This window comes from Streptomyces coffeae (genome assembly GCF_016741875.1).
Lineage (GTDB): Bacteria > Actinomycetota > Actinomycetes > Streptomycetales > Streptomycetaceae > Streptomyces > Streptomyces coffeae.
The window spans coordinates 171,267-228,937 of the sequence record NZ_JAERRF010000008.1 but is presented as its reverse complement, the minus strand read 5'-3'; the positions used below and the strand labels follow the sequence as shown (position 1 = coordinate 228,937).

The window sequence follows — 57,671 nt, the reverse complement described above, 5'->3', positions numbered from 1 at the left end:
TGACCTGCGCGCCGATCCGGCCGAGGGCCGCCGCGACGGCCGCCCGGTCCGCGCCCGCGTCGTCCCGTACCAGCACCGTGCTGTCGAAGGACGCCGTCACATGGGCTGTCAGCGCCGCCCGGGGGAAGGTGACCCGGGCGAGGCCCAGACCCCGCCCATAGGTGGCGATCACCTTGGGCCGCACGGCGGTGCCGTCCGGGAGCCGCAGCCGCAGCCGGTCGCCGACCTCGACGCCCGCCGCCTCCGCCACGTTCGCGTCGACCGCCACCCGGCCCGCGCCGAGCTCGTCCAGCCGGCCGGTACGGAGGTCCAGATCCTGCACCGCCGCCAGGGCGCGGCCGCCGCCCGAGACGCCCTGGGCGGAGACGCCTTCCAGTGGACTGGCTCCGCCCGAGCCGGTCGGGACCAGGACGCCGGTGCGCAGGACGCCCACCGCCGCCGTGACGCCCCGGACGGACGCGGCCCGTTCGGCGGTGCCGGACGGGAGGCCGTCGGGTGCGGTGAGCACCTGGTCGGCGACGATGCCCGCCCGGGACTGCTCCGCCGTCACGTGGTCCTCGCTGGTGTGCAGGAAGACCAGGGTGGAGGAGAAGGCCATGGCCAGCACGATCGGGGTGATCGCGGAGGCGAGGCGGCCGGCGTTGGCCCGGGTGGTGGTGGACGCCAGATGGGCCGCGGCGGATCCCGCGCGCAGCGGCATCCCGATCAGCCAGGCGCACAGCCGGGCGATCTGCGGGCCGAGCAGCCCCACGGCGAGCATGAAGAGCATCACGACGCCGAGGGCGGCGTTGGCCGCGTCCTCACCGGTGGACGAGGCGGCGACCCCGGCGAGGACGAAGCCGCCGACGAGGGCGGCCAGGCCCAGTGGCGTACGGATCAGTCCGGGCCGCAGCCGTTCGACGGCCGCCTCGCCGAGGGCCTGGCCCGGTGTGATCCGCGCGGGGCGGCGGGCGGCCACCAGGCCCGCCAGGAGAGCGGTCAGCAGGCCCGCGCCGACGGCGATCGTCGGCGGCAGCCAGGAGAGCGCGAACTCCACCTCTTCGGGGACCGCCCCTTTGTCCTTGAGCTGTCCGAACCACCAGCGCGCCAGGGCGATTCCGGGCAGACAGCCGAGCGCGCCCGCGAGCGGTGCGACCAGCAGGGCCTCGGTGGCGATCGACCGGCGGATCTGGCGCGGGGTGGCGCCGATCGCGCGCAGCAGCGCGAATTCGCGGCGGCGCTGGCCGACGGAGAGGGCGACGGTGCCCGCGGCGGTGAAGACGGCGACGGCGGTGGCCACTCCGCCGAAGGAGCCGCCGAGGGCGATGAGCGTCTCCTTCGCCTCGGCGAGCGCGGGCTCCTCGACGTCGCCACGGCCGTCGCCGGTGTGGACGCCCGGTGCGTGGGCGGCGCCCCGGAAGGCCCGCTCCAGACGGTCGGCGAGCGTGTCGGCGGTGGTGCCCGGTCCGGGGCGGACGAGGATCGCGTCGACGTCACGGGGGTGGCCGCTGAGCGCCCCCGCCCGGCGGTCGGTGAACCAGGCGGCCGGACCCTCGTCCTCGGCGGAGTGCGCAGCGCCGGTGGTACGGGCGAGTCCGGACACCCGGAAGGTGTGGTCGCCGTCCGGTGCGGTCACGGTGATCCGCCCGCCCACGCCGGTGCCCGCGGCGCGGGCGGCGGCCTCGGTGAGCACCACCTCGCCGCCGCGCGGTGCGCTGCCGTTGGCCAGGGCGATACCGGTGAAGGGGGCCGCGCCCCAGCCATGGCCGGTCAGCCCGCCGTGGGCGGTGCGCAGCGGGAAGGTCAGATCGGGCGCCGCCGCGGCGGCGCCCGGGGTGCGGGCGGCGGTGGTGACGAGGGAGGCGTCGAGCCGGGCCCGGTCGGGAACCTGCTTGCTGTCGGCCACGTCCCCGCTGCCGTAGTCGACGTCTTGATCGGCGGTGGCCACGACGGGGGCGGCGGCGTAGCGCTCCGGCGGTACGGAGGCCCTCAGGCCGGTCTCCAGCAGGATCCCGCAGGCGGACACGATCACCGCGGCGAGCATCAGGGCGATGAAGGTGCCCGCGAAGGCGGACGGTTTGAACCGGACGGCGGCGCGGGCCAGTCCGTTGCTGAACGACCTCATCGGACCGGTCCCCCGGCCATGGCAGCGGCAGCGGCGGCGGGGACCCGGCCGGTGAGCCGGGTCATCCGCTCGGCGATGTCGGCTGCCGGGGAGCGGGGCAGCCGGTCGGCGATGGAGCCGTCGGCGAGGAAGAGCGTGTGGTCGGCGTAGCCGGCGGCCACCGGGTCGTGGGTGACCATGACGACGGTCGCGCCGAGCGCGTCCACGGCGTGCCGCAGCAGGACGAGCACCTCGGCGGCGGTGACGGTGTCCAGGGCGCCGGTCGGCTCGTCGGCGAAGACGACGTCAGGGCGGGTGACGAGGGCTCGGGCGATGGCCACGCGCTGTTGCTGGCCGCCGGAGAGCTGCCCGGGGCGGTGCTGGGAGTGCTCGTGCAGTCCGACTTGGGCGAGCACTTCGCGGGCCAGGCGGCGGTCGGGGCGGACGCCCGCGAGCCGCAGGGGGAGCAGCACGTTCTGCTCGACGGTGAGCGAAGGCAGCAGATTGAAGGCCTGGAAGACGAAGCCGAGGCGGCTGCGGCGCAGCGCGGTGAGCTTGTTCTCGCTCATGCCGGTGATCTCGGTGCCGCCCAGCCGTACGGATCCCGCGGTGGGCCGGTCGAGTCCCGCGGCGCACTGGAGGAACGTGGACTTGCCGGATCCGGACGGGCCCATCACGGCGGTGAAGCTGCCGCGCGGCAGCACAAGGTCGATCCCGCGCAAGGCGTGCACGGCGCCGCCACCGCGGCCGACGGCGTGGTCGCCGGTTCCGGCCGCGTCGTACTCGCCGGTGTGCTGCCCGCTGGTGTGATGCCCGCGTCGCCGCTCGCGCAGCCGCATGGTTTCCGCCTTCCGAGGAGTTCGCCCGATTCCCTCGAACGTACGGAGCGCGGAGCGGCCGCGGCCATGGCGGTTTCCGGTGTGTACGGGGTGGGGCTAACCCCCGGTGACCTGGGGGCCGTCCTACTCGCGGCAGATCAGCAGCAGCGCGCGGTCGTCGTTGACGTCCTTGGCCACCGTCTCGATCAGATGCCAGGCGGCACCCTGGAAGCCGGCGGAGACATAGCGGTCGGCCTCGCCGGTGAGGCGGTCGATGCCTTCGCTGATGTCCCGGTCGGCGGTCTCCACGAGGCCGTCGGTGAAGAGCATCAGGACGTCGCCGGGGCGGAGGGTGCCCTTGATGGGGTCGAACTGGGCACCGTCGTAGACGCCCAGGAGCGGGCCGTCGGCGGCCTTCTCCTCCCATTTGCCGGTGCCCGCGCTGAGTTGGAGGGCGGGGAGGTGTCCGGCGGAGAACAGCTCGAAGTCGCCGCTGTCGAGGTCGAGGACGAGGTGGACGGAGGTCGCGAAGCCCTCGTCCCAGTCCTGCCGGAGGAGATAGCCGTTGGCGGCGGGAAGGAAGCCGTGCGGCGGCAGGGAGCCGAGGAGGCCGCCGAAGGCGCCGGAGAGCAGCAGGGCGCGGGAGGCCGCGTCCATGCCCTTGCCGGAGACGTCGGTGAGGACGACCTCGAGGGTGCGCCCGCCGCCGGTGCGGGCGGCCACCACGAAGTCGCCGGAGAAGGACTGTCCGCCGGCCGGGCGCAGTGCCATCTCGCGGTGCCAGCCGCGCGGCAGTCCGGGCAGTTTGCTCTGTACGCGGATGCGCTCGCGCAGGTCGAACAGCATGGTGCCGCCGCGCCGCCAGGGCACCCCGACCCGGCTGCGGAACTGGGCGATCAGCAGGCCGAAGAAGCCGACGGCGGCGACGACCAGGATGGTGCCCGGGGTGACCCGGGAGGAGGCGTCCTCCTCGGTGTAGGGGCCGAGGACGGCGGACTCCACGATCAGGGCGGTGGCGGCGGCCGCGTAGAGGGCGAGCAGACTGGCGGGGCGCAGCAGCAGACCGCCCGCGACGATGGGCAGGACGAGCGCGGAGGGGGCGCACCAGTCGGGCTGGGCGATGGTGCCGCAGGCGATGGCGGGGACGCCGAGGAGCAGCACGGCCAGGGCCAGCCGGTCGGAGCCCTCACCGCGGAAATAGTCCACTCCGGCTTTGCGCACGGCTGTGCGAGCCCGGTGCAGTGCTCTGCGCACCCGGGCCATCGGGGTGTCCACGCCGCCTGTCATTGCACCGGGACCCTACCCACCCGTTTGGACGCGCGTCGATTCGTGGCGCGTCGAACCACCCGCGCAGGGGGGCAATCGTAAGCGAAATTCGTTCGCGTGTACGGGAAACTGCTGCTAGGGATAGGAATATGACGACTGCGCTACGCGTGCTCGATCCTGCGATTTGGGATGATTGGTACGGAAAGCTGCTCCTCGCATTCGGCGGAGTTCCCGAAGCGCCCGAGGAAATCGCGCTCTGGCGGGAGTTGACCGAATGCGAGCGGTCGATCGGGATGTGGGACGGCGAGGACCTCGTCGGTACCGCGGGTCTGTTCAGCTTCCGGATGACGGTTCCCGGCGGGGCGTCGGTGGCCGCGGCCGGTGTGACCATGGTCAGCGTGCAGCCGACCCACCGGCGGCGCGGAGTGCTGCGCTCCATGATGAGACGCCAGTTGGACGACATCCGCGCGGCGGGCGAGCCGCTGGCGGTGCTGACCGCATCGGAACCGGATATCTACGGCCGGTTCGGCTACGGCATCGCCACCCAGAACGCGTACGCGGAGATCGACACCGACCGGGTGCGGCTGTCCGTCCCCGACGGCACCGACGCGGTGACCCTGCGGGAGGTGGCCCCGGCCGACGGGGCCGCGGCCTGCGAGGCCGTCTACGCCCGGCTGGTGCCCACCCGGCCGGGCATGCTGGAGCGCCTCCCGGGCTGGGAGCGGCTGCCGGTGCTCGACCCGCCGGGTGAGCGCGAGGGGGCGTCCCCGCTGCGCTGTGTGCTGGCCGAGTCGGACGGCGAGGTCACCGGGTACGCGCGGTTCGCCGTCAAGGCGGACTGGGACCTGGCCGGGCCCAAGGGCATGGTCCTGCTGCGCGATCTGGACGCCCTGGACCCGGCCTCCTGTGCGGCGCTGTGGCGCTTCCTGTTCGAGATCGACCTGACCTCGGTCATCCGCACCGAAGGCCGTCCGGTCGACGACCCCTGGCAGCACCTGGTCTCGGACATCCGGCGGTGCCAGGTGCGGCTGAAGGACCGGCTGCACGTACGGCTGGTGGAGGTGGGCGCGGCGCTGGAGGCACGGGCGTACACCGCGCCGCTGGATGTCGTGCTGGAGGTGACCGACCCCTTCTGCCCCTGGAACGAGGGGCGCTGGCGGCTGACCGGCGACGCCAAGGGCGCCTCGTGCGCCCGCACCTCCGACGCCCCCGATCTCCGTCTCGGCGTACGGGAGTTGGGCGCGGCCTACCTCGGCGGGGTGTCGCTGGACGCCCTGGCGGGCGCGGGCCGGGTGCGGGAGGCGCGCGAAGGGGCCCTGGAGGCGGCGTCGGCCGCTTTCCTGAGCACCCGGGCCCCCTGGCTCCCGCACGGCTTCTGAGGCGGCCGACGGGGCGTTCAAGCCCGCTGACAGCCGGGGCACCAGAAGAGATTGCGGGCGGCGAGGTCGGCGGTGCGGACCTCGCCGCCGCAGATGTGGCAGGGCTGCCCGGCGCGGCGGTAGACGTACACCTCGCCGCCGTGGTCGTCCACGCGCGGCGGGCGGCCCATCGCCTCGGGGGTGTGCTCGGGCCGGACGGTGTCGATCCGGTTGTTCCGTACGCCCTCGCGCATCAGCTCCGCCAGATCCGCCCACATCGCGTCCCACTCGGCGCGGGTGAGCCCGCGGCCGGGGCGGTACGGGTCGATGCCGTGCCGGAACAGCACCTCGGCGCGGTACACATTGCCCACCCCGGAGACGATCTTCTGGTCCATCAGCAGGGCGGCGACGCTGACCCGGCTGCGGGAGATCCGGTCCCAGGCGCGCTCGCCGTCGTCCTCCGGGCGCAGCGGGTCGGGGCCGAGCCGGTCGTGCACCGCCCGCTTCTCGTCCTCGGTGATCAGCGCACAGGCGGTCGGGCCGCGCAGATCCGCGTAAGCCCCGGAGTTGGCCAGCCGCAGCCGGACGGTGTCGGTGGGCGGCGGGGCGGGGGCCGGGCCGAAGCCGTACTTCCCGAAGAGGCCGAGATGGACATGGACCCAGCCGGTGCCGGCGAAGTCCAGGAAGAGGTGTTTGCCGTGGGCCTCGGCGTGGTGCAGCGGCTGTCCGTCGATCAGGGCGGCGCCATCGGCGAACTTGCCCTGGGGGCTGCTGGCCCGGACGGCCCGGCCGCCGAACCGCTCGAGGTGGTCGGCGGCCAGCCGGTGGATGGTGTGCCCTTCGGGCATCAGGCGTGGTCGGGGTGGTGGGCCGGGATCGGGGGCAGTTCGCCGGTGGTCTCGTACGCGGAGAGCATCTCGATCCGCCGGGTGTGACGCTCCTCACCCGAGTACGGGGTGTTGAGGAAGATCTCGACGAACTTGGTCGCCTCTTCCTCCGTGTGCATCCGGGCGCCCACGCTGATCACATTGGCGTTGTTGTGCTCGCGACCGAGCGCGGCGGTCTGCTCACTCCACGCGAGAGCGGCCCTGACCCCCTTGACCTTGTTGGCAGCGATCTGTTCACCATTGCCGGATCCGCCGATCACGACGCCGAGGCTGTCGGGGTCGGCGGCGGTCCGCTCAGCGGCACGCAGACAGAACGGCGGGTAGTCGTCCTGGGCGTCGTAGATGTGCGGGCCGCAGTCGACGGGCTCGTGCCCGCCCGCCTTGAGCCACTCCACGAGGTGGTTCTTGAGGTCGTAACCGGCATGGTCGGAACCGAGGTACACGCGCATGTCCTGAGTGTGACACGCCCGTGCAGCCCCTGCCGCGCCGGGTGGACGACCACAAAAACCTCGCCTAAACCAAGGAACCTCATGGAAAGCTCAGGTAACAATCTGGAATCAAAGGTTCTTCAATCCGTCTTCCTGAGATTCACTGGCGTCGCTCGTAACCCGAGAGCAAAGGAATCGAGTCCATGAGCGCACAACCCGCGACCAGCGCGGAGCAGCAGAGGCCCGGCGACACCGGCCCCGGCTCCCCCGACGGCCTGAAGGCCGGACTCAAGAACCGACATCTGTCGATGATCGCCATTGGCGGTGTGATCGGCGCCGGCCTGTTCGTGGGCTCCAGCGCGGGTATCGCCAAGGCGGGACCCGGCATTCTGATCTCGTACGCCCTGGTCGGCCTGATGGTCGTCATGGTGATGCGGATGCTCGGCGAGATGGCCGCCGCCAACCCCACCTCCGGTTCCTTCTCCGCCTATGCGGACCGGGCGCTCGGCCGCTGGGCGGGCTTCTCCATCGGCTGGCTGTACTGGTTCTTCTGGGTCGTGGTGCTGGCCGTCGAGGCGACCGCGGGCGCGGTGATCCTCGAGGGCTGGGTACCGGCCGTTCCGCAGTGGGCCTGGGCACTGATCGTGATGATCGTGCTCACCGCCACCAACCTGGTCTCGGTCGCCTCCTACGGTGAGTTCGAGTTCTGGTTCGCGGGCATCAAGGTCGTCGCCATCGCGGCGTTCATCGTGATCGGCGGACTGGCCGTGTTCGGCATCCTGCCGGGCTCGGACAACCCGGGGAACGGCCTGGCCCATCTGACCGACCACAGTGGCTTCCTGCCGAACGGGCCGGGGGCGATCCTCAGCGGTGTGCTGCTGGTCGTCTTCTCCTTCATGGGCAGCGAGATCGTCACCCTGGCCGCCGGTGAGTCCGAGGACCCGCAGCGGGCCGTCACCAAGGCCACCAACAGCGTGATCTGGCGTATCGCGGTCTTCTACCTGGGCTCGATCTTCGTGGTCGTCACGCTGCTGCCCTGGGACTCCAAGGCGATCGCCGACAAGGGCTCCTACGTGGCCGCGCTGGAATCCATCGGCATCCCGCACGCCGGCCAGGTCATGAACGTCATCGTGCTGACCGCCGTGCTCTCCTGCCTCAACTCCGGCCTCTACACCGCCTCCCGGATGGCCTTCTCGCTCGGCCAGCGCTCCGACGCCCCGGCCGCGTTCGCCCGGACCAACTCCCGCGGTGTGCCGCAGACCGCGATTCTCGGCTCGGTCGTCTTCGGCTTCATCGCCGTCTGGTTCAACTACCAGTGGCCGGACACGGTCTTCGACTTCCTGCTGAACTCCTCGGGTGCCGTCGCGCTCTTCGTCTGGCTGGTCATCTGCTTCACCCAGCTGCGGATGCGCGGGATCATCCTGCGCGAGAACCCGGAGAAGCTGGTCGTCCGGATGTGGCTGTTCCCGTACCTGACCTGGGCGACCATCGCGATGATCTCGTTCGTGCTGGTCTACATGCTCACCGACAAGGACGGGCGCGAGCAGGTCATCCTCTCCGCGCTGGTGGCCGCACTGGTGGTCGCCTTCGCCCTGGTCCGCGACAAGCTGTCGCCCCAGCGGCAGCAGGTGGACGGCGCCGAGAGCCGCGCCAAGGAGTCCGTGGCCCCGTAAGCCGCCTCCCGGTCCACCGGGACTTCGGGTGCCTACGAGCCGTGCCACACGGACCGGGGCCCGCACCAGCGGATGGTACGGGCCCCGGCTCCGTTATGCGGCTCCTGTGCCCCGTGGGGTGCCGCACGACCCCGCGAACGCCGCGGGGCGTACCGGCTCAGCCCCGGCGGCCCACCAGCTTCCAGGCGGCGGGCAGCGCCCCCATCGCCAGCGCCGCCTTCAGGGCGTCCCCGATGAGGAACGGGGTCAGCCCGACGGCGACCGCCTGGGCGAGCGAGATGTCGGCGGCCAGCGCCAGGTAGGGGACGCCCACCGCGTAGATGATCGCGGAGCCGACCGCCATGGTGCCCGCGGTGCGCAGCACCCCGCGGTCGCCGCCGCGCCGGGCCAGGGCGCCCACGACGGTCGCGGCGAGCAGCATGCCCAGCACATAGCCGAAGGACGGGGCGGCGGCGCCGGAGCTGCCCTCGGCGAACCACGGCATGCCCGCCATACCGGCCACGGCGTACAGCAGCAGGGACGCGAAACCGCGCCCCGCGCCCAGCGAGGTGCCCACCAGCAGGGCGGCGAAGGTCTGGCCGGTCACCGGCACCGGCGAGCCGGGGACCGGCACCGACAGCTGTGCGGCCAGCCCGGTGAGCGCGGCGCCGCCGAGCACCAGCGCGGCGTCACGGGCCAGGGCGCGCCGGTCGGGGAGACCGGCCGCACGGGCGGGGCGGGCGGGGAAGACCACGTCCGCGAGGACCGTACCGGTCGAGGCGGCGGGCGAAGCGGTGCTCATCAGCGAAGCTCCCAGGTGAGAGGTGGTGCAGAGGTGATGGACAACAAGCCGACGCTAACCCGGCGCGACCGCCCCGATCACCGTCGGTTGACCACAAAGGGCGGACCCCGCGCTTGGCGGCTTCCGGCAGAGCGCCGCGATACGGAGCGTCACCGAGGCGTCCGGTATCCAGACAATCTCGCTCGCGGTGTTGTCCTCACCGGACACTCCCCTCACACTGAGTTCGTTTTGCATCCGTCCGCCCCCACCTGAGGGACAGACGTTCGCCCCCCACCCAAGGGACAGAGAAGACCACATGAACCGGACACCTGCGTCCTCCGCGCCACAGCGCGACATGGAGGCCACCGGCGCGGGCACACCTGCCTCGCCCGCGCTCTCCCACGGGCTCAAGCAGCGCCATCTGTCGATGATCGCCCTCGGCGGGGTGATCGGAGCGGGCCTGTTCGTCGGCTCCGGCGCCGGTATCGCCGCCGCCGGCCCCTCCATCGTGCTCGCCTACGCCCTGTCCGGGCTGCTGGTGATGCTGGTGATGCGGATGCTGGGCGAGATGTCGGCCGCCAACCCGGCGTCGGGCTCCTTCTCGGTGCATGCGGAGCGGGCGATCGGGCCGTGGGCGGGGTTCACCGCGGGCTGGATGTTCTGGGTGCTGCTGTGCGTGGGCATCGCGGCCGAGGCGATCGGCGCCGCCGGGATCATGGTCCAGTGGTTCCCGAGCACCGACTCCTGGATGTGGGTCGCCCTGTTCATGGCGGTCTTCTGCGGCACCAACCTGGCCGCGGTCAGCAACTTCGGTGAGTTCGAGTTCTGGTTCGCCGCGCTGAAGATCGCCGCGATCACGCTCTTCCTGGTCCTGGGCGCCCTGGCGATAGCCGGTGTGCTGCCGGGCACCGACGCCCCGGGCGGCTCCAACCTCTCCGGCGACGGCGGCTTCCTGCCCAACGGTATGGACGGCCTGGTGGTGGGTCTGCTCGCCTCGGTGTTCGCCTACGGCGGTCTGGAGACGGTGACCATCGCCGCGGCCGAGTCCGAGAACCCGGTCAAGAGCGTCGCCTCGGCCGTGCGCACCGCGATGTGGCGGATCGCCCTGTTCTACGTCGGCTCGATGCTGGTGGTCGTCACGCTGATCCCCTGGGACGACAAGGCGATCCTGGCCGACGGCCCGTACGTGGCGGTCCTGAACCACCTCGACATCCCCGCGGCCGGCAACATCATGAACGTCATCGTGCTGATCGCCCTGCTCTCCGCGATGAACGCCAACATCTACGGCGCCTCCCGGATGTCGTACTCGCTGGTGGCCCGCGGTGAGGGCCCGGCCTTCCTGGGCAAGGTCAGCGGTGGTGTCCCCCGGCTCACCGTGCTCGCCTCGTCCTTCTTCGGCTTTGTGGCGGTGCTGCTGAGCTACTGGTGGCCGGACACCATCTTCAAGTGGCTGCTCAACATGGTCGGCGCCGCGGTGCTGGTGGTGTGGGCCTTCATCGCCGCCGCCCAGCTGCGGATGCGCAGCAAGCTCCAGCGCGAGGCGCCGGAGAAGCTGGTGGTGAAGATGTGGCTGTTCCCCTACCTCACCTGGATCGCGCTGGCCGCGACGATCGGCGTGCTGGTGCTGATGCTGCGCGAGGCCGACACCCGCAGCCAGCTGTACGCGACGGCCGGGCTGACGGTGGCGCTGGCGATCATCGGCTATGTCCGCCAGCGGGCGGTGTCCCGCAACGCCTGATCCCGTGATTCCCGCTGGGAGGCGGGGTGGGTCCTCGGTCCGGGGACCCACCCCGCCTCCTTCTTTTGGCCCGGAGATCCCGTCCCGCCCGGCGGAAAACGTTCTTGCTGATACCGTGCAGTTGCAAGTTAATTGCATTAAGCCGGTCCCGGAGGGCTCGCATGGCCATCTACACACTTCCTGAACTTCCGTACGACTACGCGGCGCTGGCCCCGGTCATCAGCCCCGAGATCATCGAGCTGCACCACGACAAGCACCACGCCGCGTACGTCAAGGGCGCGAACGACACGATGGAGCAGCTCGCGGAGGCGCGGGACAAGGACCAGTGGGGCGCGATCAACGGCCTCGAGAAGAACCTGGCCTTCCATCTGTCGGGCCACATCCTGCACAGCATCTACTGGCACAACATGACCGGTGACGGCGGCGGCGAGCCGCTGGCGACGGACGGGGTGGGCGAGCTGGCCGACGCCATCACCGAGCACTTCGGGTCCTTCGCGGCGTTCAAGGCCCAGCTCTCCAAGGCGTCCGCGACCACCCAGGGCTCCGGCTGGGGGGTGCTGGCGTACGAGCCGGTGAGCGGGCGGCTGATCGTCGAGCAGGTCTACGACCACCAGGGGAACGTCGGCCAGGGCTCGGTGCCGATCCTGGTCTTCGACGCCTGGGAGCACGCCTTCTACCTCCAGTACAAGAACCAGAAGGTGGACTTCATCGAAGCCATGTGGAAGGTGGTCAACTGGCAGGACGTGGCGCGCCGTTACACGGCCGCGAGGGAACGCGCGAACAACCTGCTGCTCGCGCCGTAACAGACCTCCTGCTTGCGTGATCGTCTTCTCACCGAACACCTGGCAGGCGGAGAAAGGGGCCCCGCGCGGTCGACTCGCGCGGGGCCCCGCCGTTCGCGGACGGCAACTCGGTCATGACTCAGTCGAAGATCGGGCCGACCGTCCGCGTCCGCTTGATCTCGTAGAAGCCGGGGATGGAGGCGACCATCAGGGTGCCGTCCCACAGCTTCGCGGCCTCCTCGCCCTTGGGCGCGGGGGTCACCACCGGGCCGAAGAAGGCGACGCGCTCGCCGTCCGGACCCGGTACGGCGATCACAGGGGTGCCCACGTCCTGGCCCACCAGGTCGATGCCCTCCTTGTGGGAGGCGCGCAGCTCGGTGTCATAGGCGTCGGAGTCGGCGGCGTCCGCGAGGTCGGCGGGCAGTCCCGCCTCCTCCAGGGCGGCCACGATCGTCTCGCGGCTCTTCTCCAAGCTCTGGTTGTGGAAGCGGGTGCCCAGGGCGGTGTAGAGCGGGCCGAGCACCTGGCTGCCGTGCTTCTGCTCGGCGGCGATGCAGACCCGCACCGGGCCCCAGGCGGTCTTCAACAGCTCGCGGTACTCCTCGGGCAGCTCGTCCAGCTTGGGCTCGTTCAGCACGGCCAGGCTCATCACATGCCACCGCACCTCGACCGGGCGGACCTTCTCCACCTCGAGCATCCAGCGCGAGGTCATCCAGGCCCAGGGGCAGAGCGGATCGAACCAGAAGTCGGCGGGAGTCTTGGTGGTCTCGGTCACGGTGTCTCCTTGTGCAAACGCATACGGAACGCATACGGATATCGGGCCTCTCCTTACCCCAACGCGGCCACGCTCGGGCGCCATTCCCCGATTCCCCCGGGGAGTACGGCGTGACATGATGCGCGCTGTCCGATATTCGAGATGAGGTCGAGGGAGTCCGCGTCGTGCCTGGTGAGAACCTGACCCGTGACGAGGCCCGGGAGCGGGCGAGGCTGCTGACCGTGGACGCCTACGACGTGGCGCTCGATGTGCGGTCCGCGGTCGAGCCGCACACCGGACCCGGGCCGCGCACGTTCCGTTCCACCACCACCGTACGGTTCCGCTGCGCCGAGCCGGGCGCCTCGACGTTCGCCGATCTGGTGGCCCCCTCGGTGACGTCGGTGACCCTCAACGGGCGGGAGCTGGACCCGGCGGCCGTCTTCGACGGCGCCCGGATCGCGCTGGACGGGCTCGCCGCCGAGAACGAGCTGACCGTGGACGCGCGGTGCGCGTACAGCAGGACCGGTGAGGGGCTGCACCACTTCGCCGACCCCGAGGACGGCGAGGTCTACCTCTACACCCAGTACGAGCCGGCCGACGCCCGCCGGGTCTTCACCACCTTCGAACAGCCGGATCTGAAGGCCCCGTTCACCTTCGCGGTGACCGCGCCCGACCACTGGACCGTGCTCAGCAACGGCACCGAGGCCCGTCGCGAGGCGGCCACCGGTGGCTCCGGCACCACCACCCACTTCACCCCGACCCTGCCGATCTCCACCTACATCACGGCGGTCGTCGCGGGCCCGTACCACTACGAGACCGACACCTACCGGCGCACTCTGCCCGACGGCTCGGTCCTGGAGATCCCGCTGGGCGCGCTGTGCCGGGCGGGGCTGGCCAAGCACTTCGACGCGGACGACATCTTCACCGTCACCAAGCAGGGCCTGGACTTCTTCCACGACCGCTTCGACTACCCGTATCCGTTCGGCAAGTACGACCAGGCGTTTGTGCCCGAGTACAACATCGGCGCCATGGAGAACCCCGGGTGTGTGACCTTCCGCGAGGAGTTCGTCTTCCGCGGCAAGGTCACCCGGGCCTCGTACGAGCAGCGGGCCAACGTCATCCTCCATGAGATGGCGCATATGTGGTTCGGCGACCTGGTGACCATGGAGTGGTGGGACGACCTGTGGCTCAAGGAGTCGTTCGCGGACTTCATGGGCGCCTTCTCGCTGGTCGGCGCCACCCGCTTCACCGACGGCTGGATCACCTTCGCCAACCGCCGCAAGTCCTGGGCGTACCGCGCCGATCAGCTGCCCTCCACCCACCCGGTCACCGCCGACATCCGTGATCTGGAGGACGCCAAGCTCAACTTCGACGGGATCACCTACGCCAAGGGCGCCTCGGCGCTCAAGCAGCTGGTGGCCTACGCCGGACAGGACGCCTTCCTGGAGGGCGCGCGGCGCTACTTCAAGCGCCACGCCTTCGGCAACACCCGGCTGTCCGATCTGCTGGCGGTGCTCACCGAGACCTCGGGCCGGGACATGGCCGCCTGGTCGAGGGCCTGGCTGGAGACCGCGGGCGTCAATACGCTCACCCCGCGGCTCACCTGTGACGCGGCCGGGCACATCACCGAGCTGGCGGTGGTCCAGGAGGCCCCCGAGAGCCACCCTGCCCTGCGCCCGCACCGGATCGCCGTCGGGCTGTACCGCAGGGACGAGGCGGGGGCGCTGGTGCGCTACGCCCGCGCCGAGACCGATATCGACGGGCCCCGTACCGTCGTCGGTGAGCTCACCGGCGCCGAGCGGCCCGAGCTGGTCCTGGTCAACGACGACGACCTCACCTACTGCAAGCTCCGCTTCGACGAGAGCTCCCTGGCCACCCTGCGCGAGCACCTGGGCGAGCTGAGCGATCCGCTGGCCCGTGCGCTGTGCTGGTCCGCGCTGTGGAACCTGACCCGGGACGGGCTGCTGCCCGCTCGCGACTACCTGGGGCTGGTGCTGCGCTTCGCCGGGGCCGAGACCGACATCGGCGTGCTCCAGATGGTCCAGGCATGGGCGCTGTCCGCCCTGCACCACTACGCCGCGCCCGACGTGCGCGAGGCGGCCGGGGCCCGGCTGGCCGAGCGTGCGCTCACCGAACTGCGGCGCGCCGAACCGGGCAGCGGACACCAGCTGGCCTGGGCCCGGTTCTTCGCCCAGCTCGCCACGGCCGACTCCGAACTGCGGCTGCTGCACGGACTGCTGGACGGTTCGGCCCGGATCGACGGGCTCGATGTCGACCAGGAGCTGCGCTGGACCTTCCTGGCGTCGCTCGCCGCGACCGGGGCGGCCGACGAGTCGGTGATCGCGGCCGAACTGGCCCGCGATGACACCGCCTCCGGCAAGCGCCACCAGGTGCGCTGTCTGGCCGCGCGGCCCTCGGCGGAGGTCAAGGCGGACGCGTGGGCGGCCGTGGTGGATTCGGACCGGCTCTCCAACGCCCTGGTGGAGGCCACCATCGCGGGCTTCGACCAGGCGGGCCAGCGGGAGCTGCTGACACCGTACGCACCGCGCTACTTCGAGATGATCGAACGCATCTGGCAGGAGCGGTCGATCGAGATCGGGATGGCGATCGTGCGCGGTCTGTTCCCGGCCACCCAGGGCGACGCCGCCACGCTGAAGGCCACCGACGCCTGGCTGGCGGACCGGCCGGACGCGGCGCCCGCGCTGCGGCGGCTGGTGCTGGAGGCGCGGGACGATCTGGCGCGCGCCCTGCGCGGACAGGAGTGCGATACGCGGGCAGCCGTCTGACGGACCGTTTTCGGCATTCGAACTCCCGTACTTTAGGACGGTGTTGTCCGGGTTTGTCGACGAGTTGGTAACAGCGGTGAGTGGGGTGGAACGAGCGGGAATGGCGGGGGCATGAGCCACAACACGCCGCTGTCCCCCCGCCCGCTCCACCACCTCACCGATGTCCAGCGCCGGGTTCTGACCACGCGTCAGCTACGCGAACACGGCGTCACCGCGGCCGTCGCCGCCGAGCGCTCCCAGGAGGGCGGGCCCTGGCAGCAGATCCTGCCGGGCGTCCATCTGCTCCACCCCGGTCCGGCCACCGGCGAGGAGCGGCTGCACGCGGCGCTGCTGTACACCGCCGGCCGCCGCCAGACGGCGGCGGCCGACGGGACCGGGACCGGGGACGAGGGTCCGTACGGCGAGGCGATGGTCACCGGACTCGCGGCGCTGGCCCTGCACCACTTCTCCGCCGCTCCCCCGCTGTCCGCCCTGGACCATGTCGATGTGCTGGTGCCGCGCACCCGGCGGCTGCGCGCCACCGGCTTTGTGCGGTTCGTCCGCGCGCAGACCCTGCCCGGCCCCCGGTATCTCGCGGGGGTGCCCACCGTTCCCGTTGCCCGCGCGCTCGCCGACGCCGTCGCCCGGATCGGCGACGCGGTACTGGTGCGCAGACTGCTCACCGAGTCCGTACGCCACGGCCACTGCGATGCGACGGCCGTGGTCAAGGAGCTGAGCCAGGCCCGGCTGCTGTCCCGGCCGCATGTGATCGACGCGGTGGACGCGCTGCTGGCCGAGGGCCGGGCCATCGCCGAGGGGCGGCTGTACGACATGGTGCGCGGCCACGGGCTGCCCGAGCCGCTGTGGAACGTCGAGCTGCGGCTGCCCGGCGGCCACCGCCTCGGCGAGGTGGACGCCTACTGGCGCGACCAGGCGGTGGCGCTGGAGATCGACGCACGGGCGCCGCGCCATGACGAGTACGCCCTGCGCGGTGCCTATGCCCGCAAGCGCGAACATCTGGAGGAGCTGGGCATCACCGTGGTGCGGGTCACCCCGCGGAAGCTGCGGGAGGGTCTTGAAGATCAGGCGGCGGTGGTGCGCACCGCCCTGATCGCGGCGGCCGACCGCGACCCGGCCCCGTATGTGGTCGTCCTGCCGCGGTGAGCGACACCGCGGTGGTGGCCGTGCGGTGATCAGCCCTTGGGCAGCAGCAGTTCGGTGTTGCGGTCGCCCGGGTCCCCGGCGAGCTTCTGGCTGGCGCCGGGCGCGTTGAAGGACAGTTCGCGGTAGAGCGCGGCGAGACCGGTCTGGGAGAGGTCGGTGAAGTCCGTGCGGCGCGGGGCCGCCGCCTCGATGAGCGTGGTGAACAGCGACAGGGTGCCGTCGTGGTTGTCCACGATCTCGATGACCCGGGCCAGCTGGGGGAAGTCCACGTGCGAGGCGGTGGTGATCTCCCAGAAGGTGCCGTGCGGGGTGATCTCGTTCTGGTGGCTGTGGCCGTTGAGCCAGGCCCGTACCTGGGGGTGGCGCTTGAAGAGGGCGATGATCTCGTCACCGCCGTGCCGGGCCTCACCGGGGTGGGCCGGGTCGTGGTTCATATTGGTCATGCTGCGGCTGTAGTGGTGGCTGAACACCAGGATGTGGTCGTCCTTGTGGACCTTCAGGGTCCGCTCCAGCCAACGGAGTTGGGCGGTGCCGACCGAGCCGGTGTAGTGGCCGCCGGGGTCGGTGGTGTCCAGGCTGAGGCCGATGACGTCGTCCGAGATCCGGAACGAGTAGTAGAGGGTGCCCTGCTCCAGATTGGCCTTGGTGTAGCCGTGGCCGACCGGGCCGGGGCCGGTGTGGGCCGGGTCGAGGTGCGCGGCGAGGTACTCGGCTTGTGAGAAGGGCGCGCGGCGCTCGTCCGGGGTGACCCTGCGCATGTCCTTGGCGTGGGCGCGCAGCAGTTCCTTCATGTCCTTGCCGTGGGGGTCGGCGCCTTCGCGCTCGCCCTGGTAGATCTTGGCGGCCTCGGCGGCCGGGATGATCTGGAGCTTGCGGCCGCCGGTGGCCAGCTCCTCGAGATAGCCGCCGCCGAAGGAGTAGACCCCGCCGCCCAGGTCGTCGTGGTTGCCGATGGTCGAGTACCAGGGCAGCCGCAGTCCGGGGCTGTGCACGGTGCGCAGCGCCGCCTCCAGGAAGCCGTCGATCCGCGGGAAGCCGCGCTGCTTGTCGGCGTCGCGCAGGGCCTGGTCGGGGTGCCAGAACTCCTTGATCCCGCTGTTCTGCACACCCTCGTAGTGACGGGGGTCACCGGTGTTGGGGGTGATCCGGCCGCCGTTCATGACGGCCAGGAACCAGTCCAGCTCGATCGTGGAGTTGTTGTCGGTGTTGTCCCCGGTGGTGATCACGAAGGACAGCGGCGCCCCGGTGACCGGTCCGCCGCGCAGTCCGTTGACCCGCTCGATGAGCGAGGCGGCCCCGACCACGGTCAGCGCCTCGTGCGGCCGCCAGGCCCCGGTGCGCCCCGAGCGCAGGAACTCGTAGCGCATGGGGTGCTGGACATCGGTGATGTGCAGATCGGTGAGCTGGACGAAGGAGGCGAGCGCGGTGCGCCGGTCCTCCCGGCCGCCCTTGCCCGCGACGATGTCGGTCCGCACCCCGCGCGCCCAGGCCGGGCCGTCGGCGAGTCTGCGGTAGCCGATGCCGCCGCGCGCCGCGGAGAACGTCTCGAGCGTCGTACCGGCCCGGGAGGGGGCGGCGGGCGCCTCCACCACACGGCCGGCCGCGGCGTGCGCCGTGGGAGGCTGCGAGGCGTCCGCGGAGCCGGTGCCGGGCCCGAAGGCGACCCCCAGACCGGCGGTGACGCCGGTGGCGGTGGCGGCGGCCAGGAAGGTACGGCGGTCGAGGGCGGCGACGGCAGAGGTGGCTGACCGGATGCGGGACATACGCGATCTCCCCGAGTGGATACGCGGAAGCGGGCGGGCAGGGAACTGCCCCTCACTCCGGATCGTTGGCAGCGGGGATGGCCTGCGCGTGAACGCGACGGCAACGCCGGCCGCCGATCTCCACACGTGGATCTCCGGGCCGGAAAACGGTTACCGCACCCTTGTGAGCAGGCATTCTTCCGCTCACCCGGTGTTCATCCGGGAGGGAACCCGGTGCGGAACACAGCGGCGGCACGGCGGGCCCCGGCCCGGACCGCGGCGGCGCGCGACCGGGGACAAGTCACGAGCGGGCTACATCACAGCCTGAGACACTGGCCGGTGGGTAGGCGCCCGGAACAGGCACGACCGAGGAAAAGGGTAGATATGAGGATCGGAATCGTCGGAGCGACCGGCCAGGTCGGCGGAGTGGTGCGCAAGATACTCGCCGAGCGCGACTTCCCGGCCCAGGAGCTGCGGCTGTTCGCCTCGGCCCGTTCCGCCGGGCGTACGCTTCCGTGGCGCGACGGCGAGGTCACCGTCGAGGACGCGGCCACCGCCGACTACTCCGGTCTGGACATCGTGATCTTCTCCGCGGGCGGCGCCACCTCCCGGGCGCTGGCCGAGAAGGTCGCCGGCCAGGGCGCCGTCGTGATCGACAACTCCTCCGCCTGGCGGATGGACCCCGAGGTCCCGCTGGTGGTCTCCGAGGTCAACCCGCACGCCGCGGTGGACCGCCCCAAGGGCATCATCGCCAACCCGAACTGCACCACCATGGCCGCCATGCCGGTGCTGCGCCCGCTGCACCGCGAGGCCGGTCTGACCGCCCTGGTGGCCACCACCTACCAGGCCGTCTCCGGCTCCGGTCTGTCCGGTGTCGCCGAGCTCGACGGCCAGATCCGCAAGACCGCCGACCGCGCGGCCGAGCTCACCCACGACGGCGCGGCCGTCGAGTTCCCCGAGCCCGATGTCTACGCCCGGCCGATCGCGTTCAACGTCCTGCCGCTGGCCGGGAAGATCGTCGACGACGGCCGCCACGAGACCGACGAGGAGCAGAAGCTCCGCAACGAGAGCCGCAAGATCCTGGAGATCCCGGAGCTGAAGGTCTCCGGCACCTGTGTCCGCGTCCCCGTCTTCAGCGGCCACTCGCTCCAGGTCAACGCCCGCTTCGAGCGTCCGATCAGCGTGGAGCGCGCCTATGAGCTGCTGGCCGCCGCTCCGGGCGTGGTCCTCTCCGAGATCCCGACCCCGCTCCAGGCCGCGGGTCAGGACCCGAGCTACGTCGGCCGGATCCGGGTGGACGAGACCGTCGAGCACGGCCTCGCACTGTTCCTCTCCAACGACAACCTCCGCAAGGGCGCCGCGCTGAACGCGGTGCAGATCGCGGAGCTGGTGGCGGCCGAGCTCGGCTGAGGCACCGGGGCCGGAGCCTGAAGGACACCGGGCCGGAGCGGGACGGGCCGACCGTCCCGCTCCGGCCCTCTTTCGTACCACCGCGAGGGCGGTCGTCCGTGGAAGGATGGCCGGAAACGCGACACAAGGAGAATGCCAGGTGCCTGGAACGAACCTCACCCGCGACGAGGCACAGCAGCGGGCCCGCCTGCTCACTGTCGACTCGTACGAGATCGAACTCGACCTCTCGGGCGCGCAGGAGGGCGGCACCTATCGCTCGGTGACATCGGTGCGCTTCGACGTGGCCGAGGCGGGCGCGGAGACCTTCATCGACCTGGTGGCGCCCACCGTGCACGACGTGGTGCTCAACGGGGAGCCGCTGGATCCGGCCGAGGTGTTCGAGGACTCGCGGATCGCGCTGCCGGCTCTGCTGACCGGGCGCAACGAACTGCGGGTGGTGGCCGACTGCGCGTACACCAACACCGGTGAGGGGCTGCACCGGTTCGTCGACCCCGTCGACCAACAGGCTTATCTCTACACGCAGTTCGAGGTGCCGGATGCGCGCCGGGTCTTCGCGAGCTTCGAGCAGCCGGACCTGAAGGCCACCTTCCAGTTCACCGTGACCGCGCCCGAGGGCTGGACGGTGATCTCCAACTCGCCGACGCCCGAGCCCAAGGACAACGTCTGGCACTTCGAGCCGACGCCGCGGATCTCCACGTACATCACCGCCCTCATCGTCGGCCCGTACCACAGCGTGCACAGCTCCTACGAGAAGGACGGCCGCTCGGTGCCGCTGGGCATCTACTGCCGTCCCTCGCTGGCCGAGTTCCTGGACTCCGACGCGATCTTCGCGGTGACGCGGCAGGGCTTCGACTGGTTCGAGGAGAAGTTCGACTACCCGTACCCGTTCGCCAAGTACGACCAGCTCTTCGTGCCGGAGTTCAACGCGGGCGCGATGGAGAACGCGGGCGCGGTCACCATTCGCGACCAGTACGTCTTCCGCTCCAAGGTGACGGACGCGGCCTACGAGACGCGCGCCGAGACCATCCTCCACGAGCTGGCCCACATGTGGTTCGGCGACCTGGTCACCATGGAGTGGTGGAACGACCTGTGGCTCAACGAGTCGTTCGCCACCTACACCTCCATCGCCTGCCAGGCGCACGCCCCGGGCAGCAGGTGGCCGCACGCCTGGACCACCTTCGCCAACTCCATGAAGACCTGGGCCTACCGGCAGGACCAGCTGCCGTCCACCCACCCGATCATGGCCGAGATCCGTGACCTGGACGACGTCCTGGTCAACTTCGACGGCATCACCTACGCCAAGGGCGCGAGCGTGCTGAAGCAGCTCGTCGCCTACGTCGGCATGGACGCGTTCTTCACCGGCGTCCAGGCGTACTTCAAGCGCCACGCCTATGGGAACACCCGGCTGTCCGACCTGCTCGGCGCGCTGGAGGAGACCAGCGGCCGCGATCTGAAGACCTGGTCGAAGAAGTGGCTGAAGACCGCGGGCATCAATGTGCTGCGCCCGGAGATCACCACGGACGCCGCCGGCACCATCACCTCCTTCGCGGTCCGGCAGGAGGCTCCGGCGCTGCCGGCCGGCGCCACCGGCGAGCCGGTCCTGCGGCCGCACCGCATCGCCATCGGCCTGTACGACCTGGACGCCACCGGCAAGCTGGTCCGCTCCGACCGGATCGAGCTGGACGTGGACGGTGAACTGACCGAGGTGGAGCGGCTGACCGGCAGCAAGCGCCCCGCGGTGATCCTGCTCAACGACGACGACCTGTCGTACGCGAAGGTCCGGCTCGACCCGGACTCCCTCGCCGTGGTCACCGAGCACCTGGGCGACTTCGAAGCCTCCCTGCCGCGCGCCCTGTCCTGGGCCTCGGCCTGGGACATGACCCGGGACGGCGAACTGGCCACCCGCGACTATCTGTCGCTGGTGCGGTCGGGCATCCCCAAGGAGTCCGACATCGGTGTTGTCCAGTCGCTCCACCGCCAGGTCAAGCTGGCCCTGGAGCTGTACGCGGCGCCGGACTGGCGGCCGACCGGCCTGGCCACGTGGACCGAGACCACGCTCGACCACCTGCGGGCCGCGGCCCCCGGCAGCGACCACCAGCTCGCCTGGGCACGGGCGTTCGCCGCCACCGCGCGCACCGACGCCCAGCTGGACCTGCTCGCCGGGCTGCTGGACGGCACCGAGACGATCGAGGGCCTGGCCGTCGACACCGAGCTGCGCTGGGCGCTGCTGGAGCGGCTCGCGGCCACCGGCCGGGCCGACGAGGCGGCCATCGCCGCGGAGCTGGACCGCGACAAGACCTCGGCGGGCGAGCGCCACGCCGCGACCGCTCGGGCCGCGCGGCCCACTCCCGAGGCCAAGACGGAGGCGTGGGCCTCGGTCGTGGAGAGCGACAAGCTGCCCAACGCGGTACAGGAGGCGGTGATCGGCGGCTTTGTCCAGACCGACCAGCGGGAGCTGCTCGCGCCGTACACGGAGAAGTACTTCGCCGCGGTGAAGGACATCTGGAACAACCGCAGCCATGAGATGGCCCAGCAGATCGTGGTCGGCCTCTACCCGACCCTCCAGGTCTCCCAAGCCACGCTGGACACCACCGACGCCTGGCTCGCCTCGGCCGACCCCACCCCGGCCCTGCGCCGCCTGGTCACCGAGTCCCGCGCGGGCGTGGAACGCGCCCTGAAGGCCCAGGCCGCGGACGCCGCAGCGGCGGGCTGACGCACCGACGACCACCGCGGGCCGGATCCTGTTGGGCCCGGCCCGCGTTGTCGTGGGTACCCAAGCGGCGTGGCACCACAGCGACAGTGCCGAGCGGCCCGGGACGCGCAGTGGCAGAGGCGGGCGTTCGGGAGCCGAGCTGCGCGCCGGGGCGCACCCCAACGCACCTCCCGTCCAATCGTCACCAGGGACGCATGGACGGGGCCGGTTGGGTCCCGCTTAGTGCTTGCGCGGCTGGATGGGAGCACGCGTAGCCGGATGCCGTGACCACCACAAGCCTCGACAGGCAGGCAGCGAGAGTCCGAAGAAGGCCCCGCACCGCGCGCACCATGGCAACCCGTTCTCCGGGTCCGTAGGGCACTCAGCGGCGCAGCGAGGGCATTTCTTCACGGGGACCTACTCTCAGGCGCTCAGGTCGAACTCTCCGGCCTTCACGGCGTCCGTAAGCGTTGCCCACGCATCCACCGTCATGGTGACGACGGCCTCGGGCCGCTCGCTGTCCCGCAACGCCACCACACCCGGCACGTTCACGGCCGCCTGGGGGCAGTTGCCCACCCGCTTGTCACGGCAAGCCGCCGCGCTGACGAACTCGAACTCCGGACGTTCAGCCACGGTGTCCATCCCTTCTCTTTACGTGCGGGGAATCGGTCCCCGCGCCGTCGTGCGACCCACTCCGGTGGGCACACGACCCATCCAAGGGGTCAGTGATCACCACCGGGGCGGGGTCAGTGGGCTACTCGCTGGACAGGCAGGCGGTACACGTGACCCGTCGCTGCCATTCGTCCACCTCACCGGAGGCGCCGCAGAGGGGCTTGCCGTCCCGCACTTTGTGCACGGTCATCACGTCGTCTCCGACCGTTCCCGGCGTCCAGTCGCGCGTCTTCTGATCCATCGGCGTTGCCATTACTGCCACGCTCCCGGTTCAGCCCAGTACGGGCGCGTGATGTGCTCCCGGTGCTCCAGGTGGCCAGGGTTCGCCTTGAGGTGCCGAACAGCCCACTCCGTGCCTTCTTCGAACTCTTCCGCTGTCGGTCCGCTCGCGTCGCACGTCGTGCACTTCATGGTTGACGTGATCGGCTCAGCTTCCGGACGAAGGTCAGGACCGATCTTGTACTCACGGAATCGGTACATGGCGCGCGTCGTGCCGACACCCCCGCCGCACGTCGTACCGGACGCTGAGCGTGGTTCGGATGCCGACGCAGCAAGACCACGCAGTCAGTGACCTTGCTCTTGTCGCCTGCCTCCTCGGCCGCCCGCTTCTCCTCGTCCAACCGGGCGCACTCCGTGCACCGCGCGCTCATGAGGACACCACCCGCCGCGCCTCTTCCAACCGTCGCGCCATCTCGCACGGCTCGTCACGCACGCACCGCTGACACTCCTGACGATGCATCAGCGCTGTAGACTGAAGCTGACTGATGTCGGCCGACCGGGGGTGTTCGGAGATCTCAGGCACGGCCCACCTCCACCCGGTGAATCAGCCGGGGCCCGATGCCCACCCCATGTGAGGCAAGCAACAGAGCACGGCGAGGGACACGCTGACGCTGCGCTTCCTGGCGTCGCTCGTGGGCTACGAGGTACGGGTGGACGAGCCCGACGGCTTCACCGCTCAGCGCGGGCACGCGGGGCGCAGGAACGGTCTGGACGGGCGAGGCAGACGGGCGGGACTCCGGCGCCCGGTGGCGCCCCACAGCGGGGAGAGGCAGCCGCAGTAACAGCGTGCGGAGTCTGGTTGTATTGGGCATGTCGTCAACCTCCCGAGGGTTGGTGGCCACGCCCCCGGGCCGGTCGGACGGTCGCGGGGGTACTTGCCGTCAGGCGCGGACGGGTGCTGTCCGAAGGGCTCCGCCTCCACTTGCCGGCCTGGTGATGCCTAGTCAACGGCGGCTAGGGCACGGTGGACAGGTGAATGACCCCCATCTCTCATCGCGTGACCCAGGTGATTTTTACCTTCGCCCGTGTCTGGACGACCGCACACCGTTACCGTGAGGGGATGGCACAGGAGAACCGCAAGCTCGCAGCACGGATCGCCGACCTCGGCTTCTCTCAGGCTGAGTTAGCGCGTCAGATCAATGCTGAGATCGAACTCCTGACAGATAAGCCCGGCAACGTCACCGATGCCGATATCCGACGATGGCTACGCGGCGCGACCAAGTGGCCGCAGGACCGCATCAGGCTGTGCCTGGAGAAGGTTCTTGATGCCAGCGCCGAAGACCTGGGGTTCGTGCCCCGCAAGAAGCGCATCGCACCACCGGAGGAGGATCCCGTGCACCGACGTACTCTCCTCACCGCCACAAGCGGTGCAGCTCTGGCCATTGCCGCTCCGTACACACCCGCCCATGGGCGCCTCGGCGTCAACGACGTCCGACGATTCCATCAGGATTACGTGGCCATCCTCCGACAGGACCAGGCCGTAGGAGGATCGCGGAAGGTAGAGAACCTCGCGGTAGAACTGGCCTCCCGGATTCAGTCCACCCTTGCCGTCTCCTCGTCCTCAACCCGCGTGCGAGACATGCTTCATCGACTCGCCGCCAACGTCATCAGCTCTGCGGCTTTCGCGGCCATCGACGCAAGCTCTCCACAGCGGGCACGCGCTCATCTCGACAAGGCTCTGACCTTCGCCGGCCTGTCCCGCGACAGCAAGGCGATGTACCAGGTCTGGAACCTTCTGACCTTCACTTCCAGGCAGTTCGAGAACCACGCCGAAGCCGTCGCCGGATCAGAGGTGATGAAGCGCTCCTCCATCGCCCGGAGAGATCCGCTGTACGCCTCTCTCGGGCACATCCGGAACGCCAGCGGACTTGCGCGCCTCCGGCGTCGCTCAGAAGCTCTGCGAGCCCTCAGGGACGCGGAGCGTGCCTTCGCCCGTAGCGTCGATGAGCAACGGCCCGAGTGGATCAAATTCTTCGACGCCAGTGAGGTGCACGGTCTGTCCGCGTCCGTATGGTCGACACTGGATGATCACGGACGGGCGGAGTACTGCCTGCATCGCACGCTCGCTGCCATCCCTGACGGCATGGCCCGCAACAAGGCTCTATATACGGCCCACCTGTCACTGGCCCAGGCCAGACAAGGAGACCTGGAGCTGGCCTGTACGACAGGTAGCCAGGCTCATGCAATGCTGCTGCCCTCCTCCGGATCGAGACGAACCGCTCACACTCTGTCCGCGACACGAAAGGCGATCGTAGCCACCGGCTCAAAGAGCCCCGAAATCGTCGAGTGGATCGAGGAGTCCAGTCAATGGATCTGAAGCGCTACACGCATGCCGATGCTCGGGACATCAGGTCCCTACTGCTCGACATCCACGACGAGGCGTACGCGAACGATCCGAACCCTTTTCACTCGCGTGAACGATTCTCGTACTTCGTCGATCTATGGTCCTCGCGCGAGAACTGGCAGTGTGTATCGGGTTGGGAAGAGGGTAGCCCTGTCGGGTACGCATACGGCTCCACACTCAAGCCCGGTGGATGGTGGAAGGGGCACCAGCGGCCGACAAGTACCAGGGGATCAGTCTTCGCGCTGTCAGAATTGATGGTGGTTCCCCAATGGCGCGGGACCGGCCGGGCAAAGCAGATGCATGACGCACTGCTTGAATCGGTCGAAGCCGATGCCGTAACACTCCTCGTTGACTCCACACACTACAAAGTCCAGGCTTTGTATGAGAGTTGGGAGTACGACAAGGTGGGAGAAGCGAAGCCGTCAGACGACTCGCCACTGTACGCCGTCATGGCCAAGGAGCTGAAGCGCGGCTGAGTACCTGGGCCCGGGCAATCGGGGAGGCAACCGAGAGCGTCCGTAAGTCGCGCGGCTGCCTTCCGGGCAATACGGCCACGTCACGAACGCCCCAATGAGACGTGCGAGATTCCCTCCTTGCCGTTCAATCTCGGGCAGGAGACGGGTCACCCCCTGTCGCCGGTCACGAACGGCGAGGCTTCACCCGCTCAGCAGCCCAACCGCCCGACTGGCGCTTCTCCCGTCTCATGGTTGTGGCACGACGTACACAGCGGACGTAGCCGAGACCACGCGTCCGGATCCGAGACACCCCGAGTCGTCAGCGCACGCCGAGACTCCGGGAAGTGGTCAGCCACCGTTGCCGCGGAGCCACACAGCACGCACCACAGGCGGGCGTACAGATACCGCTTACGGATGCGCTGCCACCGGGTCCCGTAGCCCTTGGCTGTGGTCGTTCCGCGCCGTTGCTCGGCCTGGCGTCTGCGCTTTTCACCGCGCCCGCCCGTGGTCAGCTCGGGGCAGCCTGGGACCGAGCGCGGTGGACGGGGCTTTCGGGGCATGGGGGTACCTCCAGGAAGTGGGCGGGAGCGTGTGACCACAACCTGAGATAGAGATCGTCCGAATGCTGAGATTTGCGGCAAACGCACCTTCGTGACCTGGGGCCGCCCACCGTGGGTTAGGTTACGCAAGCAATGCGTGACAAGTGCGGTTTGCGTGTGCTGCACTCAAGGCATGACTCAGATGACGGAAAGCACAGATCGGCGTCCGCACATAGAAATTCGTTGCGGCGGGTTTCACTTGACCATTCAGCGCATCCCTGCGTGGCTGGTCGGAGTGGTAACCACGGGTGCCGGAATTTGGGCCACATGGTGGACGAATCGCTAGAGCGGGACGGACGGACTCGGACCGCCTCCATCGCCCGTTCTGCCCCGGTGACGAGGGGGCAGGGCTTACGGGACATGGGAACCACCTCTCCGCCTCACTGCTACGGGACTCCCGCGGGACTCCCGGTCAGCTCTGGCATCTCCAGCGATCGCCGTGGTCGACTTGCCGCATGACTTCACAGAAGACCTCGTCCAGCTTCGAACTCCGTACAGATGGAATGCACTTGACCATTCAGCACATCCCCGCGTGGTTCGTGACTCTGGTCGCGACTGCCATCGGAGCCGGAACCACGTGGTGGACGTTGCGATAGAGCGGCCCCTCAGGTCGCCCTGGTCCTGAACTCGCCCCGGGAGCTCCGGGGCGCGCCGCCTCCGGGCGGCCCGGACGAGTTCGCGCAGGTCAGCCGAGCCCCCGGAGCCCGCATCCAGCTCACCAACTAGGACAAACACCTGTCGAGTCAGGTGGAGAACTGGCAAGGGCTCCATGAGGACGTGGGAATATGGGTGTCGACACAATCCTTGAGTCACCCCACACACGCCGAGTCCACTCCAGATGTCTCGGCTGTCTTCTATGGCTGAGCCAGTAGGGCCCTACTGGTATCACGAAATGCCGTCAATCGGCCCAGCAGGCTACCCAGATCGCATTTGCGGGCCGTGTGGAAATGAAATTGCGCATGCGAGTCGTAACTTGCGTGAAACGCGGCGGACTTGATGGAGGGTCAACGCATGACAACCGGCCACAGCGCGCCCGCTGTAGACATTCGCATCGGCGGATTTCGCATGACTCTTCAGCGCCTTCCCGTAAGGCTCTTAACGTTCCTAACGGCTTGCGGTGGTTCGCTGATCACCGCATGGATCACGACTCGGTGACCGGATGCTTCTTCGCGCCAACGCCCGTAGCCCCGAGCTCCGTGCTCGTCTTGAGCTGGTGGCACCCGCATCACAGCACCCACCTCCCTGACCTGCGACGATGCCGCCATGAGCCGACCACTCCAGAACTATCCGTCTGGAGTGTCGGGAAGGGGCGGGGTGGGGACCTCGCCACCACCCCGCGCGCCCGGTGTCAGTGCTGGTGGGTGATCTGCTTCAGCAGGGCGCGGATCTCGTCCAGGCTCATCCGCGCGCTGCCGTCCGGGTCGTGCTCGACGGCCTCCTCGAAGTGCTTCTCGGCCGCCTCCAAGTCGCCGCGGCGCCGGGCGATGTCACCGGCCAGGCGGTGGGCCCTGCGGTGGCCGGGGGCGTCCGCGAAGACGTCCGCGAGCACCTCGCCCGCCTCCTCGTCCCGGTCCAGCCCGATCAGGACCTCGGCCAGGTCCAGCCGTGGGTCGTCCACCCCCAGCCGGGCCAGGGCGTCGTACTGGCGCAGCACCCGCGGATGGTTCTCCACCGCGCGGCGCAGCCACGGTTCGGCCTCCGCCGCGCGGTCCAGCCCGCGCAGCGCCTTGGCGAGCCAGTGCGGGGCCTCCAGGTGGTCGCCGTCGCAGGCGGTGCGCAGCAGCGGTTCGGCCTCCGCGTGGGCGCCGCGGCGGACCATGCTGCGCCCGGCCAGGAAGGCGGGCGGGACCAGCCCGGTGCGGGCGGCGCGGACGAACCAGCGCTCGGCGTTCTGCGGGTCGCCGCCGCGCTCCTGCGAGGTCCAGCCGAGCTGCCAGGCGGCGCGGCCGTGGCCCAGGCCCGCCGCGCGGTGGAACCAGATCTCCGCGGTGCGCTGGTCACCGGCCTTGTCGTGGATGACACCGATGTCGTACGCGGCCTCGGCGTCGCCCTCGGCCGCCGCGGGCTCGTAGTACGGCGCCATGAGCGTGCCCTTGGCCCCGCCTCCCTCGTACAGCATCCGGCCGAGGTCGAGCAGGGCGCGCGGGGTGCCCGCCGTGCGGTACCACTCGGCGGCCTCGGGGAAGCGGTAGAGCCGGTCGAGGGCGTCGGCGTAGGCGAAGCAGTCGTCCGGGCCGCCCTCTTCGGCGCGGGCGCGCAGTGCGGGGAGGCGCTCCTGCCAGGCGGCGGAGGGCTGCCGCTCGGGGTCGGCGCGGATCGCGGCGACGTCCTTCAGCGCGCGGACGATCCGCTCCTGGCCCTCGTCGAACGGATCCCACGCATCCTCGTCCACGCCGGTTGCCCGGAACCACCGCTCCGCCTCGTCCAGCCGCCGCTGGCGTTTGCACAGCATGCCGAGGTTGAAGCAGGCCCACAGGTGGCCGCCGTCCGCCTCGTGGGCGGTGCGGTACCACTGCTCGGCGGCGCGCAGATCGCCGCGCTCCTCGAACCAGACGCCGAGCACATAGGCCGCGCCGTCGTAGCCGCGTTCATGGCTGCGCTCGACGAGGGCGCGGGCCTCGTCGAAGCGGCCGGGGTCACGGGCGATGAAGATGGCCTGGTCCACCAGCGCCTTGGCGCTGCCGACCGCCGCGGCCCGCGCGTACAGCGCCTCGGCTTCGGCGACCATCCGGGGGTAGGCGTCGTACATGCCCTCCCGGTCGGGGTCGAGGAGTTCGCGCAGCGCGTCGTAGGCGGCCTCGGGGTCGCCCTGGGCCTCGGCCGCGGCCAGCCCCTCCCGCCAGTCCTCGAGGCCCCCGAGGATCTCCTCGATGACCGCGCGGGTGCGGACGGCCACGTCGTCGCCCTCGTCGGACGCCTCGGCCAGCCGCTCCAGGGCGGTGTCCCACTCGCCCCGCGCGGCCAGCATCACCGCGCCGTTGGTCTTGCACTGGACGCTGCCGAGCTCGGCCCCGCGGCCGTACCACTCCTCGGCACCGGCGGTGTCACCCGACTCCTCCAGCAGGCGGGCGAGTCCGAAGGCGCAGCCGCCGTCCCGTTCGGCCGCGGTGCGGTACCACCGCTCGGCCTCCGCGAAGTCGCCACGGTCCTTGTGGCAGATCGCGAGGGTGCGTGAGGCGTGCGGGTCCCCGGCGTCGGCCGCGCGGGCCCACCAGGGCAGGGCCTCGTCCAGCAGGCCCTGCCCGGTGAGGTGTTCGGCGTACGCCCGGTAGGCACCGGGTTCCCCGGCGGCCGCGGCGGTCCGCAGCGCGGCTGCCTCGGCCGTCTCCCCCGGGGTGTCGGGGGTCGTGCCGCCCGGCGTTCCGTGCGATGAATGTTCGACCATCGTCCGATGGTGCCAGAGTGATCAAACGCGCTCGGCACGGGCCCTGCGCCGGGCCAGCAACGCCGCTCGCTTCTCGTCGAACTTGGTGGCCTGGTCGTCCAGTCCGCCCATGAACAGGCCCAGTTCCTCCTGTGCCTTCAGCCCCTCCGGGCCGAGGCCGCCGATCTCCAGGACCTTCAGGAAGCGCAGCACCGGCTGGAGGACGTCGTCGTGGTGGATGCGCAGGTTGTAGATGCCGCCGATGGCCATCTGGGCGGCGGCGCGCTCGAATCCGGGGATGCCGTGTCCCGGCATACGGAAGTTGACCACCACATCGCGGACGGCGGACATGGTCTGGTCGGGCGCCAGCTCGAACGCCTTCGCCAGCAGATTGCGGTAGAAGACCATGTGCAGGTTCTCGTCGTTGGCGATGCGGGCCAGCATCCGGTCGCAGACCGGGTCACCGGAGTGGTGGCCGGTGTTGCGGTGCGAGATACGGGTGGCGAGCTCCTGGAAGGCGACGTACGCCACCGAGTGCAGCATGCTGTGCGCGTTGTCGGACTCGAACCCCTCCGACATGTGCCGCATCCGGAAGCGCTCCAGCTCGACCGGGTCGACAGCGCGGCTGGTGAGCAGGTAATCACGCATGACGATGCCGTGGCGTCCCTCCTCGGCCGTCCACCGGTGGACCCAGGTGCCCCAGGCGCCGTCACGGCCGAACAGGGTGGCTATCTCGTGGTGGTAGCTGGGGAGGTTGTCCTCGGTGAGCAGATTGACCACCAGCGCGATCCGGCCGACATCGCTGACCTTGGACTGCTCGGGCGCCCATGCCTCGCCGCCCATCACCCCGTCGAAGTTGCGCCCGTCGCTCCAGGGCACGTACTCGTGCGGCATCCATTCCTTGGCGATCTTCAGATGCCGGTTGAGCTCAACCTCGACGAATTCCTCGAGGGCGAAGAGCAGCCGGCTGTCGCTCCACACGACCTGGCCGTGTCGACGGGAGGGGGCGAGAGTCACAGCGGGGCTCCTGGGGACGGGTGCGGCGGTCTTTACTTACGGCCCCGTAGGTTACGTCACCGTAGGTTAAAGCGAAAATAAACGGCCCTGGGCGCTCGGGTGGCCCATGGTGAACTCTCCGTGGCACGGCAGGAGTCGGCGCGCGTACACCCGCGCACTGTGGCGGAGACAACGCGGTGGGATCCGGCCGCGGACCCGGCCGCGCAGACGACAAAGGCGCCCCCGGCCGGATGGCCGGGGGCGCCTTCGCAGCGCCGCCCAGGGCGCTTTCGTCGATCGCCCGGTGTCAGTCGGTCTGCTTGCCGGACTTCTTGTCTCCGACCATCACCAGACCGGCGATCACCAGGAAGAGCACAATCGGAGTGACGACGTAGAGGCCGAGCGTCTCGGCGACGCTCAGGCCCGGACCCGGGTCGTCACCGTCATCGGGGGTGAGCCCGAACGCGGGGGACGACATCAGCACCATCGCCGTCGTCGCGGCGACCACGGCCCCGGCGCGCACGGCGTTCTTTTTGACCTTGTTGCTCACGGACTCAACTTATCCGACGCCTCCGCGCGGGTCGTGCGCGGGGTGGTCCCGGAGGCACCCCGCCTCCCCGGCGCGGCGGGCTCCTCCCGTACGGCACGGGCCGGCTCGGCCATCAGGTCGTGCAGCCGGGGCGAGGCCACCAGCTCCTCCAGCGAGACGGGCCGCCCCGTGGCATCGGCGATCGGCAGCCGCCAGTTGGGGTACTGGTCCCAGGTGCCCGGCAGATTCTGCGGTCTGCGGTCCCCCACCGCGTCCGGCAGCCACACCCCCACCATCCGGGCCGGGGTGCGCAGCAGAAAGCGGTGGACGGCCCTGATGGCCGCCTCCTCGTCACCGGTTCCCTCGGGCAGCAGCCCCAGCCGCCCCAGCAGCGCCAGCCACTCCGCGACCTCGACCGCGTCCGCGGCGCGCTCCTCGGCGAGCGGGCGGGTGAGCAGCCCCAGCCGGTGGCGCAGCTCGACGTGGTCGCCGGTGAACCGCGCGGCGGTACTCGGCAGATCGTGGGTGGTGGCGGTGGCCAGACAGTCGGCGCGCCACTCCTCGGGGGCCAGTGGCCGGGGCGTACCAGCCCCGTTGTAATTCCGCTCGAACCACAGCACCGAGGTGCCCAGCACCCCGCGCCGCGCCAGGGTCTCCCGTACGCCGGGCTCGACCGTGCCCAGGTCCTCCCCGATGACGACCGCGCCCGCGCGGTGCGCCTCCAGGGCGAGTACCCCGAGCATGGCTTCCGCGTCGTAGCGGACGTAGGTCCCCTGGACCGGCTCCCGGCCCTCGGGGACCCACCACAGCCGGAACAGGCCCATCACATGGTCGATACGCAGCGCGCCCGCGTGGCGCAGCAGTCCGCGCAGCAGCTCGCGGTAGGGGGCGTAGCCGGTGGCGGCGAGGGCGTCCGGGCGCCAGGGCGGCAGACCCCAGTCCTGGCCACGGGAGTTGAACGCGTCGGGGGGCGCCCCGATGGACATCCCGGAGGCGAACACATCCTGCTGGGCCCAGGCGTCGGCGCCGGAGGGGTGCACCCCGACCGCCAGGTCGTGCACCAGGCCGATGCCCATGCCCGCCTCGCGGGCGGCGCGCTGGGCGGCGGCGAGCTGGGCGTCGGTGAGCCAGGCGAGCCAGCAGTGGACGTCGATGCGGTCCAGGTGCTCACCGCGGGCGCGGGCGGTGCGGGCGGAGCGCGGGTCGGAGAGGCCGTCGGGCCAGCCGCGCCACTCGGGGCCGTGGGTCTCGGCCAGCGCGCACCACAGGGCGTGGTCCTCCAGGGCCTGGCCGCGCTCGGCGAGGAAGTCGCAGTAGGCGGCGCGGCGGCCGGGGCTGAGCGGCACGGTCCGCACCAGTTCCAGGGCCTCGCGCTTGAGCGCCCACACCGCGTCCCGGTCGATCAGCGCGCCCTCGGACAGGACGGCTGTGCGTAAGCGCGCGGCCGACTCCAGGAGCTGGTCGGCGCGCGTCCGGGCGGCGCCGCGCAGCTGGGCGTACTCGGGCACGTCCTCGACCCGCAGATGGACCGGGTCGGGGAAGCGGCGCGAGGAGGGGCGGTAGGGCGAGGGGTCGGTGGGGGTGCCGGGCACCGCCGCGTGCAGCGGGTTGAGCTGGACGAAGCCGGTGCCGAGCGCCCGGCCGGACCAGGCGGCGAGGTCGGCCAGGTCGCCGAGGTCGCCCATGCCCCAGGAGCGGGCGGACAGCAGCGAGTAGAGCTGGACGAGAAAGCCGTGGCTGCGCGCCGGAGGGATGGGCATCCGGTCCGGAGCGGCGATCAGGGTGGCGCGGGCCCGGCGGCCGTCGGGCGCCTGTGCGGTCAGGGTGTGGGCGCCGGGCGGCAGCGCGGGCAGTCGCTCGGCGGCGAGGCCGTCCACCGGCCCCCACGTGTGCAGTGCGCCGTCCTCGGTGCGCACCCCCAGCACGGTGCCCTCGGGCACGCTCGGCCGGGGTGTGCTACCGGGGCGCACCACCACGCAGGGCGGCAGCAGCCGGTCGCGCTCACGGCTCGTATGCCGGGCGAGCGCTTCGGTGACGGATCGGGGGGTGGAGGCGTCCACGCCGAGCGCGGCGAGTACGGCGACGACTGTGTCCTCCGGCACCTGGACGGTGCGGCCCGGGGCGGGCTCGTAGGAGGTGGCGACACCGTGCAGCTCGGCGAGCCGCGCTCTGCCCATCAGAACTCCATCGGCTCCAAGCCCGCTCCGCAGGCGGCGGCGGTCGGCTCACTGGTCAGGGGAAGTTCGGCGGCGAGCGGGGGCTCGCTGGTCAGCGGAACGTTGTCGGCGAGCGGAGGCTCGCTGGTGAGGGGCGCCTCGGTGGCACCGCCGGTCCCGAAGCCGTCCAGTCCGCACAGTCCGCAGTCGGGGTCGGAGACCCCGTGGAAGGGATCCGTGTCACTGGATGCCTCGGGCACGGGTTTGGACAGGGCGGAGAGCAGAAGCTGAGCTGACGCGGCCACACGGACCTCCGTGGGGTGTCGGCAGTAGGTCAACGTCGCGCTTACCCACTCGCGACAGGTACAGACGTAAACAACCCCCGGACGTGCCGTACCTCACATCCCGCCCGAGCGGCGATTTGTCGGCGACAGGGGATCGGGGACACAGAGTTTACGAACAGGACCACCCCTCGTCCGTCAGACTTGCGGGGGCGTGCCCCATGGTGTGTCCGGCCGGTGCGGCCCGTGCCGGACGCGGCAAAGGCGGCACATCGGTCGCCCGCGTTGACACCCTCAGCGGGGTGGTGGTGGGCTCATCGCCTGTTGGCGACGTGGGTGACGCATGCCGTCTATCGGATCAGGGAGAAGCCGGTGCAGTTCGGGGGGAAGAGGCACAGGGCGGCGGGGGCGACGGCCATGGCGGCCGCCGTCATCGGCGGTCTGCTCGGCGGCGCTCCGGGAGCGAGCGCCGCACCCGTGGACCACGACGGGCCCGGCACCTCCGCGCCGGACCGCGACAGCGACGGCGGGGTGCCCCCCATCTGGCCGCGCCCCCAGTCGCTGCGCGCCCAGGGCGGCCAGGTCGCCGTGGGGGACGAGGCCACGCTCATAGCCGACGGCGACGCCGATCCGTACGCGCTGGACGCGCTGCGCGCCCTGTTGCACGACGCCGGGGTGCGCACGGTCCACGAGGCCACACCGGGTGGCCGCACCCCGGCGCGCGGACTGGTGGTGCACGCCGGAGGCCGCGGAGCACAGTCCGCGCTGCGCGCCCTGCGCGCACCCGAGCGCGGCGATCTCCCCTCCGGCGGCTATCTGCTGGCCACCGGATCGGTGGACGGGCGGCCCACCGCGGCACTGTCCGGCGTCGGCCCGGACGGGCTCTTCCACGCCGTCCAGACCCTGCGCCAGCTGCTGGTGGAGCGCCACGGCCAGAACGGCCGCGGCCAGGACGGCAAGGCGTTCGCCGGAGTGACCGTCCGCGACTGGCCTGGCACGGCCGTACGCGGCACCACCGAGGGCTTCTACGGCTCCCCCTGGTCCCGGGCCGACCGGCTGGCCCAGCTCGACTTCATGGGCCGTACCAAGCAGAACCGCTATCTCTACGCGCCCGGCGACGACCCCTACCGGCAGTCCCGCTGGCGCGACCCCTACCCGGCCGCCCAGCGCGAGCAGTTCCGCGAACTGGCCACCCGCGCCCGCGCCAACCACGTCACCCTGGGCTGGGCGGTCTCCCCCGGCCAGCAGATGTGCTTCGCCTCCTCCGACGACGTCAAGGCGCTGCTGCGCAAGGTGGACGCGATGTGGGCGCTCGGGGTGCGCGCCTTCCAGCTCCAGTTCCAGGACGTCAGCTACAGCGAATGGCATTGCGGAAAGGACAGCGACGCCTACGGCTCAGGACCGGAAGCGGCCGCCAAGGCGCAGGCCACGGTGGCCAACGCACTCGCCCGCCATCTGGCCGGGCGCCACCCCGGCTCCGTTCCGCTCTCCCTGATGCCGACCGAGTACTACCAGGACGGGGCCACCGACTTCCGGCGCGTGCTGGCCTCCGGTCTCGACCACCGCGTCGAGGTGGCCTGGACCGGTGTCGGGGTGGTGCCGAGGACCATCACCGGCGGCGAGCTGGCCGGAGCCCGGTCCGCGTTCGGCCACCCGCTGGTCACCATGGACAACTACCCGGTCAACGACTACGCGCAGGACCGCGTCTTCCTCGGCCCGTACACCGGCCGGGACCCGGCGGTGGCCACCCAGTCCGCGGGGCTGCTGGCCAACGCCATGGAGCAGCCGACCGCCTCCCGGATCCCGCTGTTCACCGCCGCTGACTTCGCCTGGAACCCGCGCGGCTACCGCCCGGAGGAGTCCTGGGGCGCGGCCATCGACGACCTGGCAGGACCGGACGCCAGGACCCGCGCGGCACTGCGCGCCTTCGCCGGGAACGACGCCTCCTCGATGCTCGGCGGCGATGAGTCGGCCTATCTGCGCCCGCTGATCACGGCGTTCTGGTCGGCGCTCGGCGACACCGACGTGAAGCGGCTGGAGCGGGCGTCGGACCGGCTGCGCAACGCCTTCCGCACCATGCGCGACGCCCCCGGCCGGCTGGCCGGGAAGCTGGGTGGTGATGTCCGCCCCTGGCTGGCCCAGCTGGGGCGGTACGGCGACGCCGGGGTGCGCGCCGTGGACATGCTCACCGCCCAGGCGCGCGGTGACGGCGCCGCGGCCTGGAAGGCCCGGGTCGCGATGGAGGGGCTGCGCGAGAAGATCGCGGACAGCCGGGTGACGGTGGGCAAGGGCGTCCTGGACCCCTTCCTGACCAAGGCCGCCGACCACGCGGACACCTGGCTGGGCATGGACCGCGCGGGTGCGGAGGGGCTGCGCACCTCCGGCGGCGACCGCGCGGCGGCCGACGGCAAGGTCACCACCACGGTGGATGCCCCGAGCCGTCCGGTCACGGTGCGCTTCGGCCGTACCCGCCCCCTCAGCTCCGTCTCCGCGCTCACCACCCCGGTGGCGGGCGGCTCACCGGGCACGGTCGAGGCGCATGTCCCGGGCGAGGGCTGGCGGAAGCTGGGCGCGCTGTCCTGCGGCGGCTCCACCCAGGTGGCGGGCGAGGACATCCGGGCGGACGCGATCCGGCTCAGCTGGGCGGCGGGCACCACCGCCCCGGACGTCCATGAGCTGACCCCCTGGTTCGCCGACACCCCGGCCGTGAAGCTGCGGATGTCGCACCGAGTGGCGGACGCGGAGTCCGGCGGGCCACCCGCGGTGGTCGACGCCGAGCTCACCTCGCTGCGCCCCGGCGACGTCAGCGGCGACCTCACCCTCCGGCCGCCGCGCGGCATCACCGTCCGGGCGCCCGACGGGGTGACGGCGCCGCGCGGCGGTACGGCCACGGTCCGGCTGGAGATATCGGTCGCCAAGGGCACCAAGGCGGGCAGCTACACCGTGCCGGTCCGGTTCGGCTCGCAGCAGCGGAAGCTGACCGTACGGGTCCTCCCGCGCACCGGCGGCCCGGACCTGGCCCGCGCCAAGGGCGCCAGTGCGACCTCATCGGGCGACGAGAGCTCCGGCTTCCCGGCCTCCGCCGCCGTGGACGGCAAGGCGGACACCCGCTGGTCCTCCCCGGCGAAGGACAGTGCATGGCTCCAGCTGGAGCTGGCCCGCCCGGCCCGGGTCGGGCGGCTCGAACTGCGGTGGCAGGACGCCTACGCCTCGCGCTACCGCGTCCAGGTCTCCGAGGACGGCCGCACCTGGCGTACGGCGGCCACGGAGGACCACGGCACGGGGGGCCGGGAGTCGGTCCGGCTGGACGCCCCGGACACCCGGTTCATCCGGATCCAGGGCGTGGAGCGGGCGACCCGCTTCGGCTACTCGCTCTGGTCGGTGTCGGCGTACGCGGTGGAGACGTAGAGATCGGGTTGCCCGCCGCGGACGGCGCGGCGGGCAGACATGACGATGGCCCGGTCTCAGGCGGATTTGCCGTCGATCCGGGCCATGGCGTCTTCCGCGCCGTATGCCTGGAGGTATGGCAGCCAGCGCGGGTCCCTATGCCCGGTGCCGATGATGCGCCAGGCCAGCCCGGACGGCGGCGCGGGTTGATGACGCAGCCGCCAGCCGATCTCGGCGACATGGCGGTCGGCCTTGACGTGATTGCAGCGACGGCACGCGGCGACCACGTTCTCCCAGGTGTGCTGACCACCGCGACTGCGCGGAATGACGTGATCGACGCTGGTTGCGACGCCACCGCAGTACGCGCATCTGCCGCCGTCACGGGCGAACAGAGCACGGCGGGTGAGCGGGACGGGGCCGCGAAAGGGCACCCTCACAAAGCGCTTCAGCCGGACGACGCTGGGAGCGGGTATGACGCGGGTCGCGCTGTGCATCAGGGCGCCTGAGTCCTCAAGGCTGACGGCCTTGTCGTTGAGGACGAGAATGAGCGCGCGGCGGAGCGGTACGACGCCGAGCGGCTCGTACGACGCGTTGAGGACCAGGACATGCGGCACGGATGCCTCCTTGTACGCCGGCGGCGCGTGGCTCGCGCCGGGACGATCTCCCCCAGTTTCCCCTGAACCCTGGCCGGAACGCCACTATCACCGGGTTAACGGTTGAGAGGCATTTCCTCGTACCCCGCGTATACCGTCCGCTCACCACGCCGCCACCGGGCCGTCCGACCACCGTCCGGGCAGCCCGCGCGGGGCCGTTGCGGTTCCGCGGACCGGCCCCGCGGACCGACGGGGGCACGGCGGGGAGTGGCAAGAATCACGGGCCCCGGAGCGCGTACCGGAGCGCGTTTCCCGTCCGGCGGAAAGAGGGAGCTGAGGCCGGTCCGCCCGCTCATGCGCGCCCCCTGGACGCGCTCGCGCGCTCTCGAACACAGGAACGGCACATTCCCGCGCCCGGCTACTGTGTGAGGACTGCGCGCGCGGGCGATCCGTGCGGGCATGTCGCACACGAAGGGTTTCTGCTGTGTTCTGGTCCGCTGCTCTGGCCGCTGACTCGACGCCTCGTCCCACGACCCTCGACGACGCACAGGAGAGCGCCACCAATGCCGCGGGGTGGGTCGAGGAGAACTGGTCCACCTGGTTGAACGTCGGGCTGCGCATCGCCCTGATCCTGGTGATCGCGTTTGTGGCCCGCCACCTCGTCCGGCGTGCCATCACCAAGCTGATAGAGCGGATGAACCGCACCGCCCAGGCGGTCGACGGCACCGCGCTCGGCGGGCTGCTGGTCAATGTGGAGCGGCGGCGGCAGCGGTCCGCGGCGATCGGCTCGGTGCTGCGCTCCGTCGCGTCGTTCATGATCATGGGCTCCGCGGGGCTGATGATCCTCTCCGCCCTGAAGATCAATCTCGCACCGCTGCTCGCCAGCGCCGGTGTGGCCGGTGTCGCGATCGGTTTCGGCGCCCGCAACCTGGTCACCGACTTCCTCTCCGGTGTCTTCATGATCCTGGAGGACCAGTACGGCGTGGGCGACTCCATCGACGCCGGGGTCGCCTCCGGTGAGGTGATCGAGGTCGGGCTGCGCGTCACCAAGCTGCGCGGGGACAACGGCGAGATCTGGTACGTGCGCAACGGCGAGGTGAAGCGGATCGGCAACCTCAGCCAGGGCTGGGCGACCGCGAACGTCGACGTCCAGGTGCGGGCCGACGAGGACCTGGACCGGGTCCGCGCGATCATCACCCAGGTCGGTGTGGAGATGGCCAAGGACGAGCCCTGGAACGAGCGGCTGTGGGAGCCGGTCGAGGTGCTGGGGCTGGACGCGGTCTATCTGGACTCCATGGTGGTGCGGGTCTCGGCGCGCACCATGCCGGGCAAGGCGCTGGGCGTCGAGCGCGAGCTGCGCTGGCGGATCAAGAAGGCGCTGGAGGCGGCGGGCATCCGGCTGGTCGGCCATCCCCCGGAGGCCGCCCTGGAGACAGCGGCCGGCGATCCGGCGGCGGGCATGAGCGCGCCCTCGGTCCTGGCCAACCCCGACTCCCCGCAGTCCCAGGCGGCCAGCTCGATTCCGCCGCCCGCCCCGGCGGCCGCCCAGCCGCCCGTACAGAAGTGACACCCAGGGTTTCCGCCTGAGACGACGCTCCCGCCCCCGTTCCGGGGACGGGAGCGTCCGTCGTCCGGGACAGGCCGGGCCCCGCCGCACCCATTGACGCCGGATGGCCCGGCGCCTACGTTTCTGTTCATCGATAGGAAAGTTTCCTAACAGAGCCGCTTCACCCGAGCCAGGGGGCACCGCCATGGCCGCACCACCCGGCAGCACACCCGGCACCCCACGCGTACTGCGCGCCATGAACGACCGGGCCGCACTGGAGCTGCTGGCCGCGTACGGACCGCTCACCCGGACCCGGCTCGGGGAGCTGACCGGGCTGTCCAAGCCCACCGCCTCCCAGCTGCTGTCCCGTCTGGAGTCCGCCGGTCTGGTCCGGACCACCGGCAATGTGACCGGGCGGCCGGGACCCAACGCCCAGCTGTACGAGATCGATCCGGCCGCCGCCCATGTCGCCGCGCTCGCCGTGGACCAGACGGGCATCACCGCCGCCGTCGCCGACATCACCGGCCGCACCGTCGGCGACCACCGGGTGGCCGCCCCCGCGGACGACCGGACGCCGAGCACACCTCCCGCCGAACTGGTGGCCAAGGCCGTCAACGGGGCACTGGCCGCCGCCGGTCTTGACCACGGCGCGCTGCACTCCACCGTCATCGGCACCCCCGGCGCGCTCGACCCGCGCACCGGCACCCTGCGCTACGCGTCCCATCTGCCCGGCTGGCAGTCCCGCACCCTGCGGGACGACCTGGCCCGGGTCCTGGGCACCCCGGTCGTCATCGAGAACGACGTCAATCTCGCGGCCGTCGCCGAACAGCACCACGGCACCGCCCAGGACGTCGACAACTTCGTGCTGGTCTGGGCCGACGAGGGGGTCGGCGCCGCCATTGTGCTCGGCGGCACCCTGCTGCGCGGGGCCACCGGCGGGGCCGGGGAGATCGGCTATATGCCGCTGCCGGGGGCACCGCTCGCCCGCGGCGGCCAGGACGACGCCGCCCGGCCGGACGCGGGCGGCGGGTTCCAGAAGCTGGTCGGCTCGCCCGCCGTGGTCGAGCTGGCCCATGACCACGGGATCGACGCGCCCAGCGCCGCCAAGGCGCTGACCGCGGCCCTGCGCACCCCCGGCGCGGGCGACGCGGTGCTCACCGAGCTGGCCCACCGGCTGGCCACCGGGCTCGCCTCCGTCGTCGCGGTGGTCGACCCCGAACTGGTCGTGCTGTCGGGCGAGATCGCGCAGGCCGGAGGGGAGCGGCTGCGGGAGCTGGTGGAGGCCGAGCTGACCGGACTCGCCCTGCCCAGGCCGGAGATACGGATCAGCGCGCTCGAAGGGGATCCGATCCTGCTCGGCGCACTGCGACAGGCCCTGACCGATGCCCGCCACACGGTGTTCGACACCGCCCGCCTCGACGTCTGACTCCCCCGCCCCCGAAGGACGTCCCCATGCCACGACGAACGGCATCCCTCCTCTCGGTCCTGAGCACCTGTGCCCTCCTGCTGGCGGGCTGCGCCAACCCGAGCACCGGCAGCGCCGAGGACGATCCGACCAAGCCCGTAACGCTGCGGTTCTGGCACGGCTGGGCGGAGAAGAACGAGGTCAAGGCGATCAATGACAGCATCGCCCGGTTCGAGGAGCTCCATCCCCACATCAGGGTCAAGGCCATCGGAAACGTCACCGACGCCACCGTGAACCAGGCGCTGCGGGCCGGTGGGGACGATGCCCCCGACGTGGTCTCGTCCTTCACCACCGACAACGTGGGGCAGTACTGCTCGTCCGGGATGTGGGTCGATCTCGACCCCTTCATGAAGAAGACCGGTCTGGACAAGCACCGGGTCTTCCCCACCGCCCTGCTGGACTACACGAGTTACCGGGGCGAGCAGTGCGCCCTGCCGCTGCTCGCCGACGCCTTCGGCCTCTACTACAACAAGGACGCCTTCAAAGAGGTGGGCATCGAGCGCCCGCCGCGCACCATGTCGGAGCTGAAGCGCGACGCGGCCAAACTGACCCGGCGCGCCAAGGGCGGCGGTTATGAACGGGTCGGTTTCATGCCCAACTTCCGTCTCTACGAGAACAGCCCGGAGCGGCTGTTCGCCCAGTGGGGACCGTCCTATTTCGACAAGCGCGGAAAGGCACGGCTGGCGGAGGAACCGGCGGCCAGGGAGTTCTTCGCCACCCAACGGGAGCTGATCCGCCGCCAGGGCGGCTACGGCCCGCTGGAGCGGTTCCGTACCTCCTTCGGTGACGAGATGTCCTCGCAGAACGCCTTTCTGACCGGAAAGCTGGCCATGCACCTGGACGGCGAATGGCGCGGCCGCTCCCTCAAGGACGCCCCCTTCGCATGGGGCACCGCTCCGCTGCCCGTTCCGGACGACCGGCCGGAGACCTACGGCCGGGGCTTTCTCACCGGCACGGTCGTGGGCATCGCCCACAGCAGCACCCATCAGAACGCCGCCTGGGAACTGGTGAAATTCCTGACCTCGGACACCGATCAGGTCGTCGCCTTCGCCAACGCCATTCACAATGTGCCGTCCACCAAGGCCGCGCTGGCGTCCCCCGAGCTGGATTCCGATCCGGCGTTCCGCACCTTTCTCCGTATCGCCGGGAACCGCTACAGCAGCGCCCTTCCGGCCTCGATCAACGGCGGACAGTACGTCGCCTCGCTCCAGGACTTCGGTTACGCGGTGGAATCGGGCCGGGTGCCCGACCTCGGCAAAGGACTGAGGGAGCTGGACGAACAGATCGACGCCGACAATCTCCAGGCCCAGAACTGACGGAGTGCGCCATGGCCCCCCTCACCGCTGCCCCCGCCCTGCGCCGCAAAGCCGTGCGCGAGCGGCTGCGCACCCTCGGATTCCTCTCACCCTGGCTGATCGGCTTCACGGTGTTCTTCGGCTATCCGCTGATCGCCACCGTCTATTTCTCCTTCATGCACTACAACCAGATCGAGACTCCCACCTTCGTGGGGCTGCGGAACTGGCGGTATGTGTTCGAGCAGATGCCGCTGTTCGGCCCGGCGCTGTGGAACACCCTGTGGCTGGTCGTGGTGATGGTCGCGCTGCGGGTGGTCTTCGGGCTGGGCATCGGGCTGCTGGTCACCAAGGTGAAAACCGGGGTGGGGTTCTTCCGCACCGCGTTCTACCTGCCGTATCTGGCCCCGCCGGTGGCGGCCACGGTCGCGTTTGTCTTTCTGCTCAATCCCGGCACCGGACCGGTCAACGCGATCCTCGGGAATCTGGGCATCCACGCCCCCAACTGGTTCAACGATCCGGCCTGGGCCAAGCCCTCGCTGGTGATGCTCTCGCTGTGGGGCATCGGCGACCTCATGGTCATCTTCATGGCCGCACTGCTGGACGTCCCCCGTGAGCAGTACGAGGCGGCCGAGCTGGACGGCGCCGGGGCGCCGGCCACCTTCCGCTATGTGACCTGGCCGTCGATCACTCCGATCGTGATGTTCGCGGTCGTGACGGGTGTGGTCCAGACGATGCAGTACTACACCCAGGCGCTGGTGGCCGGAAAGCTGGCCTCCGGTGTCAGCGTCGGCCCCGGCTCGGTCATCCAGCCCGGCTATCCCGACCACTCCACGCTCACCGTGCCGCAGCTCGTCTACTCGCTCGGCTTCCAGAACTTCAACACCGGCGCCGCGTGTGTGCTCTCGCTGGTGCTCTTCGCCATCGCGATGGCCGTGACCACGCTGCTGATGCGCCGCCGCGCCGGCCTGCTGTCGGCCGAGGACTGAGCCGAGGACTGAGAGGACCGATCCGCATGACCGCGACCACCACCCTCCCGGCGCCCGCCGCCCCCTCGCGCCCCGCCGCCCGCCGCTCCCCCGCCCCCGCGGCCCGCCGCCGCGCGGCGCTGGAGTGGATCGCCGTGCACACCGTCGCCCTCGCCGCGGCGCTCTTCTTCCTTCTGCCGTTCGTCTTTGTCTTTCTGACCTCGGTGATGAGCGACGACCAGGCGATGAGCGGCGAGTTGTGGCCGCATGAGTGGCACTGGTCGAACTACGCCGAGGTGTTCTCCACCCCCGGTTTCGCGGACTGGTGGCGCAATTCGCTGCTGTACGCGGGACTCGGCACCCTTTTCACCGTCTGCTCCTCCGTTCCGGTGGCCTACGCACTGGCGAAATTCCGTTTCCGGGGCCGCCGGACCGCCATGCTGCTGGTCATCTCCACCATGATGCTGCCGCCCCAGGTCATCGTGATCCCGATGTATCTGGTCTGGGCGCAGCAGCTCCATCTGTCGGGTTCGCTGTGGCCACTGATCATTCCGATGGCGTTCGGTGACGCGTACTCCATCTTCCTGTTGCGCCAGTTCCTGCTGACGATTCCCCGGGAGTATTTGGAGTCGGCCAGGATCGACGGCTGCGGGGAACTGCGGACCCTGCTCCGCGTGGTGGTCCCGATGGCGAAGCCGGGCATCGCCGCCGTCGCGCTCTTCCAGTTCTTCTATTGCTGGAACGACTACTTCGGCCCGCAGATCTACGCCGCGCAGAATCCGGGCGCCTGGACACTCAGTTACGGCCTGGAGAGCTTCAAGAGCGCGCACAGCGTCAACTGGAATCTGACGATGGCCGCGACCCTCCTGGTCATGGCCCCCGTCATCGCCGTCTTCTTCTTCGCCCAGAAAGCCTTCGTCGAAGGCGTCACACTGACAGGAGTCAAGGGTTGAAGCTCGCAGTGGTGGGTGGGGGATCCACCTACACCCCCGAACTCGTGGACGGATTCGCCCGGTTGCGGGATCTGCTCCCGCTGGAGGAGCTGGTCCTCGTCGACCCGGCCGCCGACCGGCTGGAGCTGGTCGGCGGTCTGGCCCGCCGGATCTTCGCCCGTCAGGGCCACCCCGGCCGGATCTCCTGGACCGCCGATCTGGACGCGGGTGTGGACGGCGCGGACGCGGTGCTGCTGCAACTGCGCGTCGGCGGACAGGCCGCGCGCGATCAGGACGAGACCTGGCCGCTGGAGTGCGGCTGCGTCGGCCAGGAGACCACCGGGGCGGGCGGGCTGGCCAAGGCGCTGCGTACCGTCCCGGTGGTGCTGGACATCGCCGAGCGGGTGCGCGCCCGCAACCCCCGCGCCTGGATCGTGGACTTCACCAATCCGGTGGGGATCGTCACCCGGGCGCTGCTGTCCTCCGGACACCGCGCGGTCGGGCTGTGCAACGTGGCCATCGGCTTCCAACGGAAGTTCGCGAAGCTGCTGAGCGTCGCGCCCGGGGAGGTGTCGCTGGAGCACGTCGGGCTCAACCACCTCACCTGGGAGCGCGCCGTGCGGATCGGCGGCCCGGACGGCGAGGACGTCCTGCCCAAACTGCTCGCCGAGCACGGCGACGCCGTGGCCGAGGACCTGCGGATGCCCCGCGCGCTGCTCGACCGGCTCGGTGTTGTCCCCTCCTACTACCTGCGCTACTTCTACCAGCACGACGCGGTGGTGCGGGAGCAGCGGACCCGGCCGTCCCGGGCGGCGGAGGTCGCGGCGATCGAACGGGAGCTGCTGGAGATGTACGGCGATCCGGCGCTCGACGAGAAGCCCGAACTGCTCGGCAGGCGCGGCGGGGCCTTCTACTCGGAGGCCGCGGTCGATCTGACCTCCTCGCTGCTGCGGGACACCGGCGAGGTACGGATCGTCAACACGGTCAATGACGGCACCCTGCCCTTCCTCCCCGACGACGCGGTGATCGAGGTCCCGGCGACGGTGGACGCTCAGGGCGCGAAGCCACTGCCGGTGCGCCCCCTGGAGCCGCTGTTCGCCGGGCTGATCGCCCAGGTGACGGCGTATGAGGACCTGGCGCTGGAGGCGGCTCTGCGGGGCGGACGGGAGCGGATCTTCCGGGCGCTGCTCGCCCATCCGCTCATCGGCCAGCTCGAGTACGCCGAGAGGCTGACCGACGACCTGATCGCGCACAACCGGGAGCACCTGGCGTGGATCTGACCCAGTCCGTATCCCCTCCGGCCACGGCGGGCCGGGCGGTCCTGGCGATCGACGCGGGCAACAGCAAGACCGATGTCGCGCTGGTCGCCCCGGACGGCTCGGTCCTCGGCACGGCCCGCGGCGGCGGTTTCCGGCCGCCGGTGGTGGGCTCCGAGCGGGCCGTGGACGCGCTGGCGCCACTGGTGGAGCGGGCATCCCTGGCGGCGGGCGGGCCGGGGTCCGCGCGGATCGGCCATGTCTCGGCGTGTCTGGCCAACGCCGATCTGCCCACCGAGGAGGAGGAGTTGACCGACGCGCTGACCGCCCGCCGCTGGGGCGCCGGTGTCACCGTGTCCAACGACACCTTCGCGCTGCTGCGGGCGGGGGTGGCCGACACCGGGGAGCCGACCGGTGTCGCCGTCGTCTGCGGCACGGGCATCAACTGCGCGGGGCTGGGCCACGGCGGCCGTACCGCCCGGTTCCCGGCCGTCGGCCGGCTCTCCGGCGACTGGGGCGGCGGGGGCTTTCTGTCCGAGGAGGCGCTGTGGTGGGCGGCGCGTGCCGAGGACGGCCGTGGCGAGCCGACCGAACTGGCCCGCGCCCTGCCCGCGCACTTCGGCCTGACCACGATGTACGAGCTGATCGAGGGGCTGCATCTGGGTGCGCTGAAGGCCGCGCGGCGGCTGGAGCTGACACCGGTGCTCTTCGCGGTGGCCGCGTCCGGCGATCCGGTCGCGGGCGCGATCGTGGCCCGGCAGGCCGAGGAGGTGGTCACCCTGGCCACGGTCGCGCTGACCCGGCTCGGTCTGCTGGCCGAGCCGACCCCGGTGATCCTGGGCGGTGGGGTGCTGGCGGCCCGTCATCCGCTGCTGGACGACCGGATCCGCGCACTCCTCGCCGAACGCGCCCCCAAGGCCGAGCCCCGTGTCATCACCGCCCCGCCGGTACTCGGCGCCGCGCTGCTGGGTCTGGACCGTATGGGCGCGCCCGCGGGGGCGCATGCCCGGCTGCGCGAGCAGTACCGGCGGGGGTGAGCCGGCACCTCATCAGGCAGGGAGGCGGAGGGGACCGGCGGGGCCTGCCCGCCGATCCCCTCCCGGGGACGGTCAGCCGACGCAGCCCGCGATGGGCACCGGGCTGCCGACGCAGTTGGTGGGCTGGTTGCCCGTTACGGATGTGCTACTCAACGTGACGCTTGTGTTGGTGCTGGAGATACCGCCAGGCGCGGCACTGGAGGTGTTGTCCCTGACGCTGCTGTCCGTCGCTGTGACGGAACCGCCGTTATTGAAGATGCCGCCGGCGGCGCCGTTGGCGACGGTGTTCTCGTTGACCGCGGAGCGCTGGAGAACCAGGGTGCCGTCGTTGTAGATGCCACCGGAGTCGTTGTCCGCGGTGCCGTTGACGGAGTTGCGGTTGACTGTGGAGTTCACCAGGGTCAGGGTGCCGTCGTTGTAGAACCCTCCGCCCTGGGCCCCGCTGCCGGCGGTGGTCAGGGTGTTGCGGTTGACCGAGGACCCGGTCACGGTCAGGTTCGCATCGTTGTAGATGGCCCCGGCGAAGCCGGCCGTCGTCGTCCTGGTGGTGGTGTTGAGGCTGAAAGCGCTGTTGGAGATCTTGACGGTACCGCCGTCGAAGTCAGCGCCCGCGCCATCCCCGGTGCTGCCGTTGACGATGTTGCGGCTGAAGGCGCTGCCGGTGATCGTGATGTTCGACGTGCCGGTGTCGTTGTTGACTCCTCCGCCCTCCACGGCCCGGTTCCCGGTCACAGCGGCGTTGGTGAGGGTCGATGTGCCCTCGGAGTTGACGGCCCCGCCGTGGAGGCCGGAGACGTTGTCGGTGTAGACGTCGGCGCTCGAGGTGCTGGTGCCACTGGCGAGGACGCTGATGGCACCGCCGTCGCTGGTGGCGGTGTTTTCGATGAATCTGTTTCTGGAGGAGTTCAGGGTGCCGCCGCCGTTCACCAGGACGCCGCCGCCCTGGCCGGTGACGGAGCCGCCCCGGAGGGTGAGGCCGGTGAGCGACAACGTGCCGCCACTGCCGATCTCGAAGATCCGGAACGAAGGCGCCGTGGAACTCCGCACGATGGTGGCGCCGTTCCCGGTGATGCTCACCGACCCCGTGATGACCGCCAGCCCGTTGTCCGGATTGTCCGCTGCCGTCAAGGTGTACGTACAGCCGGACGCGAGACTCAGCGACCCACCCGTGGCGGCCACTCCGGCCACCGCCGTCACCAGCGCCGCGTCATTGCACGGCACCGAAGCGGCGTACGCCGGCGCCGCGGCGGGCACGGTCACCAGACCCGCGGCCCCCAGCGCCACCGCCCCCGCCAGCGACGCCCACCGCCGCCCGGACCGTCTACGGGGCCCGCACAGGGCCTTGTTCCACATCATGGGGTCCTCCTAGTACGAGTCGGTTCGATTCAGGTGCTCACGCGCCAACGCCGCGGCGCGAGGAAGAGAGGAGGGGCGACCGGTGGCGCCTCGATCCGTGCGTTCCCGGAGGGCGTTGGGCAGCCGGAATCGTCGCGGCACACCCCTGGGGAGAGGGGTAGTGGAGTGGGAAGGGGTCGGATGGCCCCGCGTCCGTCTCCCGCCGGGACGCCGGCCACCTCGCGGCTGAGCCGATGCCATCCCAGTAAGGCGTGGACCGTACGGGAGATCCATGGTCATGACGGGGATTCACCCGAAGAGACCATTTGTCACACTGTGCACTCCACCGGCATCGGCCGGAGCGGGAACCGGCCGGTGGTGCGCGGCGTGCTCACAGAGGGGACCCATGCTCGGCCCTGGCGGTCACCGGCCATCCGGACGTGATCGCGAAGCGGAGATCGCGATCCGAACAAGATCGAGGCAGTACCGATGACCCCGCCGGGGGCTGCGGTCATACTGCTGCCGGGGGATCCAGAGTTCGCCGCAGCCGGGCGGCGGGCCGCGAGAGCGACCGAGGGGTTCCGGACCGAGGGGGAGGTCTTGTGTCATATCCGCCGACCACCGGCAGAGCCGCGCCGCCACCCGCGCCCGCGGCTCCGCCCCGCACCGCGTGGCGCGAGGGCGTCGACCGCGCGCGGGCGGCGGCCACGACCGAGCCGGGGCGGCTGCGCATCATCGGGGCCGTACTGGCCGTGCTGGTGGTGGCGTTCGGGGCGGTGACCGCCTGGCAGGTCACGGACCGTCAGTCGGCGGCGGACGCGGTGGCCGGGCGCAGCCAGCCGCTGAGCGCCGACGCCGCCCGGATCTACCGCTCCCTGGCCGATGCCGACACCACGGCCGCCAGCGGCTTCCTGGCGGGCAAGGAGGAGCCCGCGGAGGTCCGGAAGCGGTACGAGAAGGACATCAGCACCGCGTCCCAGCTGCTGGTGCGGGCCGCGGCCACCACCGACGGCGCGGCCTCCGCCCGGGAGGAGATACGCACCATCAACCGGCTGCTGCCGGTCTACACCGGCCTGGTGGAGTCCGCGCGCGCCAACAACCGCCAGGGGCTGCCGCTGGGCGGCGCGTATCTGCGCTATGCCAACGACACCATGCGCGGCGGGCTGCTGCCCGCGGCCGGCAGGCTCTACGAGGCGGAGACGGCCCGCCTCGGCGAGGACTACGGGGACGCCAAGGCATGGCCCTGGGCGGCGCTCGGCACCGGTGTGCTCGCGCTGGGCGCGCTGGGCTGGGCTCAGCGCCGGAACTACCGCCGGACCAACCGGGTGTTCAACCACGGTCTGCTGGCCGCCACCGCCGCCGCCACGGTGGTGCTGCTGTGGATGGTGGTCGGCCACGCCGTGGCCCGCGCCCAGCTGAACGATTCCGATGAGCACGGCGCGGCGTCGCTGTACGTGCTCAACGAGGCGCGGATCGACGCCCTCCGAGCCCGTGCCGACGAGAATCTGACGCTGGTCGCGCGCGGCGCGGTCGTCGTCGAGAACGGCGCGGACAAGGGCAAGGACGCCTATGAGGTCAGTTACGGCTCCCGGATGAAGAGCCTGGCCGGGGATCTGCGCGGGGCGCGGGAAGCCGCGGACGACAGCGCCGGACGCGATCCGGTGGACAGCGCCGTCTCGGCGGTCCGGGAGTGGCAGAAGCGGCATCAGGCCGCCCGCAGCGCCGATGACGCGGGGGACTACGGCGAGGCGCTGAAGAAGGTCATCGGCTCCGGGGACAGCACCGGTCGGTCCTTCGACACCGTGGACACCCTGCTGGCCAAGGCCGTCGACCACGAACAGCGGGAGTTCCAGCGGGCGGCCGACGACGGGCGGGGCGCGTTCACCGCGATGGCCGCCGGGGCCGGGGTGCTGGCCGCGCTGGGGGCCCTGGGCGCGGTGCTGGGCATCGGCCGCAGACTGTCGGAGTACCGATGAGGGTGATGGGGGGCATCAGCATGCGAGCGGTGCGATCGGCCGCCGCGGTGGCGGTGTGCACCCTGGGGGTGGCCACGGCGATCGTGGTGCCCGCCATGGTGGACGGGGACAACGGCGGTCGCGGCGGCCGGAGCGAAGCGGCGGACCGGCGTCCGCAGGCGCTGCGGGCCGGGCACCGGACCGCGGCGGACAGCTGCAAGAAGCCGGAGGCGAGTCTGCGGCCGTCGGGCGCGAGCGGCCCGGCCATCAAGCGGATCAAGAACCGTCAGATCAACGGCCACAAGGTCGGCAAGCTGATCGCGGGCGTCGACCAGAACAGCTACCGCTGGGGCTACCGCAACCCGGCCACCGGCGATCTCACCGGTTTCGACATCGACATCGTGCGCGCCATCGCCAAGGACATCTTCGGCGATCCGGACGCGGTCATCTACCGCACCATTCCCACCAGTCAGCGCATCAAGGCCCTTCAGCAGGGCAAGGTGGACGTGGTGGTGCGCACCATGACCATCAACTGCGACCGGATCAAGGACGTGGCGTTCTCCACCGCGTACTTCCAGGCCGGTCAGCAGGTGCTGGTCGACGAGGGCTCGTCCATCACCGGCTACAACCGGACGCTGCGCGGCAAGAAGGTGTGCACGGCGGGGGGTTCCACCGCCGAGGCCGAGCTGGACAAGCCGGGGACCGGCGCCAAGGCGCTCGGAGCGATCAAGGTCAAGCCGGTCCCCAATCAGCTCGACTGCCTGGTCAGGCTGCAACTGGGCGAAGTGGACGCGGTGATCACGGACAACGCCCTGGCGGCGGGCCAGGCCGCCCAGGACCCCTCCGTCAAGCTGGTCGGCTCCCGATTCACCGATGAGCTGTACGGCGTGGCGATGAACAAGGGCGACGACGACCTGGTACGCCGGGTCAACGAGGTGCTGGCGGACTACCGCAAGGGCGGTGACAACAGCCCCTGGATGCGCGCCTACCGCAAGTGGCTCGCGGAGGATTTCGGCGGCGCGCAGGAGAACCCCGCGCCGCCGGATCCCGTGTACAAGGACTGAGGGGTATGACGCGGAATCGGCCGAGGACGGAACCGGAAAGGGGCGGCGGCGGAAAGAGGCTGTGGCGGACGGCGATTCGAGGATGACGGACCGGTAAGGATTAGCGCCCGACTCGCACGCGTAGGGATGACCGCGTAGGCGTGACCGCGTAGGGATGACGCAGTAACGGATCACACGGCGGATACGGACACGGAGAGGTGATCGATGGGGGTCCCGGGACCCTTCACCAGCGCGGCGGGGACACCCGACGGGCCGGCCATGGGCCGCGAGGAGGTGGACCGCGTGCTGACGAAGCTCGCCGCCGAGCACGAGGCGATCGAGTCCTCGCTGCTCGCCCTCCAGGACCACGCGGGCAGAAGACTTCTGGAGGGCGCCGAGCTGACCGGTGTCACCAAGGAGCGCTGGGCCACCACCGAGCAGGCCGTATCCCTGCTGTGGAGCTACTTCGACGCGTACACCGACGCCCTCGGCCGCGCCCGTGAGGTGCGCGCCCGCCACCGCTGGCCCACCGCGGGCGAGTTGGCCGAGCTCACCGAGTTGCTGCGCGGCCCCGGGATCACGCTGCCCAGCAGCGCCACCCTCACCGGATCGCCGCTGCTGAGCGAGCAGTTGAGCCTGGACCGGCTGGTGGACCGGATGAACCGCTGGTACGCCGAGGCGCTGGATGTCATCGTCACCGCGGACGCCGTGTGGTCCGCGCTGCCCGCCCGGATCGACATGCTCTCCGCGGAGCTGCACCGCACCCGTTCCCTGGCCCATTCGGTGGGTGTGCGCCCCGGTGAGCACCCCTCGGGCGACGATCTGGAGCGGATCACCGCCGAGTTGACCGCGCTCCGCGCGGACGTGGTCTCCGATCCGCTGGCGTTCTGGAAGCAGAAGAAGAGCGGCAGTTCGGCGCCGGGCGGCGGCTCCCCGGACACCGAGCGCTACGACCGCGCGGCGCGCGCCCTGGAGGATGTGCGGCGCGAGATCGAAGCGGTGCTGGACGTGCGGCAGGACGCGGAGCGGCGGCTGATGCGGCTGCGCGATGTACTCTCCCGCGCGGACCGCACCCTGGCGGAGGCCCGGCAGGCACGGGGTGAGGTGCTGGCGAAGATCGCGGCGTCCGAGGTGCCCGCGGTCAGCGGCCCGCCGACCGCGCTGCACGAGCAGCTGGTGGCCGCGGCCGACTACCGCAGACGCTCCCAGTGGCACCGGCTCTCGCCGCTGCTGGAGAGCCTGGAGCAGCGGGTCGACGACGAGCTGCTGCGGGCCCGGGAGTCCCTGACGGCGGTGACCGCGCCGCTCGCGGTCCGTGCCGAGCTGCGCGGCCGGCTCGACGCGTACAAGGCGAAGGTCGCCCGGCACGGTATGGCGGAGGATCCGCTGCTGGTGGAGCGGTACGACGCGGCGCGCCGGATGCTGTGGAGCGCCCCCTGCGATCTGCGGGCGGCCGAGCAGGCGGTGCTGCGCTATCAGCAGGCCGCGGCCGAGGCCCTCGTACCCCGCCAGGCGGGCCCCACCGATCACGGCACCCAGGGGGCACGGCATGAGTGAAGCGGTCAGCTGCCAGCGGCGTGACTGCGGCGGTTCGTACGAGGACGTGGGCGGCGGCGAACTGTACTGCGACACCTGCGGAATGGCTCCGGTCGTCTCCCGGGAGGGGCTGGTCGGTTCGCCGCCCACCGGGGTGGCGGGCGGGGGCCGCGGCGGCTCCGCGCCCTCGGCCCGGTCCTCGCGCGGGTCGCGCGGCTCCCGGTCGGCGCGCTCCTCCTCGTCCCGGCGTTCGGTCTCCGGGCGGCTGTCCCGCACATCGCTGTCGGGGCGCTCCTCGGGGCGGTCGGTCTCGGTGCGCAGCTCCCGCTCCAGCTCCTCCTCCGCCTCCGGGCGGAACGCCCTGGGCGCGGGCCTGGTCAGCGTCCCCGAGGTGCCGCGCCCCGATCCGCGGACGGCGGTGCTGGCCAACCCCGAGGTGCCGGAGCGGAAGCGGTTCTGCAGCCGGGGGGACTGCGGGGCGCCGGTGGGCCGGGCCCGCGGCGACCGTCCGGGCCGTACCGAGGGCTTCTGCACCAAGTGCGGTCATCCGTACTCCTTCGTACCGAAGCTGCGCCCCGGCGATGTGGTCCACGGGCAGTACGAGGTGGCGGGCTGTCTGGCCCACGGCGGTCTCGGCTGGATCTATCTGGCCATCGACCGCGCGGTCTCCGACCGCTGGGTGGTCCTCAAGGGCCTGCTGGACACCGGCGACGAGGACGCGCTCGCGGCCGCCGTCTCCGAGCGCCGGTTCCTCGCCGAGATCGAGCATTCGAACATCGTCCGCATCTACAACTTCGTCGAACATCTCGACCAGCGCACCGGCAGCCTCGACGGCTACATCGTCATGGAGTACGTCGGCGGCAAGTCGCTGAAGGACATCGCCAACGAGCGGCGCACCCCGGACGGCCGCCGGGATCCGCTGCCGGTGGAGCAGGCGTGCGCGTACGGTATCGAGGCGCTGGAGGCCCTGGCCCATCTGCACAGCCGCAATCTGCTCTACTGCGACTTCAAGGTCGACAACGCGATACAGCAGCAGGACCAGCTCAAGCTGATCGACATGGGCGCGGTCCGGCGGATGGACGACGAGGACAGCGCGATCTACGGCACCGTCGGCTACCAGGCGCCCGAGATCTCGGACGCCGGTCCGTCGGTCTCCTCCGATCTGTACACGGTGGCGCGCACGCTCGCGGTGCTCACCTTCGACTTCCAGGGCTACACCAACGTCTACGCGGACAGCCTGCCCGACCCCGGGAACATCGAGGTCTTCCGGCGCTACGAGTCGTTCTACCGGCTGCTGGTGCGGGCCACCGACCCCGATCCGGGGCGCCGGTTCGCCTCCGCGCAGGAGATGGCCGACCAGCTGACCGGCGTGCTGCGGGAGGTCGTGGCAGTCCAGACCGGGCGGCCGCGGCCCGCCCTGTCCACGCTCTTCGGACCCGAACCGCGGGTGGTGGACACCGGGTTGTTCGCCGCGGATGGCCAGGATCCGTCCGTACTGGGCGCGCGGGACACCGGGCGCCGGGGCGCGGATGGCCGGGGCGCGGCGGGAGGAGGCCCGGCGGGGCAGCCGCCGGACCCGCCGGCCCTGCCGCTGCCCGCGCTCGCCCCGCTGGACACCCGGGCCATCGCCCTCGCGCTGCCGGTGCCGCTGGTGGACCAGGCCGATGCCAACGCCGGATTCCTGGCCGGGCTGCTGACCGCGGCGCCCGCCGAGCTGAGCGCCGCCCTCCAGAACGCCCCCGCCGACTCCCTGGAGCTGCGGCTGCGCCGGGTGCGCGCCCAGCTGGAGCTGGGCCAGGCGCAGGAGGCGGGCACCGCGCTCTCCGGTCTGGAGGCCGCGTACAGCGACGACTGGCGGATCGTCTGGTACCGGGGGCTGCACGCGCTGGCCACCGGCGACCATGCGACGGCCGCGCTCTCCTTCGACGCCGTCTACGACGCGTTCCCCGGTGAGCCCGCGCCCAAGCTGGCGCTCGCGGTCTGCGCCGAGGTTCTCGGCCAGCTGGACAACGCGGCGGAGTACTACCGGCTGGTGTGGACGACCGATCACAGCTTTGTGAGCGCCGCCTTCGGCCTCGCCCGGGTGCGGCTGTCCGCCGGGGACCGGGCGGGGGCGGTGCACGCCCTGGAGTCGGTGCCGGAGTCCTCGATCCACTACACGGCGGCGCGGGTCGCCGCGGTGCGGGCGCGGCTGCGCCAGCGCGCACCGTATGACGCCCTGCTGGCCGATCTGACGGCCGCGGCCCTCCAGGTCGAGCGGCTGGGCGAGTTCGGACTGGACGCGGTGCGGCGCGAGCGACTGCGTACGGAGGTGCTGGGCAGTGCGCTGGATTGGGTACTGTCCGGCGGCAGCGGAGCGCCCCCGGGTCACACCGGGCCGCCTCTGCTCGGCAGCAGCCTGGACGAGCGCGGGCTGCGCTTCGGATTGGAACGCTCGTACCGGGTACTCGCCAGGCTCGCGCAGCGGGGCGAGGAAAGGATCGAACTGGTGGAGCGGGCCAACCGTTTCCGCCCCAGGACGTGGGTGTGATCGATGTCGCAGACGCCGCAGCTGCCCCAGCTGTCAGCCTGCCCGACCTGTGAAGAGCCGCCGCAGTCGGGAGACCACTACTGCGATAACTGCGGCGCCGACCTGACGGCGGCCGCGCCGCCGGGTACGGCGCCCACGGGCGGTGCGTCCACCGGGGCGCCCTCCGCGGGCGGCGCGTCCTCAGGCGGCGCGTCCGCAGGCAGGGTGCCGGAGCCGGAGGACTATCCGCTGGCCGCCCCGGCCCCGGCTCCCCCGGCGGCCGACCCGCGCGCCGGGGCGGCGCTCGGCGCGCCGGACGTACCTGGCGCCCCGGACGTACCGGGCGCCTCCGGGGCGGCGGAGCGGACGGGCGGCGGCCCCGAAGCGGACCCCGGGCTGAACGGCGGCGCGGGCCGCCCCCGGTGTGTGGCGTGTCAGGAGGGCACCATCGACCAGGACGGCTACTGCGAGCACTGCGGCCACGCCCAGGCACGCGAGCGCGACCACATGGAGCGCGAGTTGGCGGGGGTGGCGGCGGCCAGCGACCGGGGCCTGCGCCACCACCGCAACGAGGACGCGTTCTCGGTGTCGGCCGCCGCGCTGCCCGACGGCTCCCCGGCCGTGGTGGCGGTCGTCTGCGACGGCGTCTCCTCGGCCACCCGCCCCGACGACGCCTCGGCCGCCGCCGCCCAGGCCGCGGACGCCTCGCTGCGCGCCTCGCTCCCCCGCGGCTCCCATCCCCAGCAGGCCATGAACGAGGCGATCGTGGCCGCCGCCGAGGCGGTCAACTCACTGGCGCTGGAGCCCGGTTCCGCCGCGCACGAGGAGCAGCAGCAGCGCCAGCAGAACGCCCCGGCGTGCACCATCGTCAGCGCGGTGGTGACCCCCGGCATCCTCACCGTGGGCTGGATCGGGGACAGCCGCGCCTACTGGGTGCCGGACGACCGTACGACCCCGGCCGCCCGCCTGACCGAGGACGACTCCTGGGCGGCGCAGATGGTGGCCGCCGGGCTGATGTCGGAGGCCGAGGCGTACGCGGACGAGCGGGCGCACGCCATCACCGGCTGGCTGGGTGCGGACGCCTATGAACTGGAGCCGCACACCGCGTCGTTCAAGCCGGACCGCCCGGGAGTGGTGGTGGTGTGCACCGACGGGCTGTGGAACTACGCCGAGTCGGCGGAGGAGATGGCCCTCGCGCTGCCGCCGGACGCCCGGTCCCGGCCGCTGCACAGCGCCCAGGTCCTGGTGGGCCACGCCCTCGACGGCGGGGGCCACGACAACGTAACAGTGGCGGTCGTGCCGTTCCCGGCTCCGCCGGGCAGGGCAGGATCCGCCTGACGGCTCGAGGGGGGTTGCGGGTCCCCGCCGGATGGGACGGACCTCCGCGACGGTTCGCGGAGGTCCCACGGAGCGCCGCGGTCGCTCGGCGAGCACCGTGCCGTGATGGTCTCCTCCGGCGGGGCTGCCGTGCGCTCGCCGCTCCGCTCAGCCCTTTTGTCGATACGACGATGTGTCCATAGATCGCTATGGGGCAGATCGCCATGGAGCGCCAAGGAGCGGACCAGATGGCCACTTTCTCCAAGTCCCAAGCGCCGCGTTTCTCGGTCGAGGTCTACCAGAACGAGTACCTCCCCGAGGGGGGTCGTGAGGTGAACGCGATCGTCACGGTCACCTCGACCGGCGGCGGGACCACCGGAGGGATGCCGATCCCCACCCGGCTCCCGGGCCCGCGGGACGGCGGAGGCTCCGCCCCCGAAGCGGCCGTGGTGATCATGGTCGACTGTTCCGGTTCGATGGACTACCCGCCGACGAAGATGCGCAACGCGCGGGACGCGACGGCCGCCGCGATCGACACGGTGCGCGACGGCGTCGCCTTCGCCGTGGTCGCGGGCACCCACAAGGCGGTGGAGGTCTTTCCGGGTGACGGCCGGCTGGCGACCGCCGATCCGGAGACCCGCGCCCTGGCCAAGGACGCGCTGCGCACGCTGAGCGCGGGCGGCGGCACCGCGATCGGCACCTGGCTGCTGCTGGCCGACCGGCTGCTCGCCTCCGCCGATGTCGCCATCCGGCACGGCATCCTGCTCACCGACGGCCGCAACGAGCACGAGAAGCCGGAGGACCTGCGGGCGGCGCTGGACACCTGCGCGGGCCGCTTCACCTGCGACGCCCGCGGGGTCGGCACCGACTGGGAGGTCAAGGAGGTCACCGGGATCGCCTCCGCCCTGCTCGGCACGGCCGATATCGTCGCCGATCCCTCCGGGCTGTCCGCCGACTTCACGCGGATGATGGAGACGGCGATGGGCAAGGAGGTCGCCGACGTCGGTCTGCGGCTGTGGACCCCGATGGGCGCCGAGGTGGCGTTTGTGAAACAGGTCGCACCGACGGTCGAGGATCTGACCGCCCGGCGCACCGAGGCGGGTGCTCGCGCGGGCGACTATCCGACGGGGTCCTGGGGGGACGAGTCCCGGGACTACCACGTATGCGTCCGGGTGCCCGCGGCCGAGGTCGGCCGGGAGATGCTCGCGGCGCGGATCTCCCTGGTGCTGCCGCAGCCGGACGGCGGCCCCGCGGACCCGCTCGCCCAGGGGCTGGTGCGGGCCGTGTGGACGGATGACATGGTCGCCTCCACCGCGATGAACCACCAGGTCGCGCACTACACAGGTCAGGCCGAACTGGCACAGGTCATCCAACAGGGAATGGATGCCCGCAAGTCGGGCGATATCGAGGGGGCCACCGCCAAGCTGGGGCGGGCGGTGCAGCTGGCCGGCGCGTCGGGGAACGAGGACACCGCGAAACTGCTTGCGAAGGTGGTGGACGTCGTC

Annotated in this window: 42 protein-coding genes (2 of these 42 cut by a window edge); 24 read left to right on the top strand and 18 right to left on the bottom strand. The window is 71.3% G+C overall.

Features of this window, described 5'->3' with window-relative positions; translation table 11 throughout:
* The 3 genes from JK363_RS15955 to JK363_RS15945 form a co-directional block, all read right to left on the bottom strand.
* Positions 1-2,104 carry the 5' portion of an ABC transporter permease gene (locus tag JK363_RS15955; protein ID WP_201875559.1) on the bottom strand. Its footprint begins 422 nt before the window's first position, so the window shows 2,104 of its 2,526 coding nt (coding positions 1-2,104); it begins with the start codon at positions 2,102-2,104; its stop codon lies off the left edge, out of view.
* Positions 2,101-2,922 carry an ABC transporter ATP-binding protein gene (locus JK363_RS15950; protein WP_201875558.1) on the bottom strand — a complete coding sequence of 274 codons (822 nt, stop codon included), beginning with the start codon at positions 2,920-2,922 and terminating at the stop codon, positions 2,101-2,103. The genes JK363_RS15955 and JK363_RS15950 overlap by 4 nt, the downstream gene beginning before the upstream one ends.
* 123 nt (positions 2,923-3,045) lie before the next feature.
* Positions 3,046-4,188 carry a PP2C family protein-serine/threonine phosphatase gene (locus tag JK363_RS15945; RefSeq protein ID WP_201875557.1) on the bottom strand — a complete coding sequence of 381 codons (1,143 nt, stop codon included), beginning with the start codon at positions 4,186-4,188 and terminating at the stop codon, positions 3,046-3,048.
* Positions 4,189-4,316: 128 nt separating this feature from the next.
* On the opposite strand from JK363_RS15945, the gene JK363_RS15940 reads away from it, so the two are divergent.
* Positions 4,317-5,546, top strand: a complete 1,230-nt coding sequence (locus JK363_RS15940; protein WP_201875556.1) for a GNAT family N-acetyltransferase — start codon at positions 4,317-4,319, stop codon at positions 5,544-5,546.
* 17 nt (positions 5,547-5,563) lie between these two features.
* Here the strand turns inward: JK363_RS15940 and JK363_RS15935 are convergent, their stop codons facing one another.
* Together JK363_RS15935 and JK363_RS15930 are read right to left on the bottom strand one after the other, a co-directional pair.
* Positions 5,564-6,373 (bottom strand): Fpg/Nei family DNA glycosylase, encoded by an 810-nt coding sequence (locus JK363_RS15935; protein WP_201875555.1) that lies wholly within the window; start codon positions 6,371-6,373, stop codon positions 5,564-5,566.
* Entirely contained in the window at positions 6,373-6,861 is a 489-nt protein-coding gene (locus JK363_RS15930) for a ribose-5-phosphate isomerase (RefSeq protein ID WP_201875554.1), read from the bottom strand. Before JK363_RS15930 ends, JK363_RS15935 begins: the two co-directional genes overlap by 1 nt.
* Positions 6,862-7,043: 182 nt before the next feature.
* Between JK363_RS15930 and JK363_RS15925 the strand changes: the two genes are divergently transcribed.
* On the top strand, positions 7,044-8,513 hold the full coding sequence (locus JK363_RS15925; RefSeq protein WP_201875553.1) for an amino acid permease: 1,470 nt from the start codon (positions 7,044-7,046) through the stop codon (positions 8,511-8,513).
* A gap of 157 nt (positions 8,514-8,670) precedes the next feature.
* Here the strand turns inward: JK363_RS15925 and JK363_RS15920 are convergent, their stop codons facing one another.
* Positions 8,671-9,294 (bottom strand): biotin transporter BioY, encoded by a 624-nt coding sequence (locus JK363_RS15920; protein ID WP_201875552.1) that lies wholly within the window; start codon positions 9,292-9,294, stop codon positions 8,671-8,673.
* Between the two features lie 295 nt (positions 9,295-9,589).
* Between JK363_RS15920 and JK363_RS15915 the strand changes: the two genes are divergently transcribed.
* Both JK363_RS15915 and JK363_RS15910 read left to right on the top strand, forming a co-directional pair.
* Positions 9,590-11,011, top strand: coding sequence for an amino acid permease (locus tag JK363_RS15915; RefSeq protein WP_201875551.1), 1,422 nt, complete (start codon positions 9,590-9,592; stop codon positions 11,009-11,011).
* Between the two features lie 161 nt (positions 11,012-11,172).
* Positions 11,173-11,814, top strand: coding sequence for a superoxide dismutase (locus JK363_RS15910; protein WP_201875550.1), 642 nt, complete (start codon positions 11,173-11,175; stop codon positions 11,812-11,814).
* 118 nt (positions 11,815-11,932) lie between these two features.
* Here the strand turns inward: JK363_RS15910 and JK363_RS15905 are convergent, their stop codons facing one another.
* Positions 11,933-12,568, bottom strand: a complete 636-nt coding sequence (locus tag JK363_RS15905) for a mycothiol-dependent nitroreductase Rv2466c family protein (RefSeq protein WP_201875549.1) — start codon at positions 12,566-12,568, stop codon at positions 11,933-11,935.
* A 164-nt stretch (positions 12,569-12,732) separates the two neighbouring features.
* On the opposite strand from JK363_RS15905, the gene pepN (JK363_RS15900) reads away from it, so the two are divergent.
* Positions 12,733-15,333 carry an aminopeptidase N gene (gene pepN / locus JK363_RS15900; RefSeq protein WP_201875548.1) on the top strand — a complete coding sequence of 867 codons (2,601 nt, stop codon included), beginning with the start codon at positions 12,733-12,735 and terminating at the stop codon, positions 15,331-15,333.
* Positions 15,334-15,444: 111 nt separating this feature from the next.
* Positions 15,445-16,476, top strand: a complete 1,032-nt coding sequence (locus tag JK363_RS15895) for a hypothetical protein (protein WP_201875547.1) — start codon at positions 15,445-15,447, stop codon at positions 16,474-16,476.
* Positions 16,477-16,505: 29 nt separating this feature from the next.
* Here JK363_RS15895 and JK363_RS15890 read toward each other — a convergent pair whose 3' ends face one another.
* Positions 16,506-18,239 carry a TIGR03767 family metallophosphoesterase gene (locus JK363_RS15890; RefSeq protein WP_201875546.1) on the bottom strand — a complete coding sequence of 578 codons (1,734 nt, stop codon included), beginning with the start codon at positions 18,237-18,239 and terminating at the stop codon, positions 16,506-16,508.
* Positions 18,240-18,602: 363 nt separating this feature from the next.
* Between JK363_RS15890 and JK363_RS15885 the strand changes: the two genes are divergently transcribed.
* Positions 18,603-19,628, top strand: a complete 1,026-nt coding sequence (locus JK363_RS15885; protein WP_201875545.1) for an aspartate-semialdehyde dehydrogenase — start codon at positions 18,603-18,605, stop codon at positions 19,626-19,628.
* Positions 19,629-19,767: 139 nt separating this feature from the next.
* A complete protein-coding gene (gene pepN / locus JK363_RS15880) occupies positions 19,768-22,341 on the top strand; it encodes an aminopeptidase N (protein ID WP_201875544.1) in 2,574 nt (857 codons plus the stop codon).
* Between the two features lie 402 nt (positions 22,342-22,743).
* On the opposite strand, the gene JK363_RS15875 is transcribed toward pepN (JK363_RS15880), so the two are convergent.
* From JK363_RS15875 to JK363_RS45025, 3 genes are all read right to left on the bottom strand, one after another.
* Positions 22,744-22,962, bottom strand: coding sequence for a DUF397 domain-containing protein (locus tag JK363_RS15875; protein ID WP_201875543.1), 219 nt, complete (start codon positions 22,960-22,962; stop codon positions 22,744-22,746).
* Between the two features lie 112 nt (positions 22,963-23,074).
* Positions 23,075-23,233 carry a hypothetical protein gene (locus tag JK363_RS15870; RefSeq protein WP_201875542.1) on the bottom strand — a complete coding sequence of 53 codons (159 nt, stop codon included), beginning with the start codon at positions 23,231-23,233 and terminating at the stop codon, positions 23,075-23,077.
* Between the two features lie 11 nt (positions 23,234-23,244).
* Positions 23,245-23,472, bottom strand: coding sequence for a DUF7848 domain-containing protein (locus JK363_RS45025; protein ID WP_443726301.1), 228 nt, complete (start codon positions 23,470-23,472; stop codon positions 23,245-23,247).
* Between the two features lie 859 nt (positions 23,473-24,331).
* Here JK363_RS45025 and JK363_RS42425 point away from each other — a divergent pair.
* Both JK363_RS42425 and JK363_RS15860 read left to right on the top strand, forming a co-directional pair.
* Positions 24,332-25,588 (top strand): NsdA family TPR-like regulatory protein, encoded by a 1,257-nt coding sequence (locus JK363_RS42425; protein ID WP_236075819.1) that lies wholly within the window; start codon positions 24,332-24,334, stop codon positions 25,586-25,588.
* Positions 25,579-26,091 carry a GNAT family N-acetyltransferase gene (locus JK363_RS15860; protein ID WP_201875541.1) on the top strand — a complete coding sequence of 171 codons (513 nt, stop codon included), beginning with the start codon at positions 25,579-25,581 and terminating at the stop codon, positions 26,089-26,091. Before JK363_RS42425 ends, JK363_RS15860 begins: the two co-directional genes overlap by 10 nt.
* A gap of 1,926 nt (positions 26,092-28,017) precedes the next feature.
* Here JK363_RS15860 and JK363_RS15855 read toward each other — a convergent pair.
* The 5 genes from JK363_RS15855 to JK363_RS15835 all read right to left on the bottom strand — a co-directional run bounded on the left by JK363_RS15855 (position 28,018) and on the right by JK363_RS15835 (position 34,019).
* Positions 28,018-30,054 carry a tetratricopeptide repeat protein gene (locus JK363_RS15855; RefSeq protein WP_201875540.1) on the bottom strand — a complete coding sequence of 679 codons (2,037 nt, stop codon included), beginning with the start codon at positions 30,052-30,054 and terminating at the stop codon, positions 28,018-28,020.
* Between the two features lie 21 nt (positions 30,055-30,075).
* Positions 30,076-31,050 (bottom strand): acyl-ACP desaturase, encoded by a 975-nt coding sequence (locus tag JK363_RS15850; protein ID WP_201875539.1) that lies wholly within the window; start codon positions 31,048-31,050, stop codon positions 30,076-30,078.
* A gap of 286 nt (positions 31,051-31,336) precedes the next feature.
* Complete coding sequence (locus JK363_RS15845) at positions 31,337-31,579, bottom strand: hypothetical protein (protein ID WP_201875538.1); 243 nt, start codon at positions 31,577-31,579, stop codon at positions 31,337-31,339.
* On the bottom strand, positions 31,576-33,735 hold the full coding sequence (malQ, locus tag JK363_RS15840; RefSeq protein WP_201875537.1) for a 4-alpha-glucanotransferase: 2,160 nt from the start codon (positions 33,733-33,735) through the stop codon (positions 31,576-31,578). Before malQ ends, JK363_RS15845 begins: the two co-directional genes overlap by 4 nt.
* Positions 33,735-34,019: a hypothetical protein gene (locus JK363_RS15835; RefSeq protein WP_201875536.1), complete on the bottom strand. Its 285-nt coding sequence runs from the start codon at positions 34,017-34,019 to the stop codon at positions 33,735-33,737. Before JK363_RS15835 ends, malQ begins: the two co-directional genes overlap by 1 nt.
* Positions 34,020-34,412: 393 nt before the next feature.
* Between JK363_RS15835 and JK363_RS15830 the strand changes: the two genes are divergently transcribed.
* Positions 34,413-37,403, top strand: a complete 2,991-nt coding sequence (locus JK363_RS15830) for a glycoside hydrolase family 84 protein (RefSeq protein ID WP_201875535.1) — start codon at positions 34,413-34,415, stop codon at positions 37,401-37,403.
* A 56-nt stretch (positions 37,404-37,459) separates the two neighbouring features.
* Here the strand turns inward: JK363_RS15830 and JK363_RS15825 are convergent, their stop codons facing one another.
* The gene (locus JK363_RS15825) at positions 37,460-37,996 is read right to left on the bottom strand and encodes an HNH endonuclease (RefSeq protein WP_201875534.1); all 537 of its coding nucleotides are present in this window, start codon (positions 37,994-37,996) and stop codon (positions 37,460-37,462) included.
* Positions 37,997-38,459: 463 nt separating this feature from the next.
* Here JK363_RS15825 and JK363_RS15820 point away from each other — a divergent pair, with 463 nt between their 5' ends.
* From JK363_RS15820 to JK363_RS15790, 7 genes are all read left to right on the top strand, one after another.
* On the top strand, positions 38,460-39,542 hold the full coding sequence (locus JK363_RS15820; protein WP_201875533.1) for a mechanosensitive ion channel family protein: 1,083 nt from the start codon (positions 38,460-38,462) through the stop codon (positions 39,540-39,542).
* 184 nt (positions 39,543-39,726) lie between these two features.
* The gene (locus JK363_RS15815; RefSeq protein ID WP_236075817.1) at positions 39,727-40,947 is read left to right on the top strand and encodes an ROK family transcriptional regulator; all 1,221 of its coding nucleotides are present in this window, start codon (positions 39,727-39,729) and stop codon (positions 40,945-40,947) included.
* 26 nt (positions 40,948-40,973) lie between these two features.
* The gene (locus JK363_RS15810; RefSeq protein WP_201875532.1) at positions 40,974-42,302 is read left to right on the top strand and encodes an ABC transporter substrate-binding protein; all 1,329 of its coding nucleotides are present in this window, start codon (positions 40,974-40,976) and stop codon (positions 42,300-42,302) included.
* Between the two features lie 11 nt (positions 42,303-42,313).
* On the top strand, positions 42,314-43,267 hold the full coding sequence (locus JK363_RS15805) for a carbohydrate ABC transporter permease (protein ID WP_201875531.1): 954 nt from the start codon (positions 42,314-42,316) through the stop codon (positions 43,265-43,267).
* Positions 43,268-43,293: 26 nt separating this feature from the next.
* The gene (locus tag JK363_RS15800) at positions 43,294-44,199 is read left to right on the top strand and encodes a carbohydrate ABC transporter permease (protein WP_201875530.1); all 906 of its coding nucleotides are present in this window, start codon (positions 43,294-43,296) and stop codon (positions 44,197-44,199) included.
* Complete coding sequence (locus JK363_RS15795; protein WP_215910947.1) at positions 44,196-45,458, top strand: 6-phospho-beta-glucosidase; 1,263 nt, start codon at positions 44,196-44,198, stop codon at positions 45,456-45,458. The genes JK363_RS15800 and JK363_RS15795 overlap by 4 nt, the downstream gene beginning before the upstream one ends.
* A complete protein-coding gene (locus tag JK363_RS15790) occupies positions 45,449-46,471 on the top strand; it encodes an N-acetylglucosamine kinase (RefSeq protein ID WP_307821739.1) in 1,023 nt (340 codons plus the stop codon). Before JK363_RS15795 ends, JK363_RS15790 begins: the two co-directional genes overlap by 10 nt.
* 72 nt (positions 46,472-46,543) lie before the next feature.
* Here the strand turns inward: JK363_RS15790 and JK363_RS15785 are convergent, their stop codons facing one another.
* The gene (locus JK363_RS15785) at positions 46,544-47,827 is read right to left on the bottom strand and encodes a hypothetical protein (protein WP_201875529.1); all 1,284 of its coding nucleotides are present in this window, start codon (positions 47,825-47,827) and stop codon (positions 46,544-46,546) included.
* Positions 47,828-48,408: 581 nt separating this feature from the next.
* Here JK363_RS15785 and JK363_RS15780 point away from each other — a divergent pair.
* The 6 genes from JK363_RS15780 to JK363_RS15755 form a co-directional block, all read left to right on the top strand.
* Positions 48,409-49,782 carry a GlnX family signal transduction membrane protein gene (locus tag JK363_RS15780; RefSeq protein WP_201875528.1) on the top strand — a complete coding sequence of 458 codons (1,374 nt, stop codon included), beginning with the start codon at positions 48,409-48,411 and terminating at the stop codon, positions 49,780-49,782.
* Positions 49,779-50,825, top strand: coding sequence for a glutamate ABC transporter substrate-binding protein (locus JK363_RS15775; protein ID WP_201875527.1), 1,047 nt, complete (start codon positions 49,779-49,781; stop codon positions 50,823-50,825). The genes JK363_RS15780 and JK363_RS15775 overlap by 4 nt, the downstream gene beginning before the upstream one ends.
* A gap of 204 nt (positions 50,826-51,029) precedes the next feature.
* Positions 51,030-52,361, top strand: a complete 1,332-nt coding sequence (locus tag JK363_RS15770; protein WP_201875526.1) for a coiled-coil domain-containing protein — start codon at positions 51,030-51,032, stop codon at positions 52,359-52,361.
* A complete protein-coding gene (locus JK363_RS15765) occupies positions 52,354-54,870 on the top strand; it encodes a serine/threonine-protein kinase (protein ID WP_201875525.1) in 2,517 nt (838 codons plus the stop codon). The genes JK363_RS15770 and JK363_RS15765 overlap by 8 nt, the downstream gene beginning before the upstream one ends.
* A gap of 3 nt (positions 54,871-54,873) precedes the next feature.
* Positions 54,874-56,187 (top strand): PP2C family protein-serine/threonine phosphatase, encoded by a 1,314-nt coding sequence (locus tag JK363_RS15760; RefSeq protein ID WP_201875524.1) that lies wholly within the window; start codon positions 54,874-54,876, stop codon positions 56,185-56,187.
* 227 nt (positions 56,188-56,414) lie between these two features.
* Positions 56,415-57,671: the 5' portion of a vWA domain-containing protein gene (locus JK363_RS15755; RefSeq protein ID WP_201875523.1), read on the top strand. It continues 102 nt past the right edge of the window; the window shows 1,257 of its 1,359 coding nt (coding positions 1-1,257); it begins with the start codon at positions 56,415-56,417; the stop codon falls past the right edge of the window.

What these genes read in the sequence shown, in the direction of transcription:
- JK363_RS15950 (WP_201875558.1), bottom strand. Translation starts at nt 2,922, where the DNA reads ATGCGGCTGCGCGAGCGGCGACGCGGGCATCACACCAGCGGGCAGCAC.
- JK363_RS15945 (WP_201875557.1), bottom strand. Translation starts at nt 4,188, where the DNA reads ATGACAGGCGGCGTGGACACCCCGATGGCCCGGGTGCGCAGAGCACTG.
- JK363_RS15940 (WP_201875556.1), top strand. Translation starts at nt 4,317, where the DNA reads ATGACGACTGCGCTACGCGTGCTCGATCCTGCGATTTGGGATGATTGG.
- JK363_RS15935 (WP_201875555.1), bottom strand. Translation starts at nt 6,373, where the DNA reads ATGCCCGAAGGGCACACCATCCACCGGCTGGCCGCCGACCACCTCGAG.
- JK363_RS15930 (WP_201875554.1), bottom strand. Translation starts at nt 6,861, where the DNA reads ATGCGCGTGTACCTCGGTTCCGACCATGCCGGTTACGACCTCAAGAAC.
- JK363_RS15925 (WP_201875553.1), top strand. Translation starts at nt 7,044, where the DNA reads ATGAGCGCACAACCCGCGACCAGCGCGGAGCAGCAGAGGCCCGGCGAC.
- JK363_RS15920 (WP_201875552.1), bottom strand. Translation starts at nt 9,294, where the DNA reads ATGAGCACCGCTTCGCCCGCCGCCTCGACCGGTACGGTCCTCGCGGAC.
- JK363_RS15915 (WP_201875551.1), top strand. Translation starts at nt 9,590, where the DNA reads ATGAACCGGACACCTGCGTCCTCCGCGCCACAGCGCGACATGGAGGCC.
- JK363_RS15910 (WP_201875550.1), top strand. Translation starts at nt 11,173, where the DNA reads ATGGCCATCTACACACTTCCTGAACTTCCGTACGACTACGCGGCGCTG.
- JK363_RS15895 (WP_201875547.1), top strand. Translation starts at nt 15,445, where the DNA reads ATGAGCCACAACACGCCGCTGTCCCCCCGCCCGCTCCACCACCTCACC.
- JK363_RS15890 (WP_201875546.1), bottom strand. Translation starts at nt 18,239, where the DNA reads ATGTCCCGCATCCGGTCAGCCACCTCTGCCGTCGCCGCCCTCGACCGC.
- JK363_RS15885 (WP_201875545.1), top strand. Translation starts at nt 18,603, where the DNA reads ATGAGGATCGGAATCGTCGGAGCGACCGGCCAGGTCGGCGGAGTGGTG.
- JK363_RS15875 (WP_201875543.1), bottom strand. Translation starts at nt 22,962, where the DNA reads ATGGACACCGTGGCTGAACGTCCGGAGTTCGAGTTCGTCAGCGCGGCG.
- JK363_RS15870 (WP_201875542.1), bottom strand. Translation starts at nt 23,233, where the DNA reads ATGGATCAGAAGACGCGCGACTGGACGCCGGGAACGGTCGGAGACGAC.
- JK363_RS45025 (WP_443726301.1), bottom strand. Translation starts at nt 23,472, where the DNA reads ATGTACCGATTCCGTGAGTACAAGATCGGTCCTGACCTTCGTCCGGAA.
- JK363_RS42425 (WP_236075819.1), top strand. Translation starts at nt 24,332, where the DNA reads ATGGCACAGGAGAACCGCAAGCTCGCAGCACGGATCGCCGACCTCGGC.
- JK363_RS15860 (WP_201875541.1), top strand. Translation starts at nt 25,579, where the DNA reads ATGGATCTGAAGCGCTACACGCATGCCGATGCTCGGGACATCAGGTCC.
- JK363_RS15855 (WP_201875540.1), bottom strand. Translation starts at nt 30,054, where the DNA reads ATGGTCGAACATTCATCGCACGGAACGCCGGGCGGCACGACCCCCGAC.
- malQ (WP_201875537.1), bottom strand. Translation starts at nt 33,735, where the DNA reads ATGGGCAGAGCGCGGCTCGCCGAGCTGCACGGTGTCGCCACCTCCTAC.
- JK363_RS15830 (WP_201875535.1), top strand. Translation starts at nt 34,413, where the DNA reads ATGGCGGCCGCCGTCATCGGCGGTCTGCTCGGCGGCGCTCCGGGAGCG.
- JK363_RS15815 (WP_236075817.1), top strand. Translation starts at nt 39,727, where the DNA reads ATGGCCGCACCACCCGGCAGCACACCCGGCACCCCACGCGTACTGCGC.
- JK363_RS15810 (WP_201875532.1), top strand. Translation starts at nt 40,974, where the DNA reads ATGCCACGACGAACGGCATCCCTCCTCTCGGTCCTGAGCACCTGTGCC.
- JK363_RS15805 (WP_201875531.1), top strand. Translation starts at nt 42,314, where the DNA reads ATGGCCCCCCTCACCGCTGCCCCCGCCCTGCGCCGCAAAGCCGTGCGC.
- JK363_RS15800 (WP_201875530.1), top strand. Translation starts at nt 43,294, where the DNA reads ATGACCGCGACCACCACCCTCCCGGCGCCCGCCGCCCCCTCGCGCCCC.
- JK363_RS15785 (WP_201875529.1), bottom strand. Translation starts at nt 47,827, where the DNA reads ATGATGTGGAACAAGGCCCTGTGCGGGCCCCGTAGACGGTCCGGGCGG.
- JK363_RS15775 (WP_201875527.1), top strand. Translation starts at nt 49,779, where the DNA reads ATGAGGGTGATGGGGGGCATCAGCATGCGAGCGGTGCGATCGGCCGCC.
- JK363_RS15770 (WP_201875526.1), top strand. Translation starts at nt 51,030, where the DNA reads ATGGGGGTCCCGGGACCCTTCACCAGCGCGGCGGGGACACCCGACGGG.
- JK363_RS15765 (WP_201875525.1), top strand. Translation starts at nt 52,354, where the DNA reads ATGAGTGAAGCGGTCAGCTGCCAGCGGCGTGACTGCGGCGGTTCGTAC.
- JK363_RS15760 (WP_201875524.1), top strand. Translation starts at nt 54,874, where the DNA reads ATGTCGCAGACGCCGCAGCTGCCCCAGCTGTCAGCCTGCCCGACCTGT.